This is a genomic window from Paracoccus sp. UBA5162 (genome assembly GCF_002413585.1).
Classification (GTDB): domain Bacteria; phylum Pseudomonadota; class Alphaproteobacteria; order Rhodobacterales; family Rhodobacteraceae; genus Paracoccus.
Window position 1 is genome coordinate 1 of sequence record NZ_DHXG01000014.1, and the last position, 41,627, is coordinate 41,627.

A 41,627-nucleotide genomic window follows, 5' to 3' on the forward strand; every position below is an offset into this window, starting at 1 on the left:
GTGGCCCGCCGCGCGGAACGCTGCGCGACCGCCCTGGCGGCGACGGGCGATGCCAATCCGGCGGCCATCCGCTACCTGAACCGCCTGTCGGACTGGCTGTTCGTCGCCGCCCGTCAGGCTAATGGCGGCGGAACCGAGGATATCCTGTGGGTTCCGGGCGCCAGCAGATAGACACCGCCCGACGATACAAGTCGGGCGCAAACGCAGCGTCGGAAGCCGTTTTTCGGCTGTTCCCGGGCGGGACCAGCCGCTAACACTTGGCCCCGACGAAGGACGCAACCAAGGGAGAGCAGCCACATGAAGGTTCTCGTGCCGGTGAAGCGGGTGATCGACTACAACGTCAAGGCCCGTGTGAAAGCCGATGGATCCGGGGTCGATCTGGCCAATGTGAAGATGTCGATGAACCCCTTCGACGAGATCGCGGTCGAAGAAGCGATCCGGCTGAAGGAAAAGGGCGCGGCCGATGAGGTCGTGGCCGTCAGCATCGGCGTCAAGCAGGCGGCCGAGACGCTGCGCACGGCCTTGGCGATGGGCGCCGACCGGGCGATCCTGGTCGTGGCCGCCGAGGACGTGCACCAGGATATCGAGCCGCTGGCCGTGGCCAGGATCCTGAAAGCCGTGATCGACGAGGAGCAGCCGAAGCTGGTCATCGCCGGCAAGCAGGCGATCGACAACGACATGAACGCCACCGGCCAGATGCTGGCGGCGCTGCTTGGCTGGAGCCAGGCGACCTTTGCCAGCAAGCTCGAGATCGAGGGCGACAGCGCGAAGGTCACCCGCGAGGTCGATGGCGGGTTGCAGACCATCGAGGTCAGGCTGCCCGCGATCGTCACCGCCGATCTGCGCCTGAACGAGCCGCGCTATGCCAGCCTTCCCAACATCATGAAGGCCAAGAAGAAGCCGCTGGACGAAAAGACGGCCGCCGATTACGGCGTCGATGTCTCGCCCCGGCTCGAGATCGTGTCGACCCGCGAACCCGAGGGCCGCAAGGCCGGGATCAAGGTCGATTCGGTCGACGAACTGGTTGCGAAACTGAAAGAAGCGGGGGTCGTGTGATGGCTGTTCTTCTGCTGGGTGAAGTCACGAATGGCGAACTGAGCCGCGACGCGACGGCCAAGGCCGTGGGCGCGCTGAAATCCCTGGGCGAGGTCACGGTGCTTTGCGCCGGCGCCCAGGCGAGGGCCGCGGGCGACGAGGCCGCGACGATAGACGGCGTGGCCAGGGTGCTGGTGGCCGAGGATGCGCTTTACGGCCACCGTCTCGCCGAACCGGCGGCGGCGCTGCTGGTGTCGCTGGCCGGGGATTACAGCCACATCGCCGCGCCTGCCACGACGGATGCCAAGAACATCATGCCGCGCGTCGCGGCGCTGCTGGATGCGATGGTGATCCCGGACGTCTCGGCGGTGATCGATGCCGACACGTTCGAACGCCCGGTCTATGCCGGCAACGCGATCCAGACGGTGAAATCCAGGGACGCCAAGAAGGTGATGACCATCCGCACCGCCAGCTTCGACGCGGCAGGCGACGGCAACAGCGCCCCGGTCGAGGCGATCGGCGCCGCCGAGGATCCGGGCCTGTCGAAATGGGTCGGCGACGAGGTCGCCGAAAGCGACCGGCCAGAACTGACCTCGGCCGGGCGTGTCGTCTCGGGCGGCCGCGGCGTGGGGTCCAGGGACGATTTCGCCATCATCGAGGCCCTGGCCGACAAGCTGGGCGCCGCCGTCGGCGCATCGCGCGCGGCCGTCGATTCGGGCTATGCCCCGAACGACTGGCAGGTCGGTCAGACCGGCAAGGTGGTGGCGCCGGAACTCTATGTCGCCGTCGGCATCTCGGGCGCGATCCAGCATCTTGCGGGCATGAAGGACAGCAAGGTCATCGTCGCGATCAACAAGGACGAGGAAGCCCCGATCTTCCAGATCGCCGATTACGGCCTGGTGGGCGATTTGTTCCAGATCGTGCCCGAATTGACGGAAAAGCTGTAGCAGCCTCTCCGTTGCCCAAATACCCAAACAACCGCCCCCCGCCGGGGGCGGTTTTGCATTGCAGCATGACCGCGCCCGCCCTATCGTCGCGCCGGTCAGGAAACGAGGCGAGAATGGCGATCGAGACGGTTGGAATCATCGGCGCGGGCCAGATGGGCAACGGCATCGCCCATGTCTTCGCCCTCGCGGGCTATGATGTGGTGCTGAACGACATCAGCCCGGATGCCCTGGACAAGGCCCTGTCCCTGATCGACCGGAATCTCGAACGTCAGGTCGGTCGCGACAGGATTTCGGCCGAGGACAAGAAGGCTGCGATGGGGCGCATCACGACCACGCTTCGTCTGGCCGATCTGGGCCGGACCGACCTGGTGATCGAGGCCGCGACCGAACGCGAGACCGTCAAGCAGGCCATTTTCGAAGACCTTCAGCCGCACCTGAAGCCCGAGACGATCCTGACCTCGAACACGTCCTCGATCTCGATCACGCGACTGGCCAGCCGCACCGACCGGCCCGAGAAATTCATGGGCTTCCACTTCATGAATCCGGTTCCGGTCATGCAATTGGTCGAACTGATCCGCGGCATCGCCACCGACCAGGCCACTTTCGATCTGCTGCACGAGGTCGTCAGGACGCTGGGCAAGACCGCCGCCAGCGCCGAGGATTTTCCCGCCTTCATCGTCAACCGCATCCTGATGCCGATGATCAACGAGGCGGTCTATACGCTGTACGAGGGGGTGGGATCGGTCAAATCCATCGACGAATCGATGAAACTGGGCGCGAACCATCCGATGGGACCGCTGGAACTGGCCGATTTCATCGGGCTGGATACCTGCCTTGCGATCATGAATGTGCTGCATGACGGGCTGGCCGACACGAAATACCGTCCCTGCCCTCTGCTGACGAAATATGTCGAGGCCGGCTGGCTGGGCCGCAAGACCGGCCGCGGCTTTTACGACTATCGCGGCGAAACGCCCGTTCCGACACGCTGAGCGTCGTTTCCTGACGCGCAAGAAGTCTCGGCTGACGCTGGACTGCGCAGACAATCAGAAACCTGACAGGAAGGCAAACCCATGACGATTCCGAAGACAACCACCCTCGCGCTGCTGCTGGCGGCCGTGGCCACGCCTGTTCTGGCCGACGACCCCGCGACCTGCAAGACGGTGCGCTATTCCGATCCCGGCTGGACCGACATTACCGCCACCAACGGCGTCGCGGCGGTGCTGCTGGAGGCATTGGGCTATACGCCCAAGATCGCCACGCTGTCGGTGCCGGTTGGCTATGAGGCGCTGAAGAACGGCGACACCGACCTGTTCCTGGGCAACTGGATGCCCGCGCAGCAGAAATTCCGCGACGATCTGGACCAGACCGGCCAGATCGAGGAACTGGCCCGGAACCTCGAAGGCGCCAAGTTCACCCTGGCGGTGAACAAGCCCGGCGCCGCCGCCGGCGTAAAGGATTTTGCCGATCTCGATGCCCGCAAGGACGAATTCGACGGCAAGATCTATGGCATCGAGCCCGGTGCGCCGGCGAACCAGTCGATCCAGGCGATGATTGACGCCGACGCATTCGGGCTGGGCGACTGGACGCTGGTCGAATCGGGCGAACAGGCCATGCTGGCTCAGGTCGGCCGCAACGAGAATGCGGGCAAGCCCACGGTCTTCCTGGCCTGGGCGCCCCATCCGATGAACGAGGCCATCGACATCACCTACCTGTCGGGCGGAGACGAACAATTCGGACCGGATTTCGGGGGCGCCACGGTGCACACGCTGGCCCGCTCCGAATGGGTCGAAGCCTGCCCCAACGCCGCAAAACTGTTCAGCCAGCTTGTCTTCGACGTGCCGATGGAAAATGTCCTGATGGGCAAGATCCTGAACGACGGGATGGATGGCCGGCAGGCCGCGAAGGAATGGATCGCCGCCAATCCCGACGTCGCGGCGACATGGCTGGACGGCGTGACCACGCTGGATGGTCAGCCCGGCGACAAGGCGGTCATGGCTGCGGTGAGCAAGTGAAGCCCAATATCCTGATCCTGATGGCGGATCAGCTGTCGGGGGTGTTTTTCCCCGACGGCCCCGCCGATTTCCTGCATACGCCTCACCTGCGCCGGCTGGCCGACAGATCAACCCGGTTTGCCAATGCCTATACGGGCAGCCCGCTTTGCGCGCCGGGGCGGGCCAGCTTCATGTCCGGCCAGTTGCCCCGCCGCACGCGGGTCTACGACAATGCGGCCGAATTCGCCTCGGACATTCCGACCTATGCCCATCATCTGCGGCGGGCGGGCTATCAGACCTGCCTGTCGGGCAAGATGCATTTCGTCGGGCCCGACCAGATGCACGGGTTCGAGGAACGGCTGACCACCGACATCTACCCGGCCGATTTCGGCTGGACGCCGGATTACCGCAAGCCGGGCGAACGGATCGATTGGTGGTATCACAATCTGGGCTCGGTCACCGGCGCGGGCGTGGCCGAGATCACCAACCAGTACGAATATGACGACGAGGTCGCCTATAATGCCTGCCGCAAGCTTTACGACCTGTCGCGCGGGCAGGATGACCGGCCGTGGTGTCTGACCGTCAGCTTCACCCACCCGCATGACCCCTATGTCGCACGGCGCAAATACTGGGATCTCTATGACGGGGCGCCGGAACTGGCCGCGCCAGAGGCCATCGCCTATCAGGATCAGGACGCGCATTCACAGCGATTGATGGATGCCTGCGACTGGCGAGAATTCGACATCACCGATCGCGACATCCGCCGCGCGCGCCAGGGTTATTTCGCCAATATCAGCTATATCGACGACAAGATCGGCGAGGTTCTGGACGTGCTGGAACGCACGCGACAGGAGGCGATCATCCTGTTCCTGTCCGATCATGGCGACATGCTGGGCGAACGCGGGCTGTGGTTCAAGATGAGCTTTTACGAAGGCTCGGCGCGCGTTCCGCTGATGATCGCGGCGCCGTCGATGCAGCCGGGGCGTGTGGATCGCCCGGTCAGCACCATCGACGTGCTGCCGACTCTTTGCGATCTGGCAGGACTGCCGATGGACGAGATCGCGCCCTGGACCGATGGCGAATCGCTGGCCGATGGCGGCGCGTCGCGCAACCCGGTGCCGATCGAATACGCGGCCGAGGGCAGTATAACCCCGCTGGTCGCGATCCGCGACGGCGGCTGGAAATACACCGCCTGCAAGGCCGATCCCGAACAATTGTTCGATCTGCAGACCGATCCGGACGAGCGCGTCAATCTGGCGGGCGATCCGGCCCATGCCGCAACCTTGCAGCACTTGCGGGCGATGGCGCGGGATCGCTGGGATCTGGATGCCTATGATTCCGAGGTTCGGCAAAGTCAGGCACGACGCTGGATCGTCTATGAGGCCCTGCGCAACGGCGCGTATTATCCGTGGGACTACCAGCCGCTGATGCAGGCCTCCGAACGATACATGCGCAACCACATGGATCTGAACGTGCTGGAAGAGAACAAGCGTTTTCCGCGCGGCGAGTGATCCACCGATCCGCGCAGGCGCTGTCGGCGATCAGGGGCCGGACGTCCCGGCCCCCGACCTCACGCGGGATCATTCCTCCGTCTTCGGACGGCGCTGTTGCATGAACTGATCGAATTCGGCCTTGTCCTTGGCCTCCCGCAGCTTTTGCAGGAAATCCATGAACTCTCCATGCTCTTCCTCCAGCCGCTTCAGCGTTTCTTCGCGATAGGCGTCGAAAGCCGAATTTCCGGTGGGGGCCGCGTAGTGGCGCGGGCGATAGCCGCGATGGCTGCGTTGACTGCATCCGAACATGCGTTTGCTCCAGATCATGTAGACGAGGATAGCCAGCCCGATCGGCCAGAAGGCAACGAAGCCCAGGATCATGGCGACGATCCAGGCCACGCGGCCGCGTTCATCCAGCCAGTCGCGACCTCGTCGCAAGAGACCGGGGCCACGCTGCGCCATCGAATAGGCGGTGATTTGCGGTGATGCGCTCTGCATCTTTGTGATCCCTCCATGTTAATGTTAATCACATTTACATAGATGGGCGCGAAACCCGCGGCGTCAAGAGAGGCCTGGGGAAAAATCACTCGGGGATCAGGCCCAGCCCGCGCAGATAGATGATGACGCCACTTTCCAGCATCGCCGAAGGCTCGACCGGGCTGCGTCCGCCGGGCTTGCCGCGCGAGAACAGTTCGACCACGCCGTGGCTCATCGCCCAGATATGGTTCGCCACCATCCGCGCGGGCGGGCGGCGATCTTCGGGCAGACGCTCGGCCAGCGTGCCGGCGGCGCGCAGCAGCACCCCCTGCGCCCGTTCGGACGCCTTGGCCAGATCGGCATTGCCGGCAATCGAGATGCCGGATTCGAACATCGCCATGTAATAGCCGGGCCGATCGGCCGCGAAATCCAGATAGGCCTGACCCATGCGCAGAAACGCGGTCAGCGCCTTGGGCCGGCCTTCGTCGAAAGCGGCCTCCAGCCGGCCGGCGAATTCGACGAAACCCTGCCGCGCGACCTCTTCCAGCAGATCTTCGCGGCCCTTGAAATGCCGATAGGGGGCGGCCGGCGAAACACCGGCGCGGCGCGCAGCCTCGGTCAGGGCAAAGGCCTGCGGTCCCAATTCCTCGATCAGGGCGGCGGTGGCCTCGACCAGGGCCTGACGCAGATTGCCGTGGTGATAGGTTTTGCGGTCGGCCACGGCTGCGGCCTACATGCCTTCGCCGAAATAATCGCCGATCAGCGCCTCAAGCGCATCGGCCAGCGCCGCCGCCTCCGGTCCCGAGGTGGTCACGGTGATGCGGCTTCCGCGCGGCGCGGTCAGCATCAGCAGTCCCATGATCGAATCACCGGCCACGCAAATCCCGTCCTTTTCGACCTGCGCCTGCGCATCGAAACGTTCGACCACATCGACGAATTTCGCGCTGGCCCGCGCATGAAGGCCCTTTTCGTTGATGATCGACAATTCCCGCGTGACCTTGCCGCTCATCGGGTCCCCAGGGCGGCTTCCAGCGGCACGGTGTAGGAATTGATGTATTTGCGTCCGGCCTCCTTGGCAAAGGCCACCGCATCCCTGACCGGCAGGTGGCGGGTCTTGGCCAGCTTGACCAGCATCGGCAGATTGGCGCCGTAAAGGATCGTGCGGTCATGCACCGCGCAGGCCGGCAGAGACAGGTTCGAGGGCGACCCGCCGAAAAGATCGGTCACCACCACCACCCCGTTGCCGTCATCGACCGCGTCGGCGGCCTGCCGGATTTCGGTCATCTTGGCGCCACGATCGTGATTATCCTCGATCGCGACCGCCGCGATTCCCGTCTGCGGCCCGACCACATGTTCGACGGCGGACAGATATTCCCGCGCCAACCCGCCATGCGCCACGATGACAATACCGATCAACGCAACCTACCAAATTCTGCTGCCTGCGTCTCTGCTTCGCCGGTCGCGGCCTGACGGCCAAGCTCGGCGGCGGAGAGAGACGTCGGGTTGCGGCGTTCCAGTTCCCTGTGTCTTATTGACACCGGCCAACCGGCCTCTGCAAGCGCAAGCGCCATCAATTCAGCCATTGTGACGGAACGATGTTTCCCTCCGGTGCATCCGAAACCCACCGCCAGGTGCGTCTTGCCTTCTTCTATATGTGCCGGAAGCAGAAACAGGATCAACTCGCGCACGCGCTGGAAGAACTCTGCGAATCGCTCGTCGTCCCGGACGAAATCCTGCACCTGACGGTCCAGACCCGTCAACGCGCGCAGTTCCGGCTGCCAATGCGGATTGGACAAGAACCGGCAATCGAACATCATGTCCACGCCGCGCGGCACGCCGCGCTTGTAGCTGAAGGAATGCAGCGACACGCTGAGCCGCCGCCCCTGCCGCACATCGAACCAGCGGGTCAGTTCGGCCTTCAGGTCATGGGGAGACAATTCCGAGGTATCGACCAGGACATCGGCCCGCGCCCGGATCGGCTGCAACAGATCGACCTCGGCCGTGACCCCGCCCAGCGGCGCGCTGTCCGGCGTCAGCGGATGGCGGCGGCGGGTTTCGTTATAGCGGCGCACCAGCACGTCGGGGTCGCAATCCAGATAGAGAACCTCGGGCGCATAGCGCGGATCGCGGGTCAGCCGGTCGATCAGTTCGATCACGTTGGCCGATGAGAAATCGCGATTTCGGACATCCAGCCCCAGGGCCAGAGGTTCGGGCCGGCTGGGACCGTCAAGCAGACGCGGGATCAGCGACAGCGGCAGGTTGTCGATCGCCTCGAAGCCCATATCCTCAAGCGCGTTGATCGCGGTCGAGCGACCGGCCCCGGACGGACCGGTCACCAGAACCAGCCTCTGCGCGTCGGCTGTCCGGGGGCCGTCGCGGTCTTCCGCCAGATCGAGATCCTCAGCCATCGGGTGTCAGACTTCCTTTCCGTCGCGTCATTGCCGCCGTCCGAACAGCAGATACTGCCGCAATGCAGCATAAAGATGCGATCGATAGGGCCCCGGCACAAGTGGCAAGGCCCTGCCAAGCAGCGGATAGGTCGTGCAGTCTGGCAAGCGTGCCACGCCCTCCTGCGCCAGATCGACGACCAGCGACAGCCGGACGGGACCATGCGGCGGGGCCGCCAGCAGCCCCACGCCGCGTGCCTCGATCGTGCCGACCAGCGCGGCGGGGCAACTTGCCACGACATCATCCCCCTGCGCCGTCAGATCGGTCCGGTCGTCGGCCACCAGTCGCGCTCCGACGGCCATCAGTTGCAGCGCCAGCGTGGATTTTCCGCTGCCGGACGGCCCCAGGATCAGCAGCCCCCGCCCTCTCAGGGCCACGGTCGTGGCGTGCATCTGCGTCATTCGAATCACTCCTCTCCGTCATTCTGGCTCGGAAAGGGTTAATTTTCCGTCCCCGGTCCTGCATATTCTGCATTGTTGGCGATAACATTTTGCGTTTGCGCTAACCGTTTGCGCTCGCGTCTTTTCCGCTTTCGACCGCGTGCTATAGCCGGTCAGAACGGCGTCACGAAAGCGTCGCGGATCAAGGAAAAGCAGGAGCGTCCAAAGATGACCACGCGCGTCAATCCGAAATGCCGGCTGGAGGATCAGGGTATCGAGGGGCTTGGGAGGGTTTACTACAACCTGCCGGAACCGGCGCTGATCACCGAGGCGGTCGTGCGCGGCGAAGGCCGCCTGGGCCTTGGCGGCGCGTTCCTGGTCTCGACCGGGGCACATACCGGACGTTCGCCCAAGGACAAGTTCGTGGTCCGCACCCCCGATGTCGAGGACTCGATCTGGTGGGACAACAACGCGGCGATGGCGCCTGACGCCTTCGACCGGCTGCACCATGACATGCTGGCCCATATGCAGGGGCGCGATTATTTCGTGCAGGATCTGTTCGCCGGCGCCGATCCCGATCTGCGTCTGGATGTTCGGGTGATCACCGAACTGGCGTGGCACGGGCTGTTCATCCGCCACCTGCTGCGTCGCCCCGAGGCAGCGGAACTGGACGGCTTCACGCCCGAATTCACCATCATCAACTGCCCCGGCTTCACCGCCGACCCCGATCGGCATGGCTGCCGCGGCGGCACGGTGATCGCGCTGAACCTTCACAAGAAACTGATCCTGATCGGCGGCACCGCCTATGCGGGCGAGAACAAGAAGTCGGTCTTCACGCTGCTGAACTACCTGCTGCCCGAAAAGGGCATCATGCCGATGCATTGCAGCGCCAATCACGCGCCGGGCGATCCCACCGACAGCGCGATCTTCTTCGGCCTGTCGGGCACCGGCAAGACCACGCTGTCGGCCGACCCGTCGCGGGCCCTGATCGGCGACGACGAACATGGCTGGTCGGATCGCGGCATCTTCAATTTCGAGGGCGGGTGCTACGCCAAGACGATCAACCTGTCCCCCGAGGCCGAACCCGAGATCCACGCCACCACCGCGCGCTTCGGCACGGTGATCGAGAACATGGTTTTCGATCCCCTCACGCTGGAACTGGATTTCCAGGACAATTCGATCACCGACAACATGCGCTGCGCCTATCCGCTGGAGGCGATCTCGAACGCCTCGAAGACCAGCCTTGGCGGGCATCCGAAGAACGTCATCATGCTGACCTGCGACGCCTATGGCGTGCTGCCGCCGATCGCGCGGCTGAGCCCGGCGCAGGCGATGTATCATTTCCTGTCGGGTTTCACCGCCAAGACCCCCGGCACCGAGGTCGGCGTGACCGAGCCGATCCCGACCTTCTCGACCTGCTTCGGCGCGCCGTTCATGCCGCGCCGCCCCGAGGTCTATGGCAGGCTACTGGCCGACAGGATCGGCCGGCACGGCGCCAGCTGCTGGCTGGTCAATACGGGCTGGACGGGCGGCGCCTTCGGCACCGGATCGCGGATGCCCATCGCCGCGACGCGCGCATTGCTGGCGGCGGCGCTGGATGGCAGCCTGAATACGGCGCAATTCCGCAAGGATCCCAATTTCGGCTTCGACGTGCCGGTCTCGGTCCCCGGCGTCAGGGACAGCCTGCTGGATCCGCGCCAGACCTGGGCGGACGGCACGGCCTATGACCGGCAGGCCGCGAAACTGGTGCAGATGTTCAGCGACAATTTCGCGCAATACCTGCCCGGCATCGACGAGGATGTGCGCGCCGCCGCCATCGGCTGATCCGAACGGCGCCCGGCACCGATCCATCCGCGGCAGAAGCGGGCAGAAGCCGGACCCCGCGCCTTCGCGCGGGGTTTTCGCAGCGCGCCGGGCGGCCCGCTTCTGCCCGCGCGGCTGACGGATCTTCCGGATCCGCCCCGGAAATCCGTTCCCGCCACCGGCACCGAAGCCCGGTTCGGATCGCGATCCAGCAATCGCCGGTTCGCAAGCGCCGGCGCCGTCAGACCCCCAGACACCAGCGCATGATCGCCTTCTGCGCGTGCAGCCGGTTTTCGGCCTCGTCCCAGATCACCGAATGCGGCCCGTCCATGACGGCGCTCGTCACCTCGTCTTCGCGATGGGCAGGCAGGCAATGCATGAACAGCGAATCGGGTTTCGCCCGTGCCATCAGCGCCTCGTTCACCTGATAGCCGCGCAACTGGTTGTGACGCCGCTCTTTCGCCGATTGCGGATCATGCATGCTGACCCAGGTATCGGCAAAGACGAGATCGGCCCCCTCGACCGCCTTCATCGGATCGCGTTCGATGCTGACCCCGACGCCCTGCGCGCGCGCAAAGGCCAGCGCCGCGTCATCGGGATCCAGAGGCGGCGGTCCGGTGAAGGTGAAGTCGAAGCCGAACTGGCCGGCTGCATGGATCACGCTGGTGCAGACGTTGTTGCCATCGCCCACCCAGACCACCTTGCGTCCCGCGATGGGGCCGCGATGCTCCTCGAAGGTCATCACGTCGGACATGATCTGGCAGGGATGGGTGCGGTTCGTCAGCCCGTTGATCACCGGCACATCGGCGTATTCGGCCATTTCCTGCAACGTGGCTTCCTCGAAGGTGCGGATCATGATCAGATCGACATAGCGCGACAGCACCCGGGCGGTATCCGCGATGGTCTCGCCATGACCAAGCTGCATTTCCGAGCCCGACAGCACCATCGTCTGCCCGCCCATCTGCCGCGCGCCGATGTCAAAGCTGACGCGGGTCCGGGTCGAGGGCTTTTCGAAGATCAGCGCCACCATCCGGCCGGCCAGCGGCAGATCGTCGTCGGGCGTGCCCTTGGGACGGCCGCCCCTGGCGGTCTTCATGGCGATGGCCTGATCGATGATCGACCGCAGATCGCCCCTGGCGGTCGTGTTCAGGTCCAGAAAATGCGTCATCGTGAACTCTTTCGGATTTGGGCCAGCAAGCCCGCTTGCGAGGGCGGGGTCAAGGGGGCGCCGCCCCCGCCGCGCGGGCGCGCGGCCCCCCGGGGTATTGGGGCAACGAAGAAACCCCCTATCGTCGGCGCGCCATCACGAGGACGCTTTGGCCTTCGCTGTCGGTGGCGATCCGCAGGCCCGAAAATCCGGCCTTTTCATAGGCGCGGATCGCGCGCAGGTTTTCGGGGGCCGGGTCGATCACCAGGGTCGAGCCGTCCTGCAGCAGCAGATCGCCAAGCGCGCGCAGCCATGCCCCGCCCTGCCCCCGCCCCGCCGGCGCGCCGAACACGTCAAGGGCGATGCTGTCCTGGGGCAGGCCGGCAAAATGCGGCGCGGGCCAGTGAAATGCCGGATAACATTGCGCATAGCCAAGCGGGGTGTCGCCCCTCAGCGCGATCAGCTGCCGCATCGGCGCCGCCCGCCGTTCCGCGCGGATCAGCGCAAGCTGGCGTTCCGCGTCCGGCCACCATCGTGCCACCTGCGGAACGCGCAGCCATTCGGCCAGCATCGGCAGATCGGCCGCGGTCACGGGACGGAAGCCGTAGTCAGGCATGAAGGCTGTCGGCCGCATGGTCCAGCCGCGTCACCGCCTCGGCGATCTCGTCGTCGGTGATGTTCAGCGGCGGCAGCAGGCGCAGGGTGTTGTCGGCAGCGGGCACGGTCAGGATCCGCCGGGCGTAGCCCGCCTTGACCAGATCGGTTGGCGCGATCCTGCATTTCAGACCCAGCATCAGGCCCTGCCCGCGCACGGATTCGAAGATGTCTGCATGAGCCGCGACCAGCGCCTCCAGCTTCTGGCGGAACAGGCCGGCCTTGCGGTTGACCTCGGCCAGAAAGGCCGGATCGGCCACGATCCGCATCACCGCCGCACCGACCGCGCAGGCCAAGGGATTGCCGCCATAGGTCGAGCCATGGCTGCCCGCGACCATGGCCGATGCGGCGTTTTCGGTGGCCAGAACCGCGCCCAGCGGAAAGCCGCCGCCGATGCCCTTGGCGATCATCATGATATCGGGCGCGATGCCGGCATATTCATGCGCGAACAGCCGCCCCGTGCGACCCATGCCGCATTGCACCTCGTCCAGCACCAGAAGCGCGCCGGCGCGGTCGCACAGCGCGCGGATCTCGCGCAGGTCGGCATCGGGCAGCGGGCGGATGCCACCCTCGCCCTGGACCGGCTCCAGCATCACCGCCGCCGTCCGGTCGCCGATCGCGGCGCTCAGGGCGTCCATGTCATCCCAGGGCAGTTGCCGGAAGCCGGGCATCAGCGGCCCGAAGCCCTTGACCATCTTGTCCGACCCCGCCGCCGCGATCGCCCCGGTCGAGCGGCCATGGAAGGCCCCCTCGAAGGTCAGGATTTCGGGACGGTCCTCGCCCTTCTCATACCAGTATCTGCGCACCATCTTGATCGCCAGTTCCGCCGCCTCGGTGCCGGAATTGGTGAAGAAGACCGTATCGGCGAAGGTGTTTTGCACCAGCAGATCGGCCAGAGCTTCCTGTTCGGGGATCTGGTAGAGGTTCGAGACATGCCAGATCCGCCCCGCCTGCGCGATCAGCGCGGCGACCAGATCCGGATTGGCATGGCCCAGCACGTTGACGGCGATGCCCGCGCCCAGATCCAGATATCGGGTGCCGTCGGTGGCGATGGCCCAGGCACCCTCACCCCTTTCGAAGGCGATGTCAGCGCGGTTGTAGGTCGGCAGGACGTGCGAAATCATGGCGGATTCCCCGGATGGCATGACTGAGATGAAGGCAGGCTTGATCGGACGGTGACGGGACCCCGGCAAGGCCGTGCGTCAACGTCGGGGACGGGCGAAACGGGCGGTCCGGACGATCATGGGCCACCGCATAGCCCCGAATCGCGGCCCGCGCAATCACGGTTTCATCCGGTAGCCGGTTCTCAGCCAGCGCCAGCCGATCGCCAGAACCGCGGCCACGACCACCACGCAGACCGCGAACCCGCGCCAGACCGGCGCGTCGCTGACGCCGGTGACGCCGAAGCGCGTCCCGTCGATCAGATAGAAGATCGGATTCCAGTGCGACAGGCCGCGAAACGGCTCGGGCAGGGCCTCGACCGAATAGAAGGTGCCCGACAGGAAGGACAGCGGCGTGATGACGAAATTGGTGATCGCCGCCATCTGGTCGAATTTCTGTGCCATGATGCCGGCCAGGATGCCCAGGCCCCCCAGCAGCAGCGCCGCCAGCAGGACGAAGGTCGCGGCCCAGGCCGGATGGGCGATCCCGGCACCGGTGACGATCACCATCCCGGTGCCGATGACCAGCGCCACCAGCCCCGCCCGCACGACCGAACCGGCCAGATAGCCCGCCAGCATCTCGCCCGCCGACAAGGGCGGCATCAGCGTATCGACGATATTTCCCTGCACCTTGGCCGAGGTGATCGAGGACGAGGTATTGGCGAAGGCATTCTGGATCACCGTCATCATCAGGATGCCGGGGCCCAGAAATTCCAGATAGGGCAGCCCCATGATCTCGCTCCGGCCGCGGCCCAGGGCCAGCGCGAAGACCAGGACGAACAGCGCCGCCGTCATCAGCGGCGCAAAGATCGTCTGCTGCCAGACCGCCATGAATCGCATCACTTCGCGGGTCGCCAGAGTGCGAAAACCCAGCCAGTTGACACGCCCGAAACGGCGCACGCCCATGGCGGGCCGGGTGGTCATCATGTCCTTGGGCATCGCGCGGTCCTTGAATTCCGGTCTGCCGGGGTCTAAATCTCGGCATCCCGTTTGTGACGGGACCAACCGGATGTTTCAAGATGGGGTGGCGGGCCGGACCCGCCCGGAAAGGCAGTCATGTCCTGGACCGATGATCGTGTCGAGACGCTCAAGCGCATGTGGGGCGAGGGCCAGTCGGCCAGCGCCATCGCCAAGGAACTGGGCGGCGTCACGCGCAACGCGGTGATCGGCAAGGTCCATCGCCTCGGGCTGTCGAACCGCATCGACGAGGCCGAGCCCGCCCCGGCCACCGCCGAGCCCGACAGGAAGGCCGAGAAAAAGCCCGCCGCGCCCCGGCCCGAACCGGTGCCGGAACCCGCAGAGGCAAGGGCCGAACCGGCCGATGAACCCTCGACCCAGCCCGCCTATACGCCGCAGCCGCGCCGCACCATCGTGCCGGCCGGCCAGCCCCTGCCGCCGCAGCCCTCGGCCAACGAGATCAGCCCCGAGGCGCTGGCCTCGGTCCGCGAGGTCGAAAAGAAGGCCCGCAGGCTGACCCTGATGGAATTGACCGAGCGGACCTGCAAATGGCCGATCGGCGATCCCGCGACCGAGAAATTCTGGTTCTGCGGCCTGCCCGCCCAGGCCGGCAAACCCTATTGCGAGGCGCATGTCGGCGTTGCCTTCCAGCCGATGAGCTCGCGCCGGGATCGGCGTCGCTGAAGCCAGGCCGGCCCGGATAATCCCGTTCCGGCTGGGTGACTTGATCGGCCCTTCCCCGATCGACGGGCTTTCCCAGAAACGCCGATCCACGGCAAGGACGGTTTTTTCCGATCCCTGGCGCGGCGCTCGCATCCGCTGTCGCTGCGCGGCGGCACTTCGCGGTGGCAGACGCCCACGCCGCAAGCGATTCTGACGGCTCAGATGGCGTCGCCGTCTTCCGGCGCGGCGCCGCTGTCACCATCCTCATGTCCGCTTCGTGGCGGTGCCATCGCGCGGTCGCGCCTTGCGCGGGCCTTCATCTCGACCTTCTGCCGGGATTGCGGCGGCTTGTCCCCGGCGGGCCAGCCCTCGCGCTGCGCGCCTCGCGTGCCGTCCGTTTCCTCGGTCTGGTCGTGCAACAGCACGACATTGGTCGGATAGGGCATGTCGATGGCGGCCTCGTCCAACGCGGTCGAAATCGCCTGAATGACCCGCGCCTGCGTATGAACCACGTTGGTGCGGACCGGATCGGTCCACCAGCGCACCCGCATCGTCAGCTGGCTTTCGTCGATTCCCCAGGGCAGGGCTTCGGCGGCGGGTTCGTCAGCGACACCCTCGACAACCGAAACCGCCTCGAGGATCACGGCCCTGGCGCGGTCCCAGTCGTCGGCATAGCCGATTCCCACATCGTAATCCGACCGCCGCTTGTCATAGGCCGTGTTGACGACCACCGAATTCGTATAGACCTGCGAATTGGGAATGACGACGCGGCGATTGTCATAGGTCCGGATCATCGTGGCGCGGGTCTGGATATCCTCGACCGTGCCTTCGTGACCGCCCGCCTCGATCTGGTCGCCGACCTTGAAAGGGCGCTGCAGCAGGATCAGGATGCCCGACAGCATGTTTTGCAGGATGTCCTTGAAGGCAAAACCGATCGCGACAGAACCGATGCCAAGCCCGGCCAGCATGTCGCCGGGTTTCAGCGAGGGCAGCACCACCGTCATCGCCAGCAGAAAGCCCAGCACGATGATCGCCCAGCCGACCAGCGAGCCGCCGACATTGGCCAGCGCCGGGCGGTCGTGGCGGACCAGCGTCTTGCGGATCGACCAGGTCACCAGGACCGAGACAAGCCAGGCCACGAGAAACAGGACGCTGGCGGCGATCAGGTTCGGAATCAGCGAGATGAAACCGTTGATCCAGCTTTGCAGCTTTTCGACGAGACCACCGAAATTCGTGCCGATCGCACCCAGTTGATCCATCCGCCCCGCCGCCCCGTTCATTCTTCTGCCCTGGATAAAGCGGATCGGGACGGCTCTGGTTCCCGACCCTGCCCGGCCCGCGCGGCGACCGACCGGACGCAATCCGCACCGCTTGCCCGCCCGGCCAAAGCAGGACACCATCCCCGAACCGGAAGAACGGAGTCCGCCATGCCCCGCCCCGCATTGTTTCTGCTGCTGGTTCTTGCCGCCCCGGCGCAGGCGGCACCGGCCTTGTCCCTGCCCCTGGGCGAGGACGCCGAAGTCGTTCCAGCCCGCTATATCTGCGACGATGGCGGCACGATCGCGGTGCAATATGTCAATGCCGGACCCAACCGCCTCGCCCTGCTGCGCCTCGACGGCGAGGAACGTCTGTTCGTCAACGTCATATCGGCCTCGGGCGCGCGCTATGTCGCGGGCGAATACGAATGGTGGATCAAGGGCGACCAGGCCAGCCTGCGCAACGCCATGCGGGACGGCGACGCCCGGAGCTGCAGGACCCGCGATGGCGCCTAGATCGGCTCGATCTGCCCTTGCACCCAGGCGCGCAGGATGACCTGCGCAACCGCCCCCTTGCGGGCCGGCGCGATCCGGTCGTGGCGGCCCTCCAGCGCCTCGGCGATCTGGTTCCGGGGAACCCAGATCGCGTCCTCCAGTTCGGTCGGATCCAGTGTGATCGCGCGGCTCTCGGCGCGCGCCACGCAGCCGATCATCAGCGAGGCCGGAAAGGGCCAGGGCTGCGAGGTGACATAGCGCACCGCGCCCACCGTGATCCCGGCCTCCTCCATCACCTCGCGGCGCACCGCCTCCTCGACCGTCTCGCCCGGCTCGACAAAGCCCGCCAGCAGCGAATACATCCGCTCGGGCCACAGCGACTGACGACCCAGAAGAACCCGGTCGCCGTCCAGAACCAGCATGATCACCACCGGATCGGTGCGCGGGAAATGCTGCCGACCGCAGGCGGGGCACTCGAACCGCCAGCCGGCATGGCTGACACGATTGCGGGCGCCGCAACGGGCGCAGAAGCCATGCGTCAGCCGCCATTCGAAGATGCCCTTGGCGGCCGCCGCGATCCCGGCATCGCGATGGTCGATCTCGGCCATGATCGCGCGCAGGTCGATGAATTTCCGCGTCTGCGACAGATCCAGAGTGTGGCGGTCGATGAATTCGGCAGGCGGATGGTCGGGCGGCGCCAGATATGAGACATCGGCGGCGAAATGCGCGGTCCCGGCCATATCCAGGCCCATGAACACCAGCGGTTCGGGACAATCCGCGACCAGATCATCGCTCGCCGGCAGCCAGGCGAGGCGCGGCCCGGTCGGTGTCAGGTCGAACAGCGGCTTGCCACGCCAGAACGGCAGCACCAGGGTATCGGTGCGCGACAGCATCCGGGCGATCCCGGCGCCATCGCCGCGCAGCCGGTCGGCGCGATCCAGAAAACTGCCGGCAAAGGTGACTTCGGATTCGGGGATCATGGCGCGACCCTGCACCCTGCGGATGCGCCCCGCAAGAACACAGTCGCGACGCGCCCGGCCCGCCACGCAGGGCGATCGGGAAGGCGGGGCGGGCCAGACCCGGCCCGGTCGCTGCCGCTGGGCCGAATGCGCGCGTTCCGCGCGCGACGGCGCCGGCAGCAGATCTTGCGCGCCTTCGAACGACACCCGCGCAAGGCGCCCGTCATGCCCGCATGTCCGCCCCTGTGCCGGAACCGCGTGCAACGCCGCAGGCGGTGCATCCGCTGTGTACGCCCTGTGCACCGCCTGTGCGCGCTCTGAGCGGTGCGGCACCCCGCGAATGCTGGCCGGTTCGCGCCATCGCCGCGCAACGCCCTGCCGGTGACCGGGCTGCCGCGCTCGCCGCTTTCAATCGTCCTGCAACGGGGCTAGATACGGCGCCGACTGACAAGGACGCAACCCCATGGCCCGCCATCTCATCACCTCTGCCCTGCCCTATATCAACGGTATCAAGCATCTGGGCAATCTCGTCGGATCGCAGCTGCCCGCCGATCTCTATGCCCGCTATCTGCGTGCGCGCGGCCACGAGGTGATGTTCATCTGCGCCACCGACGAACACGGCACGCCGGCCGAATTGGCCGCCGCCAAGACGGGCGAGCCGGTCGCCCGGTATTGCGCCCGGATGCACCGGATCCAGGCGGATCTGGCCAGGGGCTTCGGCCTCAGCTTCGATCATTACGGCCGCTCCTCCAGCGACCGGAACCGACGCCTGACACAGCATTTCGCGGGCAAGCTGGCCGATAACGGCTATATCCGCGAAGTCGCGGAAAAACAGGTCTATTCCATCGATGACGGCCGCTTCCTGCCCGACCGCTATATCGAGGGTACCTGCCCCAATTGCGGCTATGACAAGGCCCGTGGCGACCAGTGCGAGAACTGCACCAAGCAGCTTGATCCGACCGACCTGATCGACCCGCGCAGCGCCATCAGCGGCAGCACCAATCTGGAAGTGCGCGAGACCAAGCACCTCTATCTGCGCCAATCCGCGCTGAAGGGCGAGATTGCCGAATGGATCGACAGCAAGAAGGACTGGCCGATCCTGACGACCTCGATTGCCAGGAAATGGCTGAACGACGGCGACGGGTTGCAGGATCGCGGTATCACCCGCGACCTGTCATGGGGCGTGCCGGTCAAGCGCGGCGATCAGGACTGGCCGGGTATGGAGGGCAAGGTCTTCTATGTCTGGTTCGACGCCCCCATCGAATATATCGCCGCGACTGCCGAATGGGCCGATGCCAATGATCGCACCGAGGCCGAGTGGCGCGCCTGGTGGCGCACCGACGAGGGCGCCGACGACGTGACCTATACCCAGTTCATGGGCAAGGATAACGTGCCTTTCCACACTCTCAGCTTTCCGGTGACCCAGATCGGCGCGGGTGAGCCGTGGAAGATGGTCGACTATATCAAGTCGTTCAATTACCTGACCTATGACGGCGGCCAGTTCTCGACCAGCCAGGGCCGGGGCGTCTTCATGGATCACGCACTGGACATCCTGCCGGCCGATTACTGGCGCTGGTGGCTGCTGTCCCATGCCCCCGAATCCGGCGACAGCGAATTCACCTGGGAGAATTTCCAGCAATCGGTGAACAAGGATCTGGCCGACGTGCTGGGCAATTTCGTCAGCCGCGTGACCAAGTTCTGTCGGGCAAAGTTCGGCGAGGCGGTTCCCGGAGGCGGCAGCTTTGGCCAGCCCGAACAGAACCTGATCGCCGCGCTGACCACGCGCCTGCGCGCCTACGAGGACGCCATGTCACGCATGGAGGTCCGCAAATCCGCGGCCGAACTGCGCGCGATCTGGGTTCTGGGCAACGAATACCTGCAAACCGCCGCGCCCTGGGCCAGCTTCAAGACCGATCCCGAACAGGCCGCGATGCAGGTGCGTCTGGGGCTGAACCTGATCCGGTTCCATGCGGTCCTGTCGGCCCCGTTCATCCCCTTCGCCGCCCGCGCGATGCTGGAGGCGATGCAGACGGACCAGACCGATTGGCCGGGCGACGTGGCACAGGCGCTTGAAACCCTTCCCGCAGGCCATGCCTTCACCGTGCCCGACGTGCTTTTCGCCAAGATCACCGACGATCAGCGCGCCGAATGGGCCGATCGTTTCAGGGGCGCGCGGGCCTGAACCCCGCGCCCGGCATCAGGAGACCGAGATGACGCATTGCATCCTCATCGGCGCCCCCGTGGACGAGGGCCAGCGGCGCCCCGGCTGCCTGATGGGCCCCGCAGCCTATCGCACCGCCGGACTGGCGGGCACGCTGACCGCACTTGGCCACACGATCGAAGATCGCGGCGATGTCGTTCCCGACCGACCGGGAAACGAGACCTGCGCCAATGCCGCCGTTCACCATCTGCCGGAAACCATCGCCTGGACGAATGCGCTGCGCGAGGCGGTCGCCGCCGCGCTGCCTGAAGGGATGCCGATCATCATGGGCGGTGATCATTCGCTGGCGCTCGGCTCGGTCGCGGGGGTCGCGGCCCATGCTGCACAGACGCAACGCCCGCAATTCGTCATCTGGCTGGACGCCCACAGCGACTTCCATACCCTTCGGACCACGACCACGGGCAATCTGCACGGCACGCCCATGGCCTATGCCAGCGGGCTGCCGGGATTCGGACCGTTTCCGCCCTTTCCCGCGCCGATACCGGGCGAGAACATCTGCATGTTCGGCATCCGCAGCGTCGACCCGGCCGAACATGCGGCAATGCAGGATACCGAGATCACCGTCAACGACATGCGGGTTCTGGACGAACAGGGCATCGTCGCACCGCTGCGCGCCTTTCTGAACCGCGTCCGGGCCACCGGCGGCCTGCTGCATGTCAGCTTGGATGTCGATTTCCTCGACCCCTCGATCGCACCCGCCGTCGGCACCACGGTTCCCGGCGGCACCACCTTCCGCGAGGCGCATCTGGTGATGGAGCTTCTGCACGAATCCGGCCTTGTCACCTCGCTGGACCTGGTCGAACTGAACCCGTTCCTCGACGATCGCGGTCGGACGGCGAAGCTGATGGTCGATCTGGTCGGCTCGCTGATGGGCCGCAAGGTCTTTGACCGTCCCACCCGCAGCTATGGCTGATGGCGCGCGGCGGCGGAAGCCGAGGTTCCGCTTGATTAATCAGGACCGCTTGGCTAGCCACGGCCGACGGTGCCGATGCGGGCGTGGTGGAACGGTAGACACAAGCGACTTAAAATCGCTAGAGCCTGGCTCGTGCGGGTTCGATTCCCGCCGCCCGCACCAAGGCAGCCAATGAATACGCCCGCCGGATGATCGGCGGGCGTTCGCTGTTTTTCGGGATCGTGGCAGGCTCAGGCGGCCTTCTTGCGGCGGCGCGACGCAAAAGCGCCACTTCCGGCAAGCGCACCGCCCAGAAGCAGCAGCGAGCCCGGCAGCGGCACCGGCGCAATCGACACATTGTCGACGAAACCGCCGAGGCTGTTGCTGAGACCGCCGGCAAAGAAGGACAGGCGCAGCACCTCGCCGGCGTCCACGGTGAACGACTTCGTCACCTGCGTCCATGTCGCGGGGGATTGATAGACGGCATCGATCAGGCCATCGACCTTGTCGCCCAGACTGTATCCGATGCCATTGTCGTTCTGGGTCGCGGTGCGCGGCGAATAGAAGAACGACAGAAGATAGGAACCGGCGCTGGCGAAGGTGATGTCCTGATACATGGACGAGTTGGAATCGCTGTCCAGCTCGACATACCAGTTGCCATCCTGCGCGTCATGCGTGCCCAGCGTGGCATTGTTCTGCAGTTCGATTCCGGCCCCGTCGCCGCGGGTCCATCCGGGAATCGCATCATAGACGCCGTAGCCGCCCCTGTTGGTGCCGCCCCCGGCCAGGCCCGCGACGTCTTCGAAACTGCCGTTCTGGACAATCGTGGCGGCAGAGGCGGCACCGCCTGACAGCATGGCCACGACAAGACCGGCGGAAATGGTTCTGATCGACATGGTAATCATCCTACTGGGTCAAATGGTGAAAGCAGAGCGGCAACATGCCGCAGGCTTCACGGGAATGTTAACCTTTTCCGAATTGTTAGGAAAGTGGCAAATCACGCCATAAACGGCATGTCCAACCGAAATCCGGCTGGATCGCGCGGCGCGGGGAATCTGCGAAACGGCTCTCGGCACGAGGTCGGAGCAACCGGATTACGGCCCTGCCCGACCTGATCCGGGCGGATTTCTGGTGCCGGTGAAGGGACTCGAACCCCCGACCCCATCATTACGAATGACGTGCTCTACCAGCTGAGCTACACCGGCATCTGGTGGCGGGCCGGATAGCAGGTTCCGACGTGGCGCGAAAGAGGGGCGGCGCGTTTTTTCGCCGCCCATCCTCGGGCCATCGAATCAGCTTTTGCGAACCGGCCGCTCCTCGGTCCATTCCGCGTCCTCGGGCGGCTCGACATCGGGCCTGACGGGTTCGCGATCGGCATCCCGACCGGGGGCAGCCGTCTTCGCGGCCGCCGGCGCCGGTCCGTCGGCATTGACCGTGCTGACCGGCCCGACCTCGACGTAATCGCTTTCGCGCGGCACCATTCCGGGCGCCACGTCAGCGACCTCGGTGCGCTTCGGTCTGGGCGACATGACGGCGGCGCCCTGATCGGCGGCGGGGGCAGAGGGTTCGTCGATCTGCGCCCCGGCCAGGGGGGCGGCGGGGTCCGGCGTTTCGGGCTGCGGCTTTGGCGCGCCGACCAGAAGCGGCAGCATCTCGGCCCCGGAACCGGGCGAAACGCCCCGATCGCGGTCATCCGGCTCGCGCCAGGTCAGCGTGTCGAAACCGCCGCAACTGTCGCAGGTCGGCGCCCAGTCGCGCATCACGTTGTGACACTTGTCGCAGACCCATTGCGGCCCGCGCGAGGCGGTCAGCGCCCGCGCCAGCCAGCCCCGAACCACGCTGTCATCGGCGCCCTCGCCGCGTTCGACCGCAGCCATGATCGACAGGGTGCGCACTGTGGGGTGGACCTCGGCCAGATCGCCAAGGGCCCGCCGCGCGCCCGGAAAATCCTCGGCCGACAGCAGCAATTCGGCCTTCAGAAGTCGCGATTCCTCGTGATCGGGGTTCTTCCCGATCAGCCGCTCGAACCGTTTCAGCCGGGCGGCAGCCGTCTCGTCGGGGGCAATTTCTGCATAGGTGGCGGCGATGTCGGGATGCGGCCTGACCGACCAGGTCTTTTCCAGCACGCGCGCGGCATTGCGGCCGTCCTTCTGCGCGATATAGCTGCGCGCGGCCAGCACAGCGGCCGGGATCAGGTCGGGCGAGGCCCTGTTGGCCGAGATCGCCGCCTCGCGGGCGCTGATCGAATTGCCCTGTGCCAGCACCGCACTGGCCTCTTGCAGCGCCATAACCGCATCGCGGCGGATATGCACGTCCTGAGGCAATTCGCCTTGGCGGCGCTTTTCCTTCAGCATCAGGCGCGCGCCCTTCCAGTCGCCCTGCTTCATCTCCAGGTCCAGCAGCGTATCCTGGATTTCCTTGTGCCGCGGTTTCAGGGCATAGGCTTTCTGCGCCAGCAGCATCGCGGTCGCCGTATCGCCCTCGTCCAGCTTCTGCCGCATCAGTCCGCGAACGCCGACAAAGCGGGTGCGGTCGTCGCCCAGCAACTTGCGATAGGCGCGCTCGGCGCGGGCGCGATCACCCGCAACGTCGGCCGCCTGCGCCGAAAGAAGATCGGTCAGATGCGGCTGGTCCAGATATTTCGCGGCTTTCGCGGCCTTGGCCTGCGCCAGCTTCCCCTCGCCCGAGGCGACGGCCAGCATCCCCTCGCCAAGCGCGGCATAACCCCTGCGTTCGCGCGAGCGGTCGAAATAGCGGCTGATCGCCGTCTCGTCCCCCGCCAGGAAACGCAGGAAGGCCAGCACCAGGCCAAGCAGCCTGAACAGGATCCAGGCCGTGATCATCAGCAGGATCAGCGCGATCAGCGCCTTGAGGGGCGTCAGGGCATATTCCCTGCCGCCATATTCCAGCAACAGTGTCTGGCCGGTATCGGACAACTGGATCGCACCAAGCGCGACCGCCAGCACCACCGCGAAGAAGAACAGGATTTTCAGCAGGGACAGGATCATCACGGTTCCTCAGTTCGACGGCGCGGACAGAGCGTTCAACGCGGCCTTGGCATCGGCATAGGTTTGCGCGCGCGTCAGCCAGCCGGCCATCGCGGGTGCGGATTTCGCCGATTCGGGCAAAGCCGCCATCTCGGTCAGGGCGGCGTCGATGCGGCCCTTCTCGACCTCGGCATTCGCGCGCGAAAGGATCGCATCGGGATCGTCGCCCGCGCGCGGCGCGACCGAACGCGCGCCGGTCTGCGCCCTGAAGAAACGGGTCAGCGCATTGCCGCCATCGGCACCGGCTTCGCGCAGGCTGTCGCGCAGCGCAGCGCGCGCGGCCTGCGGAAAATCGGACTGAAGACTGACGAGACTGGGCACCTCGCGGGTCAGCGGCTCGGGCGCATCCATCCCCGCACCCTCCAGCGTTTGCCGCGCCTCGTCCGGCGTGACGCCGCGGTCCAGAGCCGCCTGCAGCGACGCGATCGCCGCGACCGCCTCGGCGCGTCTGGTGCTGTCGGTGGCGGCGGCCTGCATCTTCTCCGCCTCGCTCTGGGCGGCGGTGATCCGGGATTGCGCCTGTTCGGCGGCGGCCTGAATTTGCCCTTCCAGCGCCTGGGCCTGCGCGGCCAGATCCTGAATCCGCTGCGCCATGCCGGGATCCAGTGCCGGTCGCGCCGCCAGTTCATCGAGCCGCTGCGCCTGTTCGTCAAGCTGCTGTTGCAGGGCCTCGACAGCCGCCTGCGCATTCGTGTCGGGGGCGGGCGCAGCACTGGCCAGTTCGTCGCGCAGAGCCGCGATTTCCGTACCGGCGGCCTCTTTCGCGGCGGCAACGGCCTCGGCGCGAATCGAGGCCGTATCGACGGCTTCAGCGGGCGTCTGCGGCCAGACCCAGATCGCGGCAAGCGCGCCGAGGGCGGCTGCGCAGGCCCCGCCCAGCAGCATTTGCCAGAACCCCGTCTTCCGGACGGTGACATTCTGCGTCGGGGTCGGGTCGGCCACCGGCGTGTCGCGCAGGATCGCCTCGGGCGGCACATCCTTCAGCGCGCCGGTCGGACCCGGATCACTCTGTTTCCGCTTCGGCTGCGCAGCCGGAGTATCGGACGAGCCATCGCCGACAAGCTGCGAGGCAACCGGCCCGGCCGTGCTGCCAGCGGCGGCGGCGGACGATCCGTCCCCCTTGCCGGTGTCGGTGGATTTCAGCGTGCCGGGCGTCGCGGCGGCCTTGCGTGCGCTACCGGCCGCGCCGCCATCTGGCGTGTCGTCTGGCTTGTCGGCAGGCTGCGACGTCGCCGTGTCGGGGGTCTGATCGGGCTGTGATGTCTCTGCGGCCTTCCGGGTGCTGGGCTTGTCGGATTTCGTGGCTTTGGATTCTTCTGGTTTTTTCACGTGTCGTCCCCGTCCTCGCGTGCCGCCCTGCCTGCCATCGGCGAAGCGTCGCCGCCAGAGTAATCAGCCGTGGCCCCCGGCTCAACCCGCCGTGAACATCATAGTTCCGCGATGCCGAGGCAGCGGATCGCCTGGACCATGCCCTCCTGCGTCGGCTGTTGCGCAATCGCCGACCCCGCCCGCGGTCCGTCCCAGGCCTGCATCACCGTCGCGCTGATCGCCACCGGCCACAACCGCGACATCGAACCACGGACCGCCGCAGCCGCCAGTGCGGCCGATCGTGCCGAGAAAAGCGGCAGCACCACATCACCGCCCCGCGCCAGAAGATCGCGCGCCTCATCCGTCAGATCGCAGCTTTTCTGTTCATAGACGACCATTCCCGGAACCGGCAATTCGCGGGCAAGGTGCCGGCCATGCGGATGCAGCAGCGGCGCCCCGCGCCACCTGGCGATCAGCGGCAGCAACCCCGCGGCATCGCCAGGCCCTTCGGTCACATCGAAACCCGCCTTCCGCGCGGCCTCTGCGGTCCGCCCGCCCACGCATAACGCCGCGCGGCCCGCGCCCGGCCCGGCCGCTGCGACCGCATGGGCCGAGGTAAACAGCAGCGCCCCGGCCGCGCGCAAGCGGGCGGCGTCGTGATCGACCGGAACGATCCGCAAGATGGGGGCGATCACCGCCTGCCAGCCCGGCAGCAGCCTCGCAAACCGCAGCGAATCCGCGCGCGGTCGGGTCAGAAGAAGCGTGGGCCGGATGCGCGCCGGCATTGGCAACCCCTCTGGTCGGTGCTAGGCCAGCAGGCGTAAGCGTCATTTCCCCGCCCGGCAAGAGCATGGACGACCTGATTTTTCTCGGCATCGAAAGCAGCTGCGACGACACCGCCGCCGCGATCGTGACCGGCGACCGGCGCATCCTGTCCTCGATCGTCAGCAGCCAGACCGCCCTGCACGCGGATTTCGGCGGCGTCGTTCCCGAAATCGCCGCGCGCGCCCATGCCGAACGGCTGGATCTGGTGGTGGAACAGGCGCTGGCCCGATCCCGCCTTGGCCTGCGCGATCTGTCCGGCGTCGCCGTGACCGCCGGGCCGGGCCTGATCGGCGGCGTGATGGCCGGTGTCATGTGCGCCAAGGGCATCGTCGCGGGGGCGGGTCTGCCGCTGGTCGGCGTGAACCATCTGGCCGGCCACGCCCTGACCCCGCGCCTGACCGACGGCGTGGACTTTCCCTATCTGATGCTGCTGGTATCGGGCGGACATTGCCAGTTCCTGCTCGTCAAGGGACCACAGGATTTCACCCGTCTGGGCGGCACCATCGACGACGCGCCGGGCGAGGCCTTCGACAAGCTGGCCAGGCTCTTGGCCCTTCCCCAGCCCGGCGGACCCTCGGTCGAGGCCGAGGCAGCCCTGGGCGATCCTGACCGCTTCGATCTGCCCCGACCGCTGCTGGACCGGCCGGGCTGCGACCTGTCCTTCTCGGGGTTGAAGACCGCCGCCCTGCGTCTGCGCGACGGTCTGATCGGCGAACAGGGCGGGCTGCGGCAAACGGACCGCAGCGACCTTTGCGCCGCCTTTCAACAGGCCGTCACCGAGACCCTGGCCGAAAAGGCCCGCCGCGCGCTGTCGGTCAGCCCGGTTCCGTTGCTGGCGGTGGCCGGCGGTGTCGCCGCGAACGGCGCGATCCGCGCCGCGCTGGAACGGACCGCGCTCGAGGCAGGCGCACGTTTCCTGGCCCCGCCGCTGCGGCTTTGCACCGACAATGGCGCCATGATCGCCTGGGCGGGGATCGAGCAGTTCCGGCTGGGCCAGCGCGACGGCATGGACCTTGCCGCCCGGCCTCGCTGGCCCCTGGACCCTGCGGCGGCACCGATGCTGGGCGGCGGCAGGAAAGGCGCCAAGGCATGAAGGTGTCGATCCTCGGCGCGGGCGCCTTTGGCACGGCGCTGGCGGTGGCGCTGTCGGCGAATGGCCCGGTCGTCCTGTGGGGCCGTGATACCCGATGGCGGCGCGAAAACCCCAGATTGCCGGGGGTCAGCCTGCCCGAGGCCGTCACCGTCACCGATGATCTGGCGTGCGCCCTGGGCGCCCGGACCGTGCTGCTGGCCCTGCCCGCGCAGGCATTGCGCCCGTTCATGGCCGATCACGGCGCCGCGCTGGACGGCAGGATGCTGGTCAACACTGCCAAGGGAATCGACCTCGACCGGCTGACCGGCCCCTCGCGCATCATCGCGGATGCCTGTCCTGCCAGCACCGTCGCGACGCTGACCGGGCCCTCTTTCGCGGCCGATATCGCGCGCGGGCTGCCCACGGCGCTGACGCTGGCCTGCCCCCGCGACTCTGCGGGCGCGGAATTGCAGCGGGCGCTGTCCACCCGCGTCCTGCGCCTCTATCGCAGTGCCGACCTGACCGGTGCCGAACTGGGCGGGGCGCTGAAGAACGTGGTTGCCATCGCCGCGGGCGTGGTAATCGGGGCGGGTCTTGGCGACAGCGCCCGCGCGGCCATCGTCACACGCGGCTTTGCCGAAATGACCCGCTTTGCCACCGCCCTCGGCGCCCGCTCCGAGACGCTGACCGGCCTGTCCGGACTGGGCGACCTGATCCTGACCTGCACATCGCCGCAATCGCGCAACTTCCGCTTTGGTCAGGCGATGGGACGCGGCGAGGATTTCGATCCGACGATTACCGTCGAAGGTGCCGCCACCGCCCGCGCGGTCTCGGCCCTTGCCTCTCGCGAGGGAACCGACATGCCCATCGCCGGCATGGTCGCGGCCCTTGCCAGCGGCGCCGTATCGGTCGAAAAGGCCGCCGATATCCTGATGAACCGACCGTTGAAGGAGGAATGATGCCCCTGTTCGCCGTCATCTGCCGCGACAAGCCCGGCCAGTTGCAGACCCGACTGGACAGCCGCCAGGCCCACCTGGGCTTCATCCGCGATTCGGGCATCGTCCGCATGGCCGGTCCGCTGATCGAAAATGGCGACATGTGCGGTTCGCTGATCGTGCTGGAGGCCCGCGATCTGGACGCCGCGCGCGACTGGGCCGCGCGCGATCCCTACAAGAAGGCGGGTCTTTTCCACAGCGTGGACGTGACCGAATGGAACAAGGTGATCGGTTGATGCAATACTGGCTGTTCAAATCCGAACCCGACGTGTTCGGATGGGACGACCTGGTCGCCAGGGGCGAGGCGGGCGAGGAATGGGACGGTGTGCGCAACTATCAGGCGCGCAACAACATGCGCGAGATGAAGAAGGGCGATCGGGGGCTGTTCTATCATTCGAATGTCGGAAAAGAGGCCGTCGGAATCGTCGAGATCGTCGCCGAGGCCCACCCCGACAGCACCACCGATGACGCCCGCTGGGAATGCGTGGACGTGAAGGCGGTCGAGAGACTGCCCAGACCCGTCCCGCTGGCCGTGGTCAAGGCCGAGCCGCGATTGAAGGACATGGCCCTGGCGGGCAACAGCCGCCTGTCGGTCCAGCCCGTCACCGAGGCCGAGTGGGCCGTGATGATGGAACTTGCCGGCCGCTGATGACGCATCCCGGCGCCAGCCCGCAGCCCTGGCCAGCCGCCCGTGCCGCATCCGCCGGCCGGAAAGCAGCCGCGAAGCCATGAGGGGTTCCAGCGCAGGCGAACGCCGGAACCCCTCTTTCCCGGCAAGCGCAGCGCCACACCATCGCGCGCCCCACGGGATCAGGATCCGGCCTTCTGGCCGTGTCGCGCCACTGATAGCCCGGCAGGCCGCGGCAAGGCAAAGCCCGATTGCCCTGCATTTTAGCCGAACCCGCTTCATCTCCTCTGCGGGCCGCGCTAGGTTCGGACATTCCGGTCACGACAAGGAGGTCTCATGGTCCAGCGTCTTCATCTCGTCTTTGGCGGCGAACTGATCGACCCGCAAAGCACGCAGTTCCGCGACACCGACGACATTCACGTCGTCGGCATCTTTCCGAACTACGAACGCGCCTACAACGCCTGGAAAGCCGAGGCTCAGCGCACCGTGGACAGCGCCGAGACACGCTATTTCATCGCCCATCTGCACCGGCTTCGCGACGAGGAAACGCCGGTCAGCCCGACCGAGGAACTTGGCGGCTGATGCGGGGTCCGGGGCTAGGCGGGCTGGGTCTGTGGCTGCATCTGCGTGGCCCGTCCCGGCGGACCACCGACCCCCCCTCGCTGCCGCCCCTGACAGAAGGCCAGGCACTGATCCTGCACGTCTCGGAGGGACACCAAAACGCCGCCCAGCAGATCCGCACCCGGCTGAACGCGACGCGGCGCGATGTCCGGATCCTGACCATCGGCCAGGACGGGATCGCCGATCCCGGCCGTGATCGCGGCGCCGCCGAGGCGCTGATCGCGGCGGCAAGGCCGGGCTGCCTGCTGCTTCTGGGTCCGGATCTGCCGGGCGCATTGATCACCGCCGCGGCACGCGACGGCGTCCCGGTCATCCTGGGCGAGGCAAGACTGGACCCGCAGGATATGGGCTGGACGCTGCGCGCGGCGATGCGGCGTGAACTTCTGCGTCGAATGCAGACGATCCTGCTGACCGATCCCGGCAGCCACGAGATTGCCAGAGAGATGGGGCTTGATCCGGCGCGGCTGACGATGACCGGGCCGGTGGCGGCGATCCACGAACCCCTGCCCTGCGCCGAATCCGAACGCGAGGCCATCGCGCAGCTGGTGCGCGGGCGGCATTCATGGCTGGCCGCCGCAATCCCCGAAAACGAGGATGAGGCCGTGTTGCAGGCGCATCTGGCTGCGCTGCGGCAATCGCATCGGGCGCTGCTGTTCTGGGCCCCGCGCGATCCGCGCCGCGCCGGGGCGCTGGCCGAACGGATCGAGGCGGCGGGCCTCAATGTCGCCCGCCGCGACCAGGACGAGGACCCGACCGACGAAATCCATGTGATGCTGACCGACGGGCTGGCCGAGATGGGCCTGTGGTATCGCCTTGCCCCGGTCTCCTATCTGGGCGGCACGCTGCACGGCGACGACGCCGCCGCACGACATCCGTTCGAACCCGCAGCCCTTGGTTCGGCCATTGTCCACGGCCCGGTCACGGGGCGGCATCCGACCGAATGGCAGCAACTGGACGGGGCCGGCGCGGCGCGGCAGGTCGCGAATGCGGCCGGTCTGGCGGCGGCGATGGCGGAATTGTCGCAGCCCGAACTGATCGCGGCGCTGGCCCGGAATGCCTGGACCGTCAGCACCGGCGGCGCGGACGTGACGCTGCGCATCTGCCAGCCCGTCCTGGCAGCCCTCGACGCGGCGCCGGAAGGCACGGCAGACCGGCCGGCCCGGGCGACCGCACCATGAGCCGCGCACCGGACTTCTGGTATCTGCGCCCGCCAACGCCGCTTGCGCGGCTGCTTTCGCCGCTGGGCGCGGTTTACGCACGCGAAACCCGGCGCAGGCTGGCGGGCAAGGCGCGCCTGCGCCTTGACATCCCGGTAATCTGCGTCGGCAACCTGAACGCGGGCGGCACCGGCAAGACGCCGACCGTCATTCACCTGCAACAGCATCTTCTGGGACTGGGGATCGACGCCCATGTCGTCTCGCGCGGCCATGGCGGCCGGGCCAAAGGACCGCTGAGGGTTGACGAGCGGCGTCACGATGCCGCCCTGACCGGCGACGAGCCGCTGCTGATGGCGGCCTTCGGCCCGGTCTGGGTGGCCGATGACCGGCAGGCAGGCGGGCGGGCGGCCTGCGCGGCAGGGGCGCAGGCGATCATTCTCGATGACGGCTTCCAGGATCCGGCGCTGGCGCATGACCTGGCCATCGTCGTGGTCGATGCGGCACGAGGTTTCGGCAACGGGCTTTGCCTGCCCGCCGGCCCCCTGCGCGAACCCGTGGTCCGGGGTCTTGCCCGCGCCGATCTGCTGCTTTCCATCGGCGATGCCGCGGCACAGGACCGCTTTGTCCCGCCGCCGGATGCTCCGCCCCATCTGCGCGGAACGCTGGCGCCGCTGCAGACCGGGATCGACTGGCAGGGACACCGCGTCGTGGCCTTCGCCGGAATCGGTCATCCCGAGAAATTCTTTGCCACGCTGGCCTCTCTTGGCGCCTCCATCCTGCGGGCCGAGGCACTGGACGATCATCAGCCTTTCACACCGGCCCTGCTGACCCGGCTGGAAACCGAGGCGCGGATGCGCGGCGCGCAACTGGTCACGACGGAAAAGGATGCCGCCCGGCTGCCGCGCGATTTCCGGCCCCGGGTCATGGCGCTGCCGGTGCGACTGGCGTTGCAGGATCCGGCCTTGCTGGACACGGCGTTGACGCGCCTGTTTCCCGGCTGAGCCCGGCCCGCCTTTGCAATTCCCGCGAGGATGCCGATATAGGATGCGAACGCCCGGAACGGGCCTTCCGAGGAAAGGAACCGCATGTCCCGCAACGCGATGCAACGGCTCAGCTTCTACCTGCTGGTGCTTCTGGCGCTATACGCCTCACTGGCCGGCGCGGCCTGAGGAGGGCGGAACATGGCGCGGAATTTCGGGGGGCGGTTTTCGCCGGACGGGCAGCGGCGCGACCGCCAGGGCGACCGGCCGGATCAGCCGCGCGGCGCGATGCGGCACCGGCTGGAATCGCGGCCGAAATGGGTCACGATCGGCGCCGCACCATTTCTGATCACCGCATTCTTCCAGCCCCCGGTCCAGATGGTCGCCGGGCTCGCCGCCTTTGGCCTGATCGCCTGCGCGATGTGGCTGACGCGCGAGGGGCTGCGCGCCGAAGCCGCCTATGACGTGCGTCGCAAGGCACGCCGGCCCGCCATCCCGCGCAAGCTGTTCGGGGGCGTCCTGGCCGGCCTGGGCCTGGGCCTGGGCGCGGCCGAACCGGGCGCCGGGGCCGGCGCTGCGCTGATCGGCGTCACCGGGCTGGCGCTGCACTGGCTGGCCTTTGGGGCCGACCCGATGCGCGACAAGGGCATGTCCGAGGGCGAGGATTTCCAGCAGACCCGCGCCGAGCGGATGATCGAGGAAGGCGAAGCCTATCTGGCGCAGATCGACCAGGCCATGCTGCGCCTTGGTGATCGCGGACTTCAATCGCGCGTGGCGCGCTTTGCGGGGACGGTGCGCGATCTGTTCGACCGGGTGCGCAGCAATCCCGGCGATCTGTCGGCAGCGCGGCGCTATCTGGGCGTCTATCTGATGGGCGCGCGCGACGCGACCGAGAAATTCGCGGCTCTCTATGCCCGCAGCCGCGACCCCGCCACGCGCACCGCCTATGAGGCGTTTCTCGACGATCTGGAACGCGATTTCAGCGCCAAGGCCCGCAAGCTGCTGGAGGGCGACCGCGCCGATCTGGAAATCGAGATCTCGGTTTTGCGCGACCGGCTGGCCCGCGAAGGCGTGGCCAGCCCGGATCGCCCGAACCTGACCGACTCGGCGCAGTTTCTGGACGACCTGCTGCGCGATCCGGCCGACAGGACGCGCTGACTGCCGATGCCCCGCTTTGCCCTGCTGATCGAATATGACGGAGGCCCCTTCGCCGGCTGGCAGGCGCAGGCCGACCAGCCCTCGGTCCAGGGCGCCGTCGAAGCCGCGCTGGCCAAGCTGGATGCCGGCTTTGCCACGGGCGCGCGGATCGCGGCGGCAGGCCGCACCGATGCCGGCGTTCATGCGACCGGACAGGTCGCCCATGCCGAACTGCTGCGCGACTGGGACGCTTTCCGTCTGGCCGAGGCGCTGAATTTCCACCTCAAGCCCGCCCCCGTGGCGGTGCTGGCGGCAAAGCGGGTGGCCGAGGATTTTCATGCCCGGTTCTCGGCCACGGAACGGCGCTATCTGTTCAGACTGATCGCCCGCCGGGCACCGATGACGCATGACCAGGGCCTTGCCTGGCGCGTCCTGAAACCGCTGGACACGCGGGCCATGCGCGAGGCCGCCGCGCATCTGATCGGTCAGCACGATTTCACCACATTCCGGTCCTCGATCTGTCAGGCCAAGAGCCCACTGAAAACGCTGGACGCGATCGGCATCGACGAAATCGCGATCCCCCATGGCCGGGAATACCGTTTCACCCTGCGGGCGCGGTCTTTCCTGCATAACCAGGTGCGCTCCATTGTCGGCACGCTGGAACGGGTGGGCGCGGGTTCATGGCAGCCGGAGCGCGTGGCCCGGGCATTGGCGGCGCGCGACCGCGCGGCCTGCGGGCCTGTCTGTCCGCCCCATGGATTGTATCTGACGGGCGTCGGCTATCCCGGCGATCCCCTGTTCGGGATCTAGGCGCGACCGCGCCGGCGCGGGCGCTCGTCCTTCCTGGTCAGCACGATCTTGACCGTGGACCACAGGATCCACAGATCCAGGCCGAAATCGCGGTGGCGCTGGTAGATCAGGTCGATCTTCAGCTTGACCGGCAGGCAGCGGCGATAATAGGCGGCCTCGGTCGCGGCGGCGGATTTGCAGCGTGCGAGGATCCGGTCCTCGTGCCGATGATAGATAAGCGTCGCCAACCCGGTCACGCCCGGACGGCTTTTCAGCACCTGCGCGTAAACTGCGGGGAAACGTTCGACATATTCGCGCAGCGGCGGGCGCGGGCCGACGAAGCTCATGTCGCCGCGCAGGATGTTGAACAACTGCGGCAATTCGTCGATCCGCGTGCGGCGCAGGAAATGGCCCAGGGGCGTGATGCGCCAGTGCTTGTGCGCGCCGGTGGCGCCGAAATCGTCCTCTTCCGTGGTCATGGTGCGGAATTTCAACTGCGTGAAGGACTGGCCCGGCGCGCGCATCCGGTGCGCGGTATAGAAAATCGGACGCCCCTGCACGATCAGCAGAAGAAAGGCCATGACGGCCATCACCACGGACAGCGGAATCATCAGCATCAGCGCCAGTGTCACATCGAACAGACGCTTGCGGCGCGGCATGGGCTTCATGCCGCTGTCGCGGGCCTGACCCAGGAACCAGGCCATCTTGGACCCGGTCAGCGTCGCAAGCTGGGCCGCTTCTGCCTTGTCCCAGTCGTGATGGATCGTCACAACGCGCCTGCCCGTCGGATTGCCTCAATCGGTCCGCGGTAACACATCCTTCCGGACAAGGAAACCAGACTGACGCATTCCCGCCGAATGACTTGCACTAGCATGGCAGTTCGGCCACTGTCCGCCCAGAGAGCCACCGATCAGAGCCCCATGCGCAAGTTCCTTGTCCTTCTCGATGACAGCCGCGAATGCCTGAACGCGATGCGTTTCGCGGCGATGCGCGCCGCTCATACCGGCGGTGCCGTGGTGATCCTTTCGGTCATTCCGGCGGCCGATATCCAGCACGGATTCGGCGTCGCCGATGTCATGCGCGCCGAGGCGCACGAGCGGATCGAAGCCCATTTCGAGGTCTTCGCCAAATGGATGCGCTCGCGCCCCAAGGTCGAGCCGGAACTGGTCATCCGCGAGGGCGATCCGGCCGACGAACTGATCGCCCAGCTTGCGGATGATCCCGAGATCGGCATCGTCGTGCTGGGCCTGAACCCGGACAAGGCGGGGCCGAACCCGGTGCTGAACAGGCTTTTGCGCGAGGCCAGCAACCTGCCCTGCCCGATCACCATCGTGCCCGGCGACATCTCCAAGGAGCGGCTGGAGGCGATCACCTGAGCCGGCTTGCTTGACCCGGACAGGCCGCATCGCCATATCATGCGGAAAGGAGCGCGCCCCATGTTCATCCAGACCGAAACCACGCCCAACCCGGCGACCCTGAAATTCCTGCCCGGCGAAACCGTCCTGGGCAGCGGCACCGCGGATTTCCCGACGCCTGAATCCGGCGCGAAATCGCCTTTGGCCCGCCGCATCTTCGCCATCGAGGGTATCGCCGGCGTTTTCCTGGGCCGGGATTTCGTGACCGTCACCAAGGTCGAGGATCAGCCCTGGGATCATCTCAAACCCTCGATCCTGGGCGCGATCATGGAGCATTTCCAGTCCGGCGCCCCGGTGATCGAGGGTGAGGCCCCCGAAAGCGCCGGTCATGCCGCGCATGACGGCCCGGATTCCGAGATCGTGGTCCAGATCAAGGAATTGCTGGATACCCGTGTCCGCCCGGCGGTGGCGCAGGATGGCGGCGACATCACCTTTCACGGATTCGACCGGGGCGTGGTCTATCTGCACATGCAGGGGGCTTGCGCGGGTTGCCCGTCCTCGACCCTGACGCTGAAGATGGGGATCGAGAACCTGCTGCGCCACTATATCCCCGAGGTGATCGAGGTCAGGCCCGTTGCCTGAGGGGATTGCCCTGGGCTTCGACACATCGGCCGCGCATTGCGCGGCCGCTTTGCTTCGGGGCGACCGGGTGCTGGTCCAGCATCATGAAGCGATGGCCAGGGGACAGGCCGAACGGCTGTTTCCGCTGCTGGAACAGCTGCTGGCCGAGGCGGGACTGAACTGGCACGATCTGGATGTCATCGGCGTCGGCACCGGGCCCGGCAACTTCACTGGAATCCGGGTGGCGGTTGCGGCGGCGCGCGGACTGGCCCTGTCGCTGGGCATTCCGGCCCTGGGCGTCGCCGTGACCGAGGCTGCGGCCCATGGCCTGCCCCGACCCTGCCGCGTCGTGATCCCTGCGCGGCGCGAGCAGGTGATCTGGCAGGATTTCGGCACCGGCGCGGCGGATGATGCGGGGGGCCGGCCGCAGCAAGCTGCGGCCGGCGCGCTGCCGCCCGGCCCCGCGCCGGCTGCGCCGGCAATCCCGCTGGCCGAGGCCATTGCGCGTCTGGCGCTGGAGCGCCGCGACAGTCCCGCCCAGCCGCGCCCCGCGCCGATCTATCTGCGTCCGGCCGATGCCGCCCCCCCGCGCGAGGCGGGATTGGTCATTCTGGAAAGAGAATGACACCCGACCGGCTTGCCGCGCTGCACGCGCGCTGCTTCGTCGCCCCGCGCCCCTGGTCGGAAACCGAGTTCCGCGCTCTGCTGGACATGCCGGGCGCCTTCCTTCTGCTTCGGCCCGATGCGTTCCTTCTGGGTCGCAGCATCGCGGGCGAGGCCGAATTGCTGACCCTCGCAGTCGCGCCCGAGGCGCGGCAGCGGGGCGTGGGACGCGCCCTGACGCAGGATTTTGCCGCAACGTCACGCCGCCTGGGCGCCGGCACCGCCTTTCTGGAAGTGGCCCATGACAACATCGCCGCCCGCGCACTGTATCATGCGTCAGGCTGGCGTGATGCGGGGCGCAGGCGCGGCTATTACGCGCCGGGCCTGGATGCGATCGTGATGCGTCTCGACCTTGCCGCGCCCCAAGAACCCGGTTGACCGGCTCTGCCCGATGCGCCCTAATCGGCCCATTCGGCGGGCGGCTTGAATCGCCTGCCCCAACAGGAAGAGGTTCTGGCATGAATCTGATGAAAACGCTGATGGCGGGCTCGGCCGTCATGGCCTTGACTGCGGGCGCGGCCCTGGCCGAACCGGCCCTGATCTACGATCTGGGCGGCAAATTCGACAAGTCGTTCAACGAGGCCGCCTATAACGGCGCCAAACGCTGGGTCGAGGAAACCGGCGGCTCCTACAAGGAACTGGAGATGCAGTCCGAGGCGCAGCGCGAACAGGCGCTGCGCCGGCTGGCCGAAACCGGCGCCAATCCGATCGTGATGACCGGCTTTGCCTTCGGCGACGTGCTGAACAAGGTCGCGCCCGATTATCCCGACACGAAATTCGCGATCATCGACATGGTCGTGGATCAGCCCAACGTGCAATCGGTCGTCTTCACCGAGGAACAGGGCAGCTATCTGGCCGGGATGATGGCCGGGATGGCCTCGAAATCCGACATCGTGGGCTTTATCGGCGGCATGGACATTCCGCTGATCCACAAGTTCGAATGCGGCTATGCCCAGGGCTTCAAGGCCGTGAAGCCCGATGGCAAGGTGCTGATCAACTATACCGGCACAACGCCTGCGGCATGGAACGACCCGGTGAAGGGCGGCGAACTGGCCAAGGCGCAGATCAGCCAGGGCGCGGACGTGATCTATGCTGCCGCCGGCGGAACCGGCATCGGCGTGCTGCAGGCGACGGCGGATGACGGCAAGCTGGGCATCGGCGTGGACAGCAACCAGAACTACCTGCATCCGGGTTCGATGCTGACCTCGATGGTCAAGCGCGTGGACAACGCCGTCTACGACGCCTTCACCGCCGGACCCGATCTGGAGCCCGGCGTCAAGGTCATGGATCTCAAGGCCAATGGCGTGGGCGTCGCCATCGACGACAACAACAAGGATCTGGTCACCGCCGAGATGCAGGCCGCGGTGGACGACGCAACGGCCAAGATCGCCTCGGGCGAGATCAAGGTCCACGACTACATGACCGACAACGCCTGCCCGGTCGAGTAGCAATGGCCATGACGGCACAAGACGCAGGGGGGCGGCCGGAGACGGCTGCCCCCTACGCCATCGAGCTGAAGGGGATTTCGAAAGCCTTCGGTCCGGTGCAGGCGAACAAGGATATCGATCTGCGCGTTGCCAAGGGCTCGATCCACGGCATCATCGGCGAGAACGGCGCCGGGAAATCGACGCTGATGTCGATCCTTTACGGCTTCTACAAGCCCGACCGGGGCCGGATTCTGGTCAATGGCGAACCGATCGCCATCGCCGACAGCCAGACCGCCATCCGTGCCGGCATCGGCATGGTGTTCCAGCATTTCAAACTGGTGCAGAATTTCACGGTTCTGGAAAACATCATCCTCGGCGTCGAGGACGGCCGCCTGCTGCGCCCTTCGCTGGCCAAGGCGCGCGGCGTGCTGAAGCAACTGGCCCACGAATACGAACTGAACGTCGATCCAGACGAAACAATCGAGGAATTGTCGGTCGGCCATCAGCAACGGGTCGAGATCCTGAAGGCGCTGTATCGCCAGGCCGATATCCTGATCCTGGACGAACCGACCGGCGTTCTGACCCCGGCCGAGGCGGACCATCTGTTCCGCATCCTCGAGGGACTGAAGGCCGAGGGCAAGACGATCATCCTGATCACCCACAAACTGCGCGAGATCATGGACATCACCGACACCGTCTCGGTCATGCGGCGCGGCGAGATGGTGGCCTCGGTCAGCACCGCCGAGACCAGCCCCGAGGCGCTGGCCGAACTGATGGTGGGCCGCAAGGTGCTGCTGAACGTGGACAAGACCCCTGCCCGGCCCGGCGCCCCGGTGCTGGAAGTGCGCGATCTGCACCTGATCGACCACGAGGGCGTGGAGCGTCTTCGCGGCATCAGCTTCGACATCCGTGCAGGCGAGATCCTGGGGATCGCGGGCGTGTCCGGCAACGGCCAGACCCAGCTTCTGGAATTGCTGGGCGGCTATCCCGAAAAGGGCGCCAGGGTCAGCGGCGCGATCCGCATGAACGGAGAGGCGCTGGACCTGACGGGTGCCGGTTCCGACGCGCGGACGCGGCGCAGGCGCGGCATCGGCCATGTGCCCGAGGATCGGCAGACCGAGGGTCTGATCATGGATTTCACCGCCTGGGAGAACATCGCCTTCGGCTATCACGACAAAGCCGAATACCAGAAGGGGTGGCTGATGGACAATGACGCCATCCGCCGCGATGCCAAGAAATACATGGAAGATTTCGACTGCCGCCCGCGCAATTGCGACCTGGCCGCACGCGATTTTTCCGGCGGCAACCAGCAAAAACTGGTGGTGGCCCGCGAGCTCGAGCGCAATCCCGACCTGCTGCTGATCGGCCAGCCCACGCGCGGCGTCGATATCGGCGCCATCGAATTCATTCACAAGCGGATCATCGAGTTGCGCGACGCGGGCAAGGCGGTCTTGCTGGTCAGCGTCGAATTGGACGAGATCCTGTCGCTGTCCGACCGCATCGCAGTCATGTTCGATGGCCGCATCATGGGCGAGCGGCTGCCCGATCAGACCACGACGGGCGAGCTTGGCCTGCTGATGGCCGGCGTGACCGATACCGAACATCACGCCGCCGAAGATGGCATCCCGCCTGAACACAGGCATGTCGATGACCTGCCGGACGAGACCGCGAACGGGGGGCCGCGCTGATGGACAAGATGCCGAAATGGGCCGACGTGATCCTGACGCCGCTGATTTCGCTGGTTCTGGCCATGGCGATTTCGGCCCTCGTGATCCTGGCCATCGGCGAAAGCCCCGCCGCGGCCCTGAAGACGATGGTCGATGGCGCGCTTGGATCCAGCTATGGCTGGGGCTTCACGCTGTATTACACGACGAATTTCATCTTCACCGGCCTTGCCGTCGCGGTGGCCTATCACGCGCGCCTGTTCAATATCGGCGGCGAAGGTCAGGCGATGATGGGGGGGCTGGGCGTCGCGCTGGTCCTGCTGTCGGTGCCGCTGCCTCACTGGCTGCTGGCCCTGCCCGCCGCGATGATCGGCGCGGCCCTGTTCGGCGCGGCATGGGCGCTGATCCCGGCATGGCTTCAGGCGAAGCGCGGCAGTCATATCGTGATCACCACGATCATGTTCAACTTCATCGCCGCGGCCCTGCTGAATTATGTCCTGGTCAACATCCTGCGGCCGGTCGGCAGCATGGACCCGGCCTCGGCCCGGTTCCCCGAAAGCACCTATCTTCCGGCGCTGACCGACATCGCCGCGGCGATCGGAATCCAATGGGGCAAGAACACGCCGGTCAACATCACCTTCCTGATCGCGATCCTGGCCTGCCTGCTGGTCTGGCTGCTGATCTGGCGGACGCGCCTGGGATACGAGATCCGCGCCCTCGGCCGGTCCGAGCCGGGCGCGCTCTATGCCGGCATCAGCCCGGTGCGCATCATCGTGATCGCGATGCTGATCTCGGGCGGTCTGGCGGGACTGATGGCGATCAACAACGTCATGGGCGAAAGCGAAAGGCTGGTGTTGAACGCGGTCGAGGGTGCGGGCTTCATCGGCATCGCCGTGGCCCTGATGGGCCGCAACCATCCTTTCGGTGTCTTTCTGGCCGCGCTTCTCTTCGGCTTTCTTTATCAGGGCGGAGGGGAGCTGGCGCTGTGGACCAGTATCCCGCGCGAATTGATTGTCGTCATCCAGGCGCTGGTGATCCTGTTCACCGGCGCGCTGGACAACATGGTGCGGATGCCGCTGGAGCGGATGTTCCTCGCGCTGCGCAAGCGGAGGGCTGCATGATGGATTTCAACACCGTCCTGCAGATCCTCGACAGCGCCGTGCGGCTGATGACGCCGCTGCTGCTGGCCTGCCTGGCGGGGCTTTATTCCGAACGATCCGGCGTGTTCGATATCGGCCTTGAAGGGAAGATGCTGATGGCCGCCTTCACCGCCGCCTCGGTCGCCTATGCGACGGGCAGCGCATGGCTGGGCCTTCTGGCCGGTATCGGCGGGTCGATGGCGATGTCGCTGATCCACGGCCTCGCCTCGATCACCTTCATGGGAAACCAGCTGATTTCCGGTGTGGCGATCAATTTCCTGGCTTCGGGGATGACCGTTCTGCTGGGCCAGAAGATTTTCGGCCTCGGCGGACGGACGCCGTCGCTGCAAGGCGCCGCCCGCTTTCAGGAAATCACCCTGCCGCTGGCCGATACGCTTGGTCAGGTGCCGGTCATCGGACCGATCTATGCGCAGCTCATTTCGGGACACTCGATCCTGGTCTATGTGGCCTTCCTGGCAGTGCCGCTGACCTGGTGGGTGCTGTTTCGCACCCGTTTCGGCCTGCGCCTGCGCGCGGTGGGCGAAAACCCCGCCTCGGTCGATACGGCCGGCGTGTCGGTGACGCGGCTGCGCTATGCCGCCATCGGCATCTGCGGCGTCCTGACCGGCATCGCCGGCGCCTATCTTGCCACCAGCCTCTCGGCGGGCTTCGTCAAGGAAATGACGGCGGGGCGGGGGTTCATCGCGCTGGCGGCGCTGATCTTTGCCAAATGGCGGCCCTGGGGGGCGCTTGGCGCGACCTTCCTGTTCGGGCTTCTGGAAGCCATCGCCAACCGCTATCCCAATCTGGATCTCGGCATCGTCACGGTGCCGTCGATGTTCATGAACGCGCTGCCCTATATCCTGACCGTGATCATCCTCGCGGGCTTTGTCGGTCGCGCCATCCCGCCCCGCGCGGGCGGAGAACCCTATGTCAAGGAACGCTGAACTTGCCGCCCTGATCCGGTCGCGCGCCGGTGCGGCGGCGCCCGAATACGGCTTCATCCTGGGCTCTGGCCTCGGCCACCTGTCGGCGCAGGTAGACGGCACCGCCATTCCCTATGACGAACTGCCGGGCTTTCCCCATGCGGGCGTATCGGGCCATGTCCCGCACCTGGTGATCGGCGATCTCGAGGGGCGCCGCGTCGCGGTCTTCGGGGGACGCGCCCATTACTACGAATCGGGCCGCGCGGATGCGATGCGTCTGCCGCTGGAGGTGCTG

45 protein-coding genes, 2 tRNA genes and 1 pseudogene are annotated in these 41,627 nt (G+C 66.6%); 30 read left to right on the forward strand and 18 right to left on the reverse strand.

The window, feature by feature from the left end; translation table 11 throughout:
• The 6 genes from B4A72_RS01445 to betC form a co-directional block, all read left to right on the forward strand.
• A partial coding sequence (locus B4A72_RS01445) for an ATP:cob(I)alamin adenosyltransferase (protein ID WP_414692481.1) occupies positions 1 to 171 on the forward strand: 171 nt, incomplete at its 5' end.
• 126 nt (positions 172 to 297) lie between these two features.
• Positions 298 to 1,056, forward strand: a complete 759-nt coding sequence (locus B4A72_RS01450; RefSeq protein ID WP_292954241.1) for an electron transfer flavoprotein subunit beta/FixA family protein — start codon at positions 298 to 300, stop codon at positions 1,054 to 1,056.
• On the forward strand, positions 1,056 to 1,982 hold the full coding sequence (locus tag B4A72_RS01455; RefSeq protein WP_292977990.1) for an electron transfer flavoprotein subunit alpha/FixB family protein: 927 nt from the start codon (positions 1,056 to 1,058) through the stop codon (positions 1,980 to 1,982). Before B4A72_RS01450 ends, B4A72_RS01455 begins: the two co-directional genes overlap by 1 nt.
• A 113-nt stretch (positions 1,983 to 2,095) precedes the next feature.
• Complete coding sequence (locus tag B4A72_RS01460; protein ID WP_292977991.1) at positions 2,096 to 2,971, forward strand: 3-hydroxybutyryl-CoA dehydrogenase; 876 nt, start codon at positions 2,096 to 2,098, stop codon at positions 2,969 to 2,971.
• 81 nt (positions 2,972 to 3,052) lie between these two features.
• Positions 3,053 to 3,994: a choline ABC transporter substrate-binding protein gene (gene choX / locus B4A72_RS01465; protein WP_292954252.1), complete on the forward strand. Its 942-nt coding sequence runs from the start codon at positions 3,053 to 3,055 to the stop codon at positions 3,992 to 3,994.
• Positions 3,991 to 5,484 (forward strand): choline-sulfatase, encoded by a 1,494-nt coding sequence (gene betC / locus B4A72_RS01470; RefSeq protein WP_292954255.1) that lies wholly within the window; start codon positions 3,991 to 3,993, stop codon positions 5,482 to 5,484. The genes choX and betC overlap by 4 nt, the downstream gene beginning before the upstream one ends.
• Positions 5,485 to 5,553: 69 nt before the next feature.
• Here betC and B4A72_RS01475 read toward each other — a convergent pair whose 3' ends face one another.
• The 6 genes from B4A72_RS01475 to B4A72_RS01500 all read right to left on the reverse strand — a co-directional run bounded on the left by B4A72_RS01475 (position 5,554) and on the right by B4A72_RS01500 (position 8,792).
• Positions 5,554 to 5,964: a DUF2852 domain-containing protein gene (locus B4A72_RS01475; RefSeq protein WP_414692146.1), complete on the reverse strand. Its 411-nt coding sequence runs from the start codon at positions 5,962 to 5,964 to the stop codon at positions 5,554 to 5,556.
• An 85-nt stretch (positions 5,965 to 6,049) separates the two neighbouring features.
• Entirely contained in the window at positions 6,050 to 6,664 is a 615-nt protein-coding gene (locus B4A72_RS01480; RefSeq protein ID WP_292954258.1) for a TetR/AcrR family transcriptional regulator, read from the reverse strand.
• 9 nt (positions 6,665 to 6,673) lie between these two features.
• On the reverse strand, positions 6,674 to 6,952 hold the full coding sequence (locus tag B4A72_RS01485) for an HPr family phosphocarrier protein (RefSeq protein ID WP_292954261.1): 279 nt from the start codon (positions 6,950 to 6,952) through the stop codon (positions 6,674 to 6,676).
• Entirely contained in the window at positions 6,949 to 7,359 is a 411-nt protein-coding gene (locus B4A72_RS01490) for a PTS sugar transporter subunit IIA (protein WP_292954264.1), read from the reverse strand. The genes B4A72_RS01485 and B4A72_RS01490 overlap by 4 nt, the downstream gene beginning before the upstream one ends.
• Positions 7,356 to 8,351 (reverse strand): RNase adapter RapZ, encoded by a 996-nt coding sequence (gene rapZ / locus B4A72_RS01495; protein WP_292954267.1) that lies wholly within the window; start codon positions 8,349 to 8,351, stop codon positions 7,356 to 7,358. The genes B4A72_RS01490 and rapZ overlap by 4 nt, the downstream gene beginning before the upstream one ends.
• 27 nt (positions 8,352 to 8,378) lie before the next feature.
• Positions 8,379 to 8,792, reverse strand: coding sequence for an HPr kinase/phosphorylase (locus B4A72_RS01500; RefSeq protein ID WP_292954270.1), 414 nt, complete (start codon positions 8,790 to 8,792; stop codon positions 8,379 to 8,381).
• Between the two features lie 207 nt (positions 8,793 to 8,999).
• Between B4A72_RS01500 and B4A72_RS01505 the strand changes: the two genes are divergently transcribed.
• Positions 9,000 to 10,595 (forward strand): phosphoenolpyruvate carboxykinase, encoded by a 1,596-nt coding sequence (locus B4A72_RS01505; protein ID WP_292954273.1) that lies wholly within the window; start codon positions 9,000 to 9,002, stop codon positions 10,593 to 10,595.
• A gap of 220 nt (positions 10,596 to 10,815) precedes the next feature.
• Here B4A72_RS01505 and argF read toward each other — a convergent pair whose 3' ends face one another.
• The 4 genes from argF to B4A72_RS01525 form a co-directional block, all read right to left on the reverse strand.
• Positions 10,816 to 11,742 carry an ornithine carbamoyltransferase gene (gene argF, locus B4A72_RS01510; RefSeq protein WP_292954276.1) on the reverse strand — a complete coding sequence of 309 codons (927 nt, stop codon included), beginning with the start codon at positions 11,740 to 11,742 and terminating at the stop codon, positions 10,816 to 10,818.
• Positions 11,743 to 11,860: 118 nt separating this feature from the next.
• Positions 11,861 to 12,337: a GNAT family N-acetyltransferase gene (locus B4A72_RS01515; RefSeq protein ID WP_292954279.1), complete on the reverse strand. Its 477-nt coding sequence runs from the start codon at positions 12,335 to 12,337 to the stop codon at positions 11,861 to 11,863.
• Positions 12,330 to 13,499: an aspartate aminotransferase family protein gene (locus B4A72_RS01520; RefSeq protein ID WP_292977992.1), complete on the reverse strand. Its 1,170-nt coding sequence runs from the start codon at positions 13,497 to 13,499 to the stop codon at positions 12,330 to 12,332. The genes B4A72_RS01515 and B4A72_RS01520 overlap by 8 nt, the downstream gene beginning before the upstream one ends.
• A gap of 156 nt (positions 13,500 to 13,655) precedes the next feature.
• Complete coding sequence (locus B4A72_RS01525) at positions 13,656 to 14,474, reverse strand: ABC transporter permease (protein ID WP_292954285.1); 819 nt, start codon at positions 14,472 to 14,474, stop codon at positions 13,656 to 13,658.
• Between the two features lie 117 nt (positions 14,475 to 14,591).
• On the opposite strand from B4A72_RS01525, the gene B4A72_RS01530 reads away from it, so the two are divergent.
• Positions 14,592 to 15,176, forward strand: a complete 585-nt coding sequence (locus tag B4A72_RS01530) for a GcrA family cell cycle regulator (protein ID WP_292954288.1) — start codon at positions 14,592 to 14,594, stop codon at positions 15,174 to 15,176.
• Between the two features lie 197 nt (positions 15,177 to 15,373).
• Here the strand turns inward: B4A72_RS01530 and B4A72_RS01535 are convergent, their stop codons facing one another.
• Complete coding sequence (locus tag B4A72_RS01535) at positions 15,374 to 16,435, reverse strand: mechanosensitive ion channel family protein (RefSeq protein WP_292954291.1); 1,062 nt, start codon at positions 16,433 to 16,435, stop codon at positions 15,374 to 15,376.
• Positions 16,436 to 16,582: 147 nt separating this feature from the next.
• On the opposite strand from B4A72_RS01535, the gene B4A72_RS01540 reads away from it, so the two are divergent.
• Positions 16,583 to 16,927 (forward strand): MliC family protein, encoded by a 345-nt coding sequence (locus B4A72_RS01540; protein ID WP_292954294.1) that lies wholly within the window; start codon positions 16,583 to 16,585, stop codon positions 16,925 to 16,927.
• On the opposite strand, the gene nudC is transcribed toward B4A72_RS01540, so the two are convergent.
• Positions 16,924 to 17,886, reverse strand: coding sequence for an NAD(+) diphosphatase (gene nudC, locus B4A72_RS01545; protein ID WP_292954297.1), 963 nt, complete (start codon positions 17,884 to 17,886; stop codon positions 16,924 to 16,926). The two genes, B4A72_RS01540 and nudC, sit on opposite strands and share 4 nt — an antisense overlap.
• 442 nt (positions 17,887 to 18,328) lie before the next feature.
• Between nudC and metG the strand changes: the two genes are divergently transcribed.
• The 3 genes from metG to B4A72_RS01560 all read left to right on the forward strand — a co-directional run bounded on the left by metG (position 18,329) and on the right by B4A72_RS01560 (position 21,161).
• Positions 18,329 to 20,047, forward strand: coding sequence for a methionine--tRNA ligase (metG, locus tag B4A72_RS01550; RefSeq protein ID WP_292977993.1), 1,719 nt, complete (start codon positions 18,329 to 18,331; stop codon positions 20,045 to 20,047).
• 28 nt (positions 20,048 to 20,075) lie between these two features.
• Positions 20,076 to 20,999: an arginase gene (gene rocF / locus B4A72_RS01555; RefSeq protein WP_292954303.1), complete on the forward strand. Its 924-nt coding sequence runs from the start codon at positions 20,076 to 20,078 to the stop codon at positions 20,997 to 20,999.
• A 77-nt stretch (positions 21,000 to 21,076) separates the two neighbouring features.
• A tRNA-Leu gene (locus B4A72_RS01560) sits at positions 21,077 to 21,161 on the forward strand.
• 68 nt (positions 21,162 to 21,229) lie between these two features.
• On the opposite strand, the gene B4A72_RS01565 is transcribed toward B4A72_RS01560, so the two are convergent.
• From B4A72_RS01565 to B4A72_RS01585, 5 genes are all read right to left on the reverse strand, one after another.
• The gene (locus B4A72_RS01565; RefSeq protein ID WP_292954306.1) at positions 21,230 to 21,874 is read right to left on the reverse strand and encodes a PEP-CTERM sorting domain-containing protein; all 645 of its coding nucleotides are present in this window, start codon (positions 21,872 to 21,874) and stop codon (positions 21,230 to 21,232) included.
• A gap of 233 nt (positions 21,875 to 22,107) precedes the next feature.
• A tRNA-Thr gene (locus B4A72_RS01570) sits at positions 22,108 to 22,183 on the reverse strand.
• Between the two features lie 87 nt (positions 22,184 to 22,270).
• Positions 22,271 to 23,986: a heme biosynthesis protein HemY gene (locus tag B4A72_RS01575; RefSeq protein WP_292954310.1), complete on the reverse strand. Its 1,716-nt coding sequence runs from the start codon at positions 23,984 to 23,986 to the stop codon at positions 22,271 to 22,273.
• Between the two features lie 9 nt (positions 23,987 to 23,995).
• Positions 23,996 to 25,354 (reverse strand): COG4223 family protein, encoded by a 1,359-nt coding sequence (locus B4A72_RS01580; protein WP_292954313.1) that lies wholly within the window; start codon positions 25,352 to 25,354, stop codon positions 23,996 to 23,998.
• 98 nt (positions 25,355 to 25,452) lie between these two features.
• Positions 25,453 to 26,118 (reverse strand): uroporphyrinogen-III synthase, encoded by a 666-nt coding sequence (locus B4A72_RS01585; RefSeq protein ID WP_292954316.1) that lies wholly within the window; start codon positions 26,116 to 26,118, stop codon positions 25,453 to 25,455.
• 65 nt (positions 26,119 to 26,183) lie between these two features.
• Between B4A72_RS01585 and tsaD the strand changes: the two genes are divergently transcribed.
• The 9 genes from tsaD to truA all read left to right on the forward strand — a co-directional run bounded on the left by tsaD (position 26,184) and on the right by truA (position 33,558).
• Positions 26,184 to 27,251 carry a tRNA (adenosine(37)-N6)-threonylcarbamoyltransferase complex transferase subunit TsaD gene (gene tsaD, locus B4A72_RS01590; RefSeq protein WP_292954319.1) on the forward strand — a complete coding sequence of 356 codons (1,068 nt, stop codon included), beginning with the start codon at positions 26,184 to 26,186 and terminating at the stop codon, positions 27,249 to 27,251.
• Positions 27,248 to 28,189: an NAD(P)H-dependent glycerol-3-phosphate dehydrogenase gene (locus tag B4A72_RS01595; protein WP_292977994.1), complete on the forward strand. Its 942-nt coding sequence runs from the start codon at positions 27,248 to 27,250 to the stop codon at positions 28,187 to 28,189. The genes tsaD and B4A72_RS01595 overlap by 4 nt, the downstream gene beginning before the upstream one ends.
• A complete protein-coding gene (locus B4A72_RS01600; RefSeq protein WP_414692149.1) occupies positions 28,189 to 28,461 on the forward strand; it encodes a YciI family protein in 273 nt (90 codons plus the stop codon). The genes B4A72_RS01595 and B4A72_RS01600 overlap by 1 nt, the downstream gene beginning before the upstream one ends.
• Positions 28,461 to 28,874 carry an EVE domain-containing protein gene (locus B4A72_RS01605; RefSeq protein ID WP_292954328.1) on the forward strand — a complete coding sequence of 138 codons (414 nt, stop codon included), beginning with the start codon at positions 28,461 to 28,463 and terminating at the stop codon, positions 28,872 to 28,874. Before B4A72_RS01600 ends, B4A72_RS01605 begins: the two co-directional genes overlap by 1 nt.
• A gap of 315 nt (positions 28,875 to 29,189) precedes the next feature.
• On the forward strand, positions 29,190 to 29,435 hold the full coding sequence (locus B4A72_RS01610) for a DUF4170 domain-containing protein (RefSeq protein ID WP_292954331.1): 246 nt from the start codon (positions 29,190 to 29,192) through the stop codon (positions 29,433 to 29,435).
• On the forward strand, positions 29,435 to 30,652 hold the full coding sequence (locus B4A72_RS01615) for a 3-deoxy-D-manno-octulosonic acid transferase (protein WP_292977995.1): 1,218 nt from the start codon (positions 29,435 to 29,437) through the stop codon (positions 30,650 to 30,652). The genes B4A72_RS01610 and B4A72_RS01615 overlap by 1 nt, the downstream gene beginning before the upstream one ends.
• Positions 30,649 to 31,632, forward strand: coding sequence for a tetraacyldisaccharide 4'-kinase (gene lpxK, locus B4A72_RS01620; protein ID WP_292977996.1), 984 nt, complete (start codon positions 30,649 to 30,651; stop codon positions 31,630 to 31,632). Before B4A72_RS01615 ends, lpxK begins: the two co-directional genes overlap by 4 nt.
• A gap of 180 nt (positions 31,633 to 31,812) precedes the next feature.
• A complete protein-coding gene (locus B4A72_RS01625) occupies positions 31,813 to 32,769 on the forward strand; it encodes a 5-bromo-4-chloroindolyl phosphate hydrolysis family protein (RefSeq protein ID WP_292954340.1) in 957 nt (318 codons plus the stop codon).
• A gap of 6 nt (positions 32,770 to 32,775) precedes the next feature.
• The gene (gene truA, locus B4A72_RS01630; RefSeq protein WP_292954343.1) at positions 32,776 to 33,558 is read left to right on the forward strand and encodes a tRNA pseudouridine(38-40) synthase TruA; all 783 of its coding nucleotides are present in this window, start codon (positions 32,776 to 32,778) and stop codon (positions 33,556 to 33,558) included.
• Here the strand turns inward: truA and B4A72_RS01635 are convergent.
• Positions 33,555 to 34,196, reverse strand: a complete 642-nt coding sequence (locus B4A72_RS01635; RefSeq protein ID WP_414692153.1) for a sugar transferase — start codon at positions 34,194 to 34,196, stop codon at positions 33,555 to 33,557. The genes truA and B4A72_RS01635 overlap by 4 nt on opposite strands.
• Positions 34,197 to 34,457: 261 nt before the next feature.
• Between B4A72_RS01635 and B4A72_RS01640 the strand changes: the two genes are divergently transcribed.
• The 9 genes and pseudogenes from B4A72_RS01640 to B4A72_RS01680 form a co-directional block, all read left to right on the forward strand.
• A complete protein-coding gene (locus B4A72_RS01640; RefSeq protein ID WP_292954572.1) occupies positions 34,458 to 34,913 on the forward strand; it encodes a universal stress protein in 456 nt (151 codons plus the stop codon).
• Between the two features lie 60 nt (positions 34,914 to 34,973).
• Positions 34,974 to 35,534 carry a NifU family protein gene (locus tag B4A72_RS01645; RefSeq protein WP_292954349.1) on the forward strand — a complete coding sequence of 187 codons (561 nt, stop codon included), beginning with the start codon at positions 34,974 to 34,976 and terminating at the stop codon, positions 35,532 to 35,534.
• Complete coding sequence (gene tsaB, locus B4A72_RS01650) at positions 35,527 to 36,138, forward strand: tRNA (adenosine(37)-N6)-threonylcarbamoyltransferase complex dimerization subunit type 1 TsaB (protein ID WP_292954352.1); 612 nt, start codon at positions 35,527 to 35,529, stop codon at positions 36,136 to 36,138. Before B4A72_RS01645 ends, tsaB begins: the two co-directional genes overlap by 8 nt.
• Positions 36,135 to 36,554, forward strand: coding sequence for a GNAT family N-acetyltransferase (locus B4A72_RS01655; RefSeq protein ID WP_292954355.1), 420 nt, complete (start codon positions 36,135 to 36,137; stop codon positions 36,552 to 36,554). Before tsaB ends, B4A72_RS01655 begins: the two co-directional genes overlap by 4 nt.
• An 80-nt stretch (positions 36,555 to 36,634) precedes the next feature.
• Positions 36,635 to 37,624, forward strand: coding sequence for a BMP family lipoprotein (locus tag B4A72_RS01660; RefSeq protein WP_292954358.1), 990 nt, complete (start codon positions 36,635 to 36,637; stop codon positions 37,622 to 37,624).
• Positions 37,625 to 37,632: 8 nt separating this feature from the next.
• A complete protein-coding gene (locus B4A72_RS01665; protein WP_292954361.1) occupies positions 37,633 to 39,291 on the forward strand; it encodes an ABC transporter ATP-binding protein in 1,659 nt (552 codons plus the stop codon).
• Entirely contained in the window at positions 39,291 to 40,388 is a 1,098-nt protein-coding gene (locus B4A72_RS01670; protein ID WP_292954364.1) for an ABC transporter permease, read from the forward strand. The genes B4A72_RS01665 and B4A72_RS01670 overlap by 1 nt, the downstream gene beginning before the upstream one ends.
• Entirely contained in the window at positions 40,388 to 41,353 is a 966-nt protein-coding gene (locus B4A72_RS01675) for an ABC transporter permease (protein ID WP_292954575.1), read from the forward strand. The genes B4A72_RS01670 and B4A72_RS01675 overlap by 1 nt, the downstream gene beginning before the upstream one ends.
• Positions 41,337 to 41,627 (forward strand): annotated as a pseudogene (locus B4A72_RS01680) (purine-nucleoside phosphorylase); the annotation flags it as partial. The gene B4A72_RS01675 and the pseudogene B4A72_RS01680, both read left to right, overlap by 17 nt.

Bases quoted from the DNA above. Each gene is read 5' to 3' on its own strand.
- B4A72_RS01450 (WP_292954241.1), top strand. From the start codon at position 298: ATGAAGGTTCTCGTGCCGGTGAAGCGGGTGATCGACTACAACGTCAAG.
- B4A72_RS01455 (WP_292977990.1), top strand. From the start codon at position 1,056: ATGGCTGTTCTTCTGCTGGGTGAAGTCACGAATGGCGAACTGAGCCGC.
- B4A72_RS01460 (WP_292977991.1), top strand. From the start codon at position 2,096: ATGGCGATCGAGACGGTTGGAATCATCGGCGCGGGCCAGATGGGCAAC.
- choX (WP_292954252.1), top strand. From the start codon at position 3,053: ATGACGATTCCGAAGACAACCACCCTCGCGCTGCTGCTGGCGGCCGTG.
- B4A72_RS01475 (WP_414692146.1), bottom strand. From the start codon at position 5,964: ATGCAGAGCGCATCACCGCAAATCACCGCCTATTCGATGGCGCAGCGT.
- B4A72_RS01485 (WP_292954261.1), bottom strand. From the start codon at position 6,952: ATGAGCGGCAAGGTCACGCGGGAATTGTCGATCATCAACGAAAAGGGC.
- rapZ (WP_292954267.1), bottom strand. From the start codon at position 8,351: ATGGCTGAGGATCTCGATCTGGCGGAAGACCGCGACGGCCCCCGGACA.
- B4A72_RS01500 (WP_292954270.1), bottom strand. From the start codon at position 8,792: ATGACGCAGATGCACGCCACGACCGTGGCCCTGAGAGGGCGGGGGCTG.
- B4A72_RS01505 (WP_292954273.1), top strand. From the start codon at position 9,000: ATGACCACGCGCGTCAATCCGAAATGCCGGCTGGAGGATCAGGGTATC.
- argF (WP_292954276.1), bottom strand. From the start codon at position 11,742: ATGACGCATTTTCTGGACCTGAACACGACCGCCAGGGGCGATCTGCGG.
- B4A72_RS01515 (WP_292954279.1), bottom strand. From the start codon at position 12,337: ATGCCTGACTACGGCTTCCGTCCCGTGACCGCGGCCGATCTGCCGATG.
- B4A72_RS01520 (WP_292977992.1), bottom strand. From the start codon at position 13,499: ATGATTTCGCACGTCCTGCCGACCTACAACCGCGCTGACATCGCCTTC.
- B4A72_RS01525 (WP_292954285.1), bottom strand. From the start codon at position 14,474: ATGCCCAAGGACATGATGACCACCCGGCCCGCCATGGGCGTGCGCCGT.
- B4A72_RS01530 (WP_292954288.1), top strand. From the start codon at position 14,592: ATGTCCTGGACCGATGATCGTGTCGAGACGCTCAAGCGCATGTGGGGC.
- B4A72_RS01535 (WP_292954291.1), bottom strand. From the start codon at position 16,435: ATGAACGGGGCGGCGGGGCGGATGGATCAACTGGGTGCGATCGGCACG.
- B4A72_RS01540 (WP_292954294.1), top strand. From the start codon at position 16,583: ATGCCCCGCCCCGCATTGTTTCTGCTGCTGGTTCTTGCCGCCCCGGCG.
- nudC (WP_292954297.1), bottom strand. From the start codon at position 17,886: ATGATCCCCGAATCCGAAGTCACCTTTGCCGGCAGTTTTCTGGATCGC.
- metG (WP_292977993.1), top strand. From the start codon at position 18,329: ATGGCCCGCCATCTCATCACCTCTGCCCTGCCCTATATCAACGGTATC.
- rocF (WP_292954303.1), top strand. From the start codon at position 20,076: ATGACGCATTGCATCCTCATCGGCGCCCCCGTGGACGAGGGCCAGCGG.
- B4A72_RS01565 (WP_292954306.1), bottom strand. From the start codon at position 21,874: ATGTCGATCAGAACCATTTCCGCCGGTCTTGTCGTGGCCATGCTGTCA.
- B4A72_RS01575 (WP_292954310.1), bottom strand. From the start codon at position 23,986: ATGATCCTGTCCCTGCTGAAAATCCTGTTCTTCTTCGCGGTGGTGCTG.
- B4A72_RS01585 (WP_292954316.1), bottom strand. From the start codon at position 26,118: ATGCCGGCGCGCATCCGGCCCACGCTTCTTCTGACCCGACCGCGCGCG.
- tsaD (WP_292954319.1), top strand. From the start codon at position 26,184: ATGGACGACCTGATTTTTCTCGGCATCGAAAGCAGCTGCGACGACACC.
- B4A72_RS01595 (WP_292977994.1), top strand. From the start codon at position 27,248: ATGAAGGTGTCGATCCTCGGCGCGGGCGCCTTTGGCACGGCGCTGGCG.
- B4A72_RS01600 (WP_414692149.1), top strand. From the start codon at position 28,189: ATGCCCCTGTTCGCCGTCATCTGCCGCGACAAGCCCGGCCAGTTGCAG.
- B4A72_RS01605 (WP_292954328.1), top strand. From the start codon at position 28,461: ATGCAATACTGGCTGTTCAAATCCGAACCCGACGTGTTCGGATGGGAC.
- B4A72_RS01610 (WP_292954331.1), top strand. From the start codon at position 29,190: ATGGTCCAGCGTCTTCATCTCGTCTTTGGCGGCGAACTGATCGACCCG.
- B4A72_RS01615 (WP_292977995.1), top strand. From the start codon at position 29,435: ATGCGGGGTCCGGGGCTAGGCGGGCTGGGTCTGTGGCTGCATCTGCGT.
- lpxK (WP_292977996.1), top strand. From the start codon at position 30,649: ATGAGCCGCGCACCGGACTTCTGGTATCTGCGCCCGCCAACGCCGCTT.
- B4A72_RS01625 (WP_292954340.1), top strand. From the start codon at position 31,813: ATGGCGCGGAATTTCGGGGGGCGGTTTTCGCCGGACGGGCAGCGGCGC.
- truA (WP_292954343.1), top strand. From the start codon at position 32,776: ATGCCCCGCTTTGCCCTGCTGATCGAATATGACGGAGGCCCCTTCGCC.
- B4A72_RS01635 (WP_414692153.1), bottom strand. From the start codon at position 34,196: ATGCCGCGCCGCAAGCGTCTGTTCGATGTGACACTGGCGCTGATGCTG.
- B4A72_RS01640 (WP_292954572.1), top strand. From the start codon at position 34,458: ATGCGCAAGTTCCTTGTCCTTCTCGATGACAGCCGCGAATGCCTGAAC.
- B4A72_RS01645 (WP_292954349.1), top strand. From the start codon at position 34,974: ATGTTCATCCAGACCGAAACCACGCCCAACCCGGCGACCCTGAAATTC.
- B4A72_RS01655 (WP_292954355.1), top strand. From the start codon at position 36,135: ATGACACCCGACCGGCTTGCCGCGCTGCACGCGCGCTGCTTCGTCGCC.
- B4A72_RS01660 (WP_292954358.1), top strand. From the start codon at position 36,635: ATGAATCTGATGAAAACGCTGATGGCGGGCTCGGCCGTCATGGCCTTG.
- B4A72_RS01665 (WP_292954361.1), top strand. From the start codon at position 37,633: ATGACGGCACAAGACGCAGGGGGGCGGCCGGAGACGGCTGCCCCCTAC.
- B4A72_RS01670 (WP_292954364.1), top strand. From the start codon at position 39,291: ATGGACAAGATGCCGAAATGGGCCGACGTGATCCTGACGCCGCTGATT.
- B4A72_RS01675 (WP_292954575.1), top strand. From the start codon at position 40,388: ATGGATTTCAACACCGTCCTGCAGATCCTCGACAGCGCCGTGCGGCTG.